The organism is Leptotrichia sp. oral taxon 879 str. F0557 (assembly GCF_000469385.1).
Taxonomy (GTDB): Bacteria; Fusobacteriota; Fusobacteriia; order Fusobacteriales; family Leptotrichiaceae; genus Leptotrichia; species Leptotrichia mesophila.
Genome location: NZ_KI271343.1, coordinates 1 through 57,671 on the forward strand (window position 1 = coordinate 1; position 57,671 = coordinate 57,671).

Annotated in this window: 44 protein-coding genes (1 of these 44 running past the window's edge); 5 read left to right on the forward strand and 39 right to left on the reverse strand. The window is 31.1% G+C overall.

Annotation, left to right across the window (positions count from 1 at the left end):
• Nucleotides 1-89: 89 nt before the first annotated feature.
• The 13 genes from HMPREF1552_RS08045 to HMPREF1552_RS08105 form a co-directional block, all read right to left on the reverse strand.
• Nucleotides 90-923 carry a CPBP family intramembrane glutamic endopeptidase gene (locus HMPREF1552_RS08045; protein WP_039901498.1) on the reverse strand — a complete coding sequence of 278 codons (834 nt, stop codon included), beginning with the start codon at nucleotides 921-923 and terminating at the stop codon, nucleotides 90-92.
• A gap of 144 nt (nucleotides 924-1,067) precedes the next feature.
• Entirely contained in the window at nucleotides 1,068-1,304 is a 237-nt protein-coding gene (locus HMPREF1552_RS12325; RefSeq protein WP_051311995.1) for a DDE transposase family protein, read from the reverse strand.
• Nucleotides 1,305-1,460: 156 nt separating this feature from the next.
• The gene (locus HMPREF1552_RS08055) at nucleotides 1,461-2,444 is read right to left on the reverse strand and encodes an FAD-dependent oxidoreductase (RefSeq protein ID WP_021744662.1); all 984 of its coding nucleotides are present in this window, start codon (nucleotides 2,442-2,444) and stop codon (nucleotides 1,461-1,463) included.
• A 734-nt stretch (nucleotides 2,445-3,178) separates the two neighbouring features.
• Nucleotides 3,179-5,407 (reverse strand): cation-translocating P-type ATPase, encoded by a 2,229-nt coding sequence (locus tag HMPREF1552_RS08060; protein ID WP_051311996.1) that lies wholly within the window; start codon nucleotides 5,405-5,407, stop codon nucleotides 3,179-3,181.
• Between the two features lie 34 nt (nucleotides 5,408-5,441).
• On the reverse strand, nucleotides 5,442-5,909 hold the full coding sequence (locus tag HMPREF1552_RS08065; RefSeq protein ID WP_021744665.1) for a CopY/TcrY family copper transport repressor: 468 nt from the start codon (nucleotides 5,907-5,909) through the stop codon (nucleotides 5,442-5,444).
• Between the two features lie 182 nt (nucleotides 5,910-6,091).
• Nucleotides 6,092-7,495, reverse strand: coding sequence for a 6-phospho-beta-galactosidase (gene lacG / locus HMPREF1552_RS08070; RefSeq protein ID WP_021744666.1), 1,404 nt, complete (start codon nucleotides 7,493-7,495; stop codon nucleotides 6,092-6,094).
• A 33-nt stretch (nucleotides 7,496-7,528) separates the two neighbouring features.
• Nucleotides 7,529-9,217: a lactose-specific PTS transporter subunit EIIC gene (locus tag HMPREF1552_RS08075; RefSeq protein WP_021744667.1), complete on the reverse strand. Its 1,689-nt coding sequence runs from the start codon at nucleotides 9,215-9,217 to the stop codon at nucleotides 7,529-7,531.
• Entirely contained in the window at nucleotides 9,218-9,535 is a 318-nt protein-coding gene (locus tag HMPREF1552_RS08080; RefSeq protein ID WP_021744668.1) for a PTS lactose/cellobiose transporter subunit IIA, read from the reverse strand.
• A 79-nt stretch (nucleotides 9,536-9,614) separates the two neighbouring features.
• Nucleotides 9,615-10,592 (reverse strand): tagatose-bisphosphate aldolase, encoded by a 978-nt coding sequence (gene lacD / locus HMPREF1552_RS08085; protein WP_021744669.1) that lies wholly within the window; start codon nucleotides 10,590-10,592, stop codon nucleotides 9,615-9,617.
• Between the two features lie 26 nt (nucleotides 10,593-10,618).
• Nucleotides 10,619-11,551 (reverse strand): tagatose-6-phosphate kinase, encoded by a 933-nt coding sequence (locus HMPREF1552_RS08090; RefSeq protein ID WP_039901504.1) that lies wholly within the window; start codon nucleotides 11,549-11,551, stop codon nucleotides 10,619-10,621.
• A gap of 14 nt (nucleotides 11,552-11,565) precedes the next feature.
• On the reverse strand, nucleotides 11,566-12,081 hold the full coding sequence (gene lacB, locus HMPREF1552_RS08095; RefSeq protein ID WP_039901452.1) for a galactose-6-phosphate isomerase subunit LacB: 516 nt from the start codon (nucleotides 12,079-12,081) through the stop codon (nucleotides 11,566-11,568).
• Between the two features lie 70 nt (nucleotides 12,082-12,151).
• Nucleotides 12,152-12,574: a galactose-6-phosphate isomerase subunit LacA gene (lacA, locus tag HMPREF1552_RS08100; RefSeq protein WP_021744672.1), complete on the reverse strand. Its 423-nt coding sequence runs from the start codon at nucleotides 12,572-12,574 to the stop codon at nucleotides 12,152-12,154.
• A gap of 507 nt (nucleotides 12,575-13,081) precedes the next feature.
• On the reverse strand, nucleotides 13,082-14,083 hold the full coding sequence (locus HMPREF1552_RS08105; RefSeq protein WP_021744674.1) for a LacI family DNA-binding transcriptional regulator: 1,002 nt from the start codon (nucleotides 14,081-14,083) through the stop codon (nucleotides 13,082-13,084).
• A gap of 235 nt (nucleotides 14,084-14,318) precedes the next feature.
• On the opposite strand from HMPREF1552_RS08105, the gene HMPREF1552_RS08110 reads away from it, so the two are divergent.
• The 4 genes from HMPREF1552_RS08110 (at nucleotide 14,319) to HMPREF1552_RS08125 (ending at nucleotide 19,528) form a co-directional block, all read left to right on the forward strand.
• Complete coding sequence (locus tag HMPREF1552_RS08110; protein ID WP_021744675.1) at nucleotides 14,319-15,740, forward strand: phospholipase D-like domain-containing protein; 1,422 nt, start codon at nucleotides 14,319-14,321, stop codon at nucleotides 15,738-15,740.
• Between the two features lie 135 nt (nucleotides 15,741-15,875).
• Nucleotides 15,876-16,844, forward strand: coding sequence for a metallophosphoesterase family protein (locus tag HMPREF1552_RS08115; protein WP_021744676.1), 969 nt, complete (start codon nucleotides 15,876-15,878; stop codon nucleotides 16,842-16,844).
• A 416-nt stretch (nucleotides 16,845-17,260) separates the two neighbouring features.
• Entirely contained in the window at nucleotides 17,261-19,072 is a 1,812-nt protein-coding gene (typA, locus tag HMPREF1552_RS08120) for a translational GTPase TypA (protein ID WP_021744677.1), read from the forward strand.
• Nucleotides 19,073-19,105: 33 nt separating this feature from the next.
• Nucleotides 19,106-19,528, forward strand: coding sequence for a hypothetical protein (locus HMPREF1552_RS08125; protein ID WP_021744678.1), 423 nt, complete (start codon nucleotides 19,106-19,108; stop codon nucleotides 19,526-19,528).
• A gap of 167 nt (nucleotides 19,529-19,695) precedes the next feature.
• Here HMPREF1552_RS08125 and HMPREF1552_RS08130 read toward each other — a convergent pair whose 3' ends face one another.
• From HMPREF1552_RS08130 to HMPREF1552_RS08170, 9 genes are all read right to left on the reverse strand, one after another.
• Nucleotides 19,696-20,697 (reverse strand): ABC transporter substrate-binding protein, encoded by a 1,002-nt coding sequence (locus HMPREF1552_RS08130; protein WP_021744679.1) that lies wholly within the window; start codon nucleotides 20,695-20,697, stop codon nucleotides 19,696-19,698.
• 199 nt (nucleotides 20,698-20,896) lie between these two features.
• On the reverse strand, nucleotides 20,897-31,771 hold the full coding sequence (locus tag HMPREF1552_RS08135) for an autotransporter-associated N-terminal domain-containing protein (protein ID WP_039901453.1): 10,875 nt from the start codon (nucleotides 31,769-31,771) through the stop codon (nucleotides 20,897-20,899).
• Between the two features lie 1,165 nt (nucleotides 31,772-32,936).
• Nucleotides 32,937-33,656, reverse strand: a complete 720-nt coding sequence (locus HMPREF1552_RS08140) for an amino acid ABC transporter ATP-binding protein (protein WP_021744681.1) — start codon at nucleotides 33,654-33,656, stop codon at nucleotides 32,937-32,939.
• The gene (locus HMPREF1552_RS08145) at nucleotides 33,653-34,366 is read right to left on the reverse strand and encodes an amino acid ABC transporter permease (protein WP_021744682.1); all 714 of its coding nucleotides are present in this window, start codon (nucleotides 34,364-34,366) and stop codon (nucleotides 33,653-33,655) included. Before HMPREF1552_RS08145 ends, HMPREF1552_RS08140 begins: the two co-directional genes overlap by 4 nt.
• A gap of 103 nt (nucleotides 34,367-34,469) precedes the next feature.
• Nucleotides 34,470-35,225, reverse strand: coding sequence for a transporter substrate-binding domain-containing protein (locus HMPREF1552_RS08150; protein WP_021744683.1), 756 nt, complete (start codon nucleotides 35,223-35,225; stop codon nucleotides 34,470-34,472).
• 26 nt (nucleotides 35,226-35,251) lie between these two features.
• Nucleotides 35,252-36,019 carry a transporter substrate-binding domain-containing protein gene (locus HMPREF1552_RS08155; RefSeq protein WP_021744684.1) on the reverse strand — a complete coding sequence of 256 codons (768 nt, stop codon included), beginning with the start codon at nucleotides 36,017-36,019 and terminating at the stop codon, nucleotides 35,252-35,254.
• Nucleotides 36,020-36,232: 213 nt separating this feature from the next.
• Nucleotides 36,233-36,814 (reverse strand): 5-formyltetrahydrofolate cyclo-ligase, encoded by a 582-nt coding sequence (locus tag HMPREF1552_RS08160; RefSeq protein WP_021744686.1) that lies wholly within the window; start codon nucleotides 36,812-36,814, stop codon nucleotides 36,233-36,235.
• Nucleotides 36,815-36,853: 39 nt separating this feature from the next.
• The gene (gene cobU / locus HMPREF1552_RS08165; RefSeq protein WP_021744687.1) at nucleotides 36,854-37,441 is read right to left on the reverse strand and encodes a bifunctional adenosylcobinamide kinase/adenosylcobinamide-phosphate guanylyltransferase; all 588 of its coding nucleotides are present in this window, start codon (nucleotides 37,439-37,441) and stop codon (nucleotides 36,854-36,856) included.
• Between the two features lie 97 nt (nucleotides 37,442-37,538).
• Nucleotides 37,539-39,536: an elongation factor G gene (locus HMPREF1552_RS08170; protein WP_021744688.1), complete on the reverse strand. Its 1,998-nt coding sequence runs from the start codon at nucleotides 39,534-39,536 to the stop codon at nucleotides 37,539-37,541.
• 256 nt (nucleotides 39,537-39,792) lie between these two features.
• Here HMPREF1552_RS08170 and HMPREF1552_RS08175 point away from each other — a divergent pair, with 256 nt between their 5' ends.
• On the forward strand, nucleotides 39,793-41,013 hold the full coding sequence (locus HMPREF1552_RS08175) for a spherulation-specific family 4 protein (RefSeq protein WP_021744689.1): 1,221 nt from the start codon (nucleotides 39,793-39,795) through the stop codon (nucleotides 41,011-41,013).
• Nucleotides 41,014-41,068: 55 nt separating this feature from the next.
• On the opposite strand, the gene sufU is transcribed toward HMPREF1552_RS08175, so the two are convergent.
• From sufU to HMPREF1552_RS08260, 17 genes are all read right to left on the reverse strand, one after another.
• A complete protein-coding gene (gene sufU / locus HMPREF1552_RS08180; protein ID WP_021744690.1) occupies nucleotides 41,069-41,509 on the reverse strand; it encodes a Fe-S cluster assembly sulfur transfer protein SufU in 441 nt (146 codons plus the stop codon).
• Between the two features lie 43 nt (nucleotides 41,510-41,552).
• Nucleotides 41,553-42,758 (reverse strand): cysteine desulfurase, encoded by a 1,206-nt coding sequence (locus HMPREF1552_RS08185; RefSeq protein ID WP_021744691.1) that lies wholly within the window; start codon nucleotides 42,756-42,758, stop codon nucleotides 41,553-41,555.
• Nucleotides 42,759-42,845: 87 nt separating this feature from the next.
• Nucleotides 42,846-43,973 (reverse strand): Fe-S cluster assembly protein SufD, encoded by a 1,128-nt coding sequence (gene sufD / locus HMPREF1552_RS08190; protein ID WP_039901454.1) that lies wholly within the window; start codon nucleotides 43,971-43,973, stop codon nucleotides 42,846-42,848.
• 41 nt (nucleotides 43,974-44,014) lie between these two features.
• Nucleotides 44,015-45,427 (reverse strand): Fe-S cluster assembly protein SufB, encoded by a 1,413-nt coding sequence (sufB, locus tag HMPREF1552_RS08195; protein ID WP_021744693.1) that lies wholly within the window; start codon nucleotides 45,425-45,427, stop codon nucleotides 44,015-44,017.
• 28 nt (nucleotides 45,428-45,455) lie between these two features.
• A complete protein-coding gene (sufC, locus tag HMPREF1552_RS08200) occupies nucleotides 45,456-46,202 on the reverse strand; it encodes a Fe-S cluster assembly ATPase SufC (protein WP_021744694.1) in 747 nt (248 codons plus the stop codon).
• Nucleotides 46,203-46,444: 242 nt separating this feature from the next.
• A complete protein-coding gene (locus HMPREF1552_RS08205) occupies nucleotides 46,445-47,335 on the reverse strand; it encodes an immunity 49 family protein (RefSeq protein WP_021744695.1) in 891 nt (296 codons plus the stop codon).
• Nucleotides 47,336-47,373: 38 nt separating this feature from the next.
• A complete protein-coding gene (locus tag HMPREF1552_RS08210) occupies nucleotides 47,374-47,844 on the reverse strand; it encodes a HEAT repeat domain-containing protein (RefSeq protein ID WP_021744696.1) in 471 nt (156 codons plus the stop codon).
• Between the two features lie 149 nt (nucleotides 47,845-47,993).
• Nucleotides 47,994-48,806 carry a pyridoxine/pyridoxal/pyridoxamine kinase gene (pdxK, locus tag HMPREF1552_RS08215; protein ID WP_021744697.1) on the reverse strand — a complete coding sequence of 271 codons (813 nt, stop codon included), beginning with the start codon at nucleotides 48,804-48,806 and terminating at the stop codon, nucleotides 47,994-47,996.
• Nucleotides 48,807-48,838: 32 nt separating this feature from the next.
• Complete coding sequence (gene metF / locus HMPREF1552_RS08220) at nucleotides 48,839-49,714, reverse strand: methylenetetrahydrofolate reductase [NAD(P)H] (RefSeq protein ID WP_039901456.1); 876 nt, start codon at nucleotides 49,712-49,714, stop codon at nucleotides 48,839-48,841.
• Between the two features lie 60 nt (nucleotides 49,715-49,774).
• Nucleotides 49,775-50,722 (reverse strand): acetyl-CoA carboxylase carboxyltransferase subunit alpha, encoded by a 948-nt coding sequence (locus tag HMPREF1552_RS08225; RefSeq protein ID WP_021744699.1) that lies wholly within the window; start codon nucleotides 50,720-50,722, stop codon nucleotides 49,775-49,777.
• 33 nt (nucleotides 50,723-50,755) lie between these two features.
• Nucleotides 50,756-51,607, reverse strand: a complete 852-nt coding sequence (gene accD, locus HMPREF1552_RS08230) for an acetyl-CoA carboxylase, carboxyltransferase subunit beta (RefSeq protein WP_021744700.1) — start codon at nucleotides 51,605-51,607, stop codon at nucleotides 50,756-50,758.
• Between the two features lie 107 nt (nucleotides 51,608-51,714).
• Nucleotides 51,715-52,689, reverse strand: coding sequence for an RluA family pseudouridine synthase (locus HMPREF1552_RS08235; protein WP_051311997.1), 975 nt, complete (start codon nucleotides 52,687-52,689; stop codon nucleotides 51,715-51,717).
• A 15-nt stretch (nucleotides 52,690-52,704) separates the two neighbouring features.
• Nucleotides 52,705-53,805, reverse strand: coding sequence for a rod shape-determining protein RodA (gene rodA, locus HMPREF1552_RS08240; protein WP_021744702.1), 1,101 nt, complete (start codon nucleotides 53,803-53,805; stop codon nucleotides 52,705-52,707).
• A 53-nt stretch (nucleotides 53,806-53,858) separates the two neighbouring features.
• Entirely contained in the window at nucleotides 53,859-55,079 is a 1,221-nt protein-coding gene (locus tag HMPREF1552_RS08245; RefSeq protein WP_021744703.1) for a pitrilysin family protein, read from the reverse strand.
• A 43-nt stretch (nucleotides 55,080-55,122) separates the two neighbouring features.
• Complete coding sequence (locus tag HMPREF1552_RS08250) at nucleotides 55,123-56,199, reverse strand: LptF/LptG family permease (RefSeq protein ID WP_021744704.1); 1,077 nt, start codon at nucleotides 56,197-56,199, stop codon at nucleotides 55,123-55,125.
• 13 nt (nucleotides 56,200-56,212) lie between these two features.
• Nucleotides 56,213-57,310: an LptF/LptG family permease gene (locus tag HMPREF1552_RS08255; protein WP_039901458.1), complete on the reverse strand. Its 1,098-nt coding sequence runs from the start codon at nucleotides 57,308-57,310 to the stop codon at nucleotides 56,213-56,215.
• A 70-nt stretch (nucleotides 57,311-57,380) separates the two neighbouring features.
• Nucleotides 57,381-57,671: the end of a CvpA family protein gene (locus HMPREF1552_RS08260; RefSeq protein WP_021744706.1), read on the reverse strand. It continues 291 nt past the right edge of the window; the window shows 291 of its 582 coding nt (coding positions 292-582); its start codon lies off the right edge, out of view; it ends in the stop codon at nucleotides 57,381-57,383.

Here is a 57,671-nt window from a genome sequence, read left to right on the forward strand (position 1 = left end):
TTTCATTCTTAAGTTTTATCCATCCGTACAATGTTCTGGAACTTATGTTGGACTGAAATAAAGTATATTACATAAATTTCAATTAGAATTTAACTGCGTTTATTTTTTGATAATATAAAATGTATTAAAATAATTAAAAAGGAGAGAGTCTGTGCAATAGATATTCTCATAACTAATAACTTATCTATACTGCCATCTTTTGATACAACATGTAATATATTTATAATGGTATTATTAACAAAATGATCTCCCATAGACATATACAGGCTTCCTGTAAGTTTTGTCATCATTGAAAATTTGAATCCTACCAATGTAGAAGTTACAACTAATATTACTATATTAATAAACATTTCTTCAAAACCTATTGTTCCATCGTAATAGCTTCTAAGAAGAGCTGCTACATGCCAAAATCCAAATAATAAAGAACTTAATATGGCTGAAAGTAAAAAATTATATTTTTGTTCAAATAATTTTTGAAACAATCCTCTAAAAATTCCCTCTTCCATAAGGACATTTATTATGTTTCCTAGAATACAAATTACAAAGAAAATAATTGCAGTTTGTTTACCTATATTACCTTCAACAGAGTATGTACTTACATAAAATTCCAATGACTTAAATTGACCATGTGATATATTTATTAGAATTTCTATTCCATAACTAATTATGTATATAAAAATTCCAAAAAGTAGACCTTGTCTTAGATAAAATATAGCTTTTCTCCTTGTAAAACCTATATTTTCACAATTAAATGACATAGATTTAGCAACTATATATAAAACTATAATTCCTAGTATTTTATGGATAAAAGCTTCTCCAAAAAATGTTTTATCAGTTCTTAAAATAAAATACTCTAATATTCTAAATATATAGCATATTGTATAGATTACTAATATAATAAATAACCCTTTTTTTTTGCTCATTTGCTTATCTTGCTCCTTTATATCTTTTAATTGCTTTCCTACTAATTTCTCACTGTTTCTGTTTCCGTTTCCATACATTTCTGCCGTGTCTAAATATTATTTCTTTTTTTATAATTTAGCCTTCCATCCCTTTTCCTAACTTTATTAAACATATACAGAAACACCGACAAAGTTGTAACAAGCATTCCAAAGCTGAAAAGCATCACTTGCACTTTTTCTGAAAGCGCTTTTTGCAACGCCGTATTCAAAGGCAATATTTTCCATAGTTCTATAGTCACGGTAATATGAAAGCATAATTACAAGCCTGTTAAGGACAGACAGTTTTGGCGGATGTCCGCCTCTTAAGTGTTCAATTCTGTATGCCTCGTTCAAAAGTTTCAATATTTTATCAAAAGTATTTTTTTTAATACCAAAAATTTTCTGATAGTCTTCTTCTTTAAATTTTTTATTCTTTCAACATTGTTTATCATTTTCATCACCAGTATTATTATACCTCAATATTGTCCTTTAAACAAGGTTATCGAACAGGTCTAATAATTAATATTTTGTAATTAGATACTCAAATGCTCCAAGTGCCGCTTTTGCACCTTCTCCCATTGCAATAATAATTTGTTTTTGTCTGATGTTTGTAACATCTCCCGCAGCAAAGATTCCAGCTACAGAAGTTGAATTATTTTCAGGATTAATTACAATTTCTCCAATTTTATTTGTTTCAACCAAGTCTTTTACAACTTCGCTTCTTGGTGACAACCCAATTTCCACAAACATACCTTCTACATTCAATGTTTTTTCTTCATCAGTTTCTCTACTTTTATAAACAATGCTTTCAACAAATTCATTTCCATTCACTTTAACTGTTGCAGAATTTAAAATAGTTTTTACATTTGGCTGCTCAGCTAATTTTTCCTGTAGAACTTTATCTGCCTTTAATTCTGGCATAAATTCGATTAATGTAACTGATTTTGCAATTCCAGATAAATCAAGCGCTGCTTCTACACCTGAATTTCCTCCACCAATTACAGCCACATCTAGCCCTTTATAAAAAGGTCCGTCACAAGTTGAGCAGTAATGCACTCCTTTACCAACATATTCAGCCTCTCCAGGGATATTTAAACTTCTAGGTTTTGCTCCAGTTGCTACGATAACTGTTTTTGTTTTATAACTTTTTCCATCATCAGTTACCAAAATCTTATCTTTTCCATCTTCCTTGATCTCTTTTACCAAATGCCCTTCTTTAAACGCAATTTCATGTTCTTTTAAATGTTTTTCCAATGTTTCAGCAAATTTAGCTCCAGTTGTAGAAACAGTCCCAATAATATTCTCAATTTCATTTGTATCAAGAACCTGTCCCCCAATCTTCACTCCAATCATTGCCACATTAAGTCCTTTTCTAGCCGCATAAATTGCTGCAGAGACAGCCGCAGGCCCAGAACCAACTACAGTTACATCATAAAGTTTATTTTCATCAATTTTTACTAATTTCCCTTCATCTAAAGCACCAAGATTCAAGCTAAAATCCATTTTCTATACCTCCAAATTTGATTTTTATTTATTTTATAATAATTTATTTAATTTTGTAATCATTACAATTTATTTTAATATAATTTTCCAAAATTGTCAACAATAAAATTTTAACTTTAATAAATGTTATATTTAATTTATCAACAATTTCCAATATTTTCTTACCTATTAAAAAATTAAAAATAAAACCCACTAGTTATAAATAACCAGTAGGCAAAGGTAGGAGAAAATCAATTCAAGCTGACTATCTTTGATGGCTAAAAATTAAGAAAAGAATGATTATAGCCAATAAAACAGTCCAGTCTTGATTAATCATCTTGACCACCCCCAATCTATATGCTTTGTTGTCGTTTAAGTTTGCGGAGCTTAATCGACAGAATATTATATCATAAAAAATACCCCCATTCAATTAAGAACGAGGGATTTTCCGCATTTTTTCTATAAGCATATAGATTGTTTTTTATTCAAAAGTATTATATCATTTTTCAAAAAAAAAATCAATATTAAAATTTTATATTTTTTATACAGGAACATTTCATCAATTTCTCAAATGTTTTTTTATACTTCTTCAAAACTTTAGAAGTAATTATTTCTAATTCCTTATCTTCTGCAATTTTTACTTATTTATTCTCAACTTTCTTTGTTAAATTTCTTAATTTTATCTCCATATTACTTACATCTTATAAAAATAATATCATAAATATGTCATCAAATTCAATCTATTTTCCAAAATATTATTTCACTTTAAAAAATTTCAATCTTAAAGCATTACCCAAAACAGATACTGAACTAAATGACATTGCAAAAGCCGCTATCATCGGATCCAATTTTGGTCCATTGAAAAATGCATAAAATATTCCAGCGGCAAATGGTATTCCAAGTACGTTATAAAAGAATGCCCAAAATAGATTTTCCTTTATATTTGTGATTGTTGCTTTACTTAATGCTATTGCACCCGCAACATCTCTCAAATCGTTTCTAATTAAGACAATATCAGCTGATTCTATCGCAACATCTGTTCCGTTTCCTATCGCAATTCCAACGTTTGCCTGAGCCAGTGCTGGTGAATCGTTAATTCCGTCTCCAACCATTGCAACAAATTCATCTTTTTCCTGAAGTTCCTTTACTTTTTGAGATTTCTGATTAGGCAGCACTTCTGAAATTACATCATCTATTCCCACTTGTTTTGCGATAAATTTGGCAGTTTTTTCGTTATCTCCAGTTAGCATTATTGTCTTGATTCCCATTTTTTTCAGTTTTTCTATAGCTTCCTTGCTTGTTTCCTTGATAACATCTGCAACTGCAACAAGTCCTGCCAGTTCGTTATCAATCGAAATGTACATTGGCGTTTTTCCTTCATTCGACAAAATATCATAATCTTTTTGAGAAATTTCCACATTGATTTTTCGATTTTCCATCAATTTTCTATTTCCAATTTGAACTTCCTTGCCTTCAAATGTTGCACGAATACCGTAACCTGGCATTGCCCTAAATTTTTCATACGGCTTAATTTCAATATTTTTCTCTTTTGCTTCGTTTACGATTGCTTCTGCCAATGGGTGTTCTGAATCATTTTCCACACTTGCAGCAATTTTTAACAATTCATTTTCATTATATTTCCCATAAGCAATCAAATTAGTAAGTATAGGCTTTCCTTTCGTAATCGTACCAGTCTTGTCAAACACAACAGTTTTAATTTTATGTGCTGTTTCAAGGGCTTCCCCACTTTTTATAAGAATACCGTTCTCAGCCCCTTTTCCAGTTCCAACCATTATCGATGTAGGTGTTGCAAGTCCCAATGCACACGGACACGCAATTACAAGTACAGCAATGAAGAACGACAATGCAGTAACCAATCCACTTCCACTCAAAAACCAAGCAATTCCTGTAATTATCGCAATCCCAATAACAATCGGCACAAAATATGCCGCCACAATGTCTGCCATTCGAGAAATTTGAGCCTTTGACCCCTGTGCCTCCTCAACCAGCTTTATAATTTGTGACAAAACTGTATTTTTACCAATTTCAGTCGCCTCAAATCTGATACTTCCATTTTTATTTATACTTCCTCCAACAACCTTATCTCCAACTTTTTTGCTTACTGGCAAACTTTCTCCTGTCAACATTGACTCATCAACAGAAGTCGCCCCTTCCACAATTCTTCCATCCACCGCAATTTTTTCTCCCGGCTTCACAATAACAATATCTCCAACTTTCAAGTTTTCAATCAGAACTTCCTTTTCCGCTCCATTTTCAATAATTTTAGCCTTTTTAGGTTGAAGTCCGATAAGTTTTTTTATTGCCGATGAAGTTTGACCTTTTGTTTTTGCCTCCAGCAGTTTTCCAAACAAGATTAACGTAATAATTGTACCAGCCGACTCATAATATAAATCCATATGTGCTTCAGGGTCTACAGTTACAATTCTAAAAGTTGCGTAAATTCCATAGAGTACCGCCGCTGTTGCCCCAATAGCAATTAATGAATCCATTGTTGGAGATTTTCTTACTAAATTTTTAAATCCATGTGAAAAAAAATCTCTCCCAGCATAAATAATAGGCAAAGTCAACACAAACTGTGCCAATGCAAAATTAAGCGGATTTACCTTAGGATTCAAAAATTCAGGAAGTGCTGCCCCAAGCATATGCCCCATCGAAATATACAAAAGTGGAACAACAAAAATAATTGCCAAAATTAATCGATTTTTCAAGCTTTTTATTTTCTCTTGATAAAGTTCCAGCTTTTTATCTTCCGTCATATCCTCAACCAGTCCATACCCAGCCGACTCCACTATTTCCCTAATTTTATCAAAATTGTACTTCTTCTCATCATATTCAATATTCAATTTTTCAGTTGCAAAATTAACTGAAGCGTTAATATCATTATTTTTATTAAGTGCCTTTTCCACAGCATTGGCACAAGATGCACAGCTCATTCCAGTTACTGTATAGTTTTTTTCTGCCATAATCTTTTCCTCCTTCATTTAGTACAATATATCTTTAAATATGCTTATGTCCATTATGCTCACAATTACACTGCCCTTCAACACAATCACACAAAACTTCTTCCACAGCCGTTTTCCTCCTGTCCTCTACAGCCTTTAAAATCAAATCCAAGTCGTCAAAACTCAGTTCACTGTTCTCAATAACTTTCCCTATCATTTCTCCAACTTTCGTTTTACAAATTTTATCAAAAGTTCCTAATATATAACTGTTAGCAACTTTCTTTTCTGTAAAATCTGTCGAATAAATATACTTGTTCCCAATTTCCCTCTTTTTCAAAATATTCTTTTCCAGCAGCCGATTCAACAGCGCCTTTATTGTAGCCTGTTTCCAGTTCATTTTCTCACAAAGCACCTCTGCCACAAACTTGCTCGTAACTTCGCTATTTGCCCACACAACTCGCATTATTTCCCATTCTGCATCGGTTATATGCTGTTTTTTATCGATTCTGCAATTTTCTTTCACATTCTTACCTCCTTTAATGTTTACGTTTGTAATCTTTTTACATTATATAGTTTACAACAGTAATCGTTTTTTGTCAAGTATTTTTTGTTATAATAATTTTACAGGGTTTGTCACTCTAAAAATAAATTAAAATGTGAGAGCTTTTACACTCTCACACGAAAAAATTCAAATATATAAATTTTTTAGACTTCTTTTGTTTCTGATACTTTTTTATACCAATAGGCACTTTTCTTTGGATAACGCTTTTGTGTTTCAAAGTCTACGTAAAATAGTCCGTAACGTTTTTCATAACCATTTGACCATGAGAAAACATCCATTAGTGACCAGAGGAAGTAGCCTTTTACGTTTGCTCCACCTTTTATTGCATCTGAAATTACTTCCAAATGTTGTCTTATGTAATCTATTCTTGCATCGTCATATACTGTATTGTCTTCAAAAACATCTTTATAGCCTAAACCGTTTTCAGTAATATAGATTTTTTTGTAATTTGGATAATCTTTTTTAACTCTTGAGATTTGATCATAAAGACCTTGCGGATAAATTATCCAGTCCCAGTCAGTTCTTGGGATGCTTTCATTGGCTTTTCTTTGCCCTACCCCTTTTATCTGATATTTGGAACTTCCTTTATTTCCTGTTGCATTGTGAATAATTTCAGTTTCACCATCATATTCAGCCATCCAGTCACTCATATAATAGTTTATTCCAAGAAAATCGTTCAAATCTTTTGCAGCTTTCAATTCTTCAAAATCTTCTGCCCTTAAATCTAATTTTCCGCCATTAACTTTTAAAATATGATTCACACCATCCATTGTTTCCTTTGAATATTCTCCTTTAAAAGTAGCATCCAAAATAAATTTATTATGGATAATATCGTCTAGTTCTGCGGCTTTTACATCTTTAGGATTACTTGAATCATAAGGATATTTTGTTGGCAATGCACAGACCATTCCTATTTCTCCATTGTATCTGTTTTGCTTGAATAAATTTACTGCTTTTGCATGTGCCAAAACCATATTATGATGTGACTGAAACAATTTTTCAAAATCATATTTTATTCCTGGCGGAAATTTTCCAACTAAATATTGTCCATCTCCAATAGGTCCTATTTCATTAAACGTTGTCCAATAGTTTACTTCAGTAAATTCTTCAAAACAAAATTTAGCATAATCTACAAAATGTTCTATATTTTCACGATTTAAAAAATCTCCGTTGGAGTGCAAAACTTCTGGTGTATCAAAATGGTGAAGAGTTACAAAAGGTTCTACCTTTCTTTTTTTACATTCTGCAAACAATTTATGATAAAATTCCACTCCTTTGTGATTCACTTCACCATAACCTTTAGGAAAAATTCTTGACCATGCAATTGAAATTCTTATTCCATTTATACCGAATTCTTCGCAAAGTTTCAAATCTACTGGATATTGATTATAAAAATCACTTGCTGGCTCAGCTGTATACCAGTAATTTTCTTCCAAAAAAGTATCCCAGGCTACACGACCTTTACCATCTGTTTTTGTTGCACCTTCAGCTTGATATGCTGCTGTCGCTCCACCGAAAATAAAATCTTCTGGTAATTTTTTTGACATAATTAAACCTCTCTTAGTATTAAAATATATTAATTAATCTTCAAATTGTGCTTGTACAAAATCTAATGCACCTTTACCGTCACGAGTCAAACTAATATATTGAGCCCCTTCGGTTTTTGCTAATTTAATTCCTAACTTATCAGTTTCTGCCTTCATATCTTCAAAATTTGATGCAACTTGCGGTGCAAGAATAACTAAATCAAATTCAGGAAGTATTTCACGGTGTGCACCATATCCACCTGCTGCAGCTTTAACTGGAACATTATGTTCTTTTGCCGCCTTATTTAAAGCATTTGCTAAAAGTCCGCTTGTTCCTCCACCAGCGCATAATACAAGTACATTTGTTTCTTTCGTTATATTATTTTGAACAACACCGGCTTTTTCAAGAATGTTATCTGCTTTTTTAGTGTTGAAATTTGCAGCAACTTTTTCTTTTAATTCATCGTTTGTTTTTCCTAAACGTTCTTCCTCAAGAATCTGCTTATCATATACTTTTACAAATGGATAATAGATAATAAAATCTACAACAATTAAAAGTGCTGCTAAAACAAATGATAGTACTTGAAGATTTGTCCCTAATATTATACCCAATGGTCCTGGAGTTGTCCATGGAAGATTAGCAGTAAAACTGTTCATTCCAAGTACATCTATAAATATTTTAAAAATCCACACATTTACTATTGGTGCAAAAATAAACGGTATAAAGAATACAGGATTTAATACAATCGGAGCACCAAATAAAATTGGCTCGTTTACACCAAAGAATGTAGGTACAGCAGAAGCACGTCCAATAGCCTTATTTCTCTTAGATTTACAAAGCCACATAAACATAAATGGCACAATTAAAGTAGCTCCAGTTCCTCCCATTGTAACTATAAACATTTGTGTTCCCGAAGTCAAAATTTTATCTGCATGATGTCCAGCTCTCATAAGGTTTAGATTTGCATCTATATTAGCATAAGTAACAACTGCAATAGCTGGCTCTACAATTGAAGGCCCATGAATTCCGACAAACCAGAAGAAAGCATAAGCTCCAAATATAAGAGTAATTCCTACATATCCATCTGCTGCTGAAAATAACGGTCCAAAAAGTTTACCTACTGCTTCTGCAACTCCTGTTCCGATAAAGTGACGTACAAAAATCTCAAGAACATAAAGTAATACTATTGATAAAGTAAATGGTATTACATCTTTAAAAACTTGTGAAATATTAGGCGGAACTTCTGACGGCATTTTTATAGTTACTTCGTTTTTTACACAGAATTTATAAATTGTTACAATTATAAATGCTGCTAAAAATGCAGTTAAAAGTCCTTTTGTACCCAAGAATCCAGTTGAAATTCCACCTTCAATCGGATCTGCCGCTAATAATAGCAGTCCAACCATTGATGCTAAAAGTGTAGAAAGATAATTAATTTGATTAGTTGCCGGCATAGAACGATTTACAGAATCTGTTAATGATTTAGCTGTTGTTCCTGCTACTAAAAATGCTAAGATTCCCATAGAATAACCGTATGGTTTCATTAATAAAGCCTCTATATTTTTTGACCAAAAAAATCCAAAAGCATTTGGTACATAAGCAATTAAGATAAAAATACTAGAAAATAGTATAACTGGCATACCAGCTATAAAACCATCACGAATTGCTCTTAAATATATATTCCGAGATAATTTTTCAAAAAAAGGCTTTCCTTTTTCTATAAATTCAATCAGTTTTTTCATTTACTTTGCTCCTCTTTTATATAATTCTATCAAATGTTTCATTAATTCTTTCAATAATATTGTTGTCATTAAATGATCCTGTCCATGAACCATAATAAAACTCATTTCCAAATTTTCTCCAGCTGCTTCTTTACCTAAAATATCTGTTTGTGAATTATGAGCACCAACCAAACATTCCTCAGCTTCTTTTACTAAATTTTCTGCTTCCTCGAACTCTCCATTTTGTGCTTTATTTAATGCTGTCATCAATTTAGATCTTGCATCTCCTGCATAAGCCACTATTTCAAATCCAACCATTGTAACATCTTCTTTAGTCATAATTTTCTCCCTTTTGAAATAATATTTTTAATTTTTCTAATCATACTTTATTTAATTATTGCTTTTTTTATTTCTTAATCTATTTTTCTTTCCAAGATGTTGCTGTTCTTTCAACCACTTCATTTAGTTCTTCGATGTTTTTTCTTCCAATTGTATTCAACCATTCTACAGTTGCTTTTTCACCTTCCTTAGCAAACACTTCTACTCCATTTGCCCAAGTAGCTCTTCCACATAGTACCCCATTAAATTTAGCACCTGAATCATGAGCAAATTTTAATGTATCTTGGAAAAGTTTTGCACTTACTCCAGCACTTAGGTAAATATATGGCAATGATGTTGATTCTTCCTGAAGTTTAAAATAATTTGCAGCTTCCTCTTTTGTGTAAACAGTTTCTCCATCGCTAAATCCTTCTACAAATTTCATATTTACAGGAACTTCCACTTTTAAAACATCAACATTATATCTTGGATCTGAAAATACTTTCATTGCTTCAATAACTTTTCTAGGTTTTACTTTTGCATATTCTGCTGTGCTGTTGTCGTCAATTTTACAGTCGTAACTTAAAATTTCCAAAAAGAAAGGTATATCTTCTGCGACACATTCAGCTCCTACTCTTTCCATATATGCTTTTTTCTGAATATTAATTTCTTCACTTTCATCAACATCATAATATAATAAAAATTTTACTGCATCTGCCCCTTCTTCTTTTAGCCTTTTAGCCGACCATTCAACAAGGCAGTCTGGCAATCTTCCAACTGCATTTGCATCATATCCTGTCTTTTCATAAGCTAATAATAATCCAGCATCTTTATCTCTAGCTTTTGCTGCATCCAGTCCGTATTCAGGATCTAATAAAATTGAAGAAGAATATTTTGTTAAATGTTTTGAAACTAATACTTTAAACTCCTTTATTTGTTCAGCTGTTGCTTCAGATTCTTGATGTTTATTTAACATCTTTTTCAAAGCTCCTCTTTGGTCAATTGCTAGTGCTGATATAAATCCATTTTTATCACTTAAATTTTCTAAATATTTTCTTTTTTGTTCAGTTAATTTCATTATTTATTCCTCCTTATAAATTTCGTTTAATATTCAACTATCTCAATTTTGCTAAATACTTTTTCATAATTTTCCAAATTTACAAATCCTGTCAATTTTTCCATCGCATTTAACATTCCCAGCGTATTAGCCTTCTTCAATAAATTTTCATCACTTGCATTTTCATAAATTGCCGATGTAATTCCTGCTACAGTAGAATCGCCAGAACCTACAGGATTTACAACTTCTATTCTTGGAATATTAACTTTATAAAATTTGTCATTATGTTTTGCAAAAGCACCATCTGCTCCAAGCGAAACTATAATCCATTCAATTCCGTCAAATAATTCATTTTTCAAAGTTTCCTTTAATTCTCCAATGTCTTTCGATACTTCTTTCCCAATCAACTGCGATAATTCTTCTGTATTAGGCTTTATAACTTTTGGCTTATATTCATGCTTTAAAACTTCCAGCAACGCTTTTCCTGAGCAGTCAAGAACAACGGTTTTTTCACATTTATTACAAATTTCAATCATCTTTGAATAATAGCCATCTTCCAGTCCATTAGGTAGACTTCCTGAAATTGAGATGATTTCAACTTCTTGTACTAATTTTTCAAAATATTCTAAAAATTTTTTACTTTCAAGTTGACTTATTGTAGGCCCATTTTCCAAAATTTCCGTCTGATTTCCTTCGTGTAGAATTGCAATACAGTTTCTAGTTTCCCCTGAAATTTCAAAAAAATGGTTTTCTATTCCCATTTCTGTTAATTTTTCCTGAATATCCATTCCTAAAGCCCCGCCTATAAGCCCTGTTGCTATAACTTTATCATCTAGCTGTTTTAGCACTCTTGTTACATTCAGACCTTTTCCTCCAGGTGTCTTGCTTACTTTAGAAATTCTGTTTACTGTATCTAAATTAAATTTTTCCAAAGGATATGAAATATCAACAGATGGATTCATTGTTACTGTTAAAATCATTTTATCCATCCCCTTTAATCTTTATATTCTCCTCTGTCCCATTTTTCCAAAAATTCTGTGAAAAAATTATCGTTTTTTTGTTCAGGATTTATAGTTTCCACTTCTTTTATTTTTGCAATCAGTTTTTCACTTTCATCATTTTTTTTATACTCAGCCTTTATAAATGCTTCCACAATATCAAATAATAGTAGTTCTCCTATTATCTTCCCACCAAATCCAATAACGTTTGCATTTAAATATTCTTTTGCGTGAATTGCAGTCGTCATATCACGTACCAATGCTGAACGGACTCCAGGAACTTTATTTACACTGTTATTAATTCCAACACCTGTCCCACATATACATACTCCTAAATCAGCTTTTCCGCTGACAACAGCTTCTCCAACTCTTTTTCCATAAATTGGATAATGAGTACGTGTGAAATCATAAGTTCCACAATCTAATACTTCATAACCTTTAGATTTCAAAAAATCTGACAATGCAATTTTCACATCTGTTACAATATGATCACATCCAATAGCTATTTTCATATCTTTACCATCCTTTTTCATTCATAATTTAAATTTATCTATACATATTTACTCAATTCTTTTGTCCTAATTAACACATTTTATTTAACATATCCACTCTTATTTGATGTCTACCGCCATCATATCCTGCTCTTAAAAATTCCTTTACAATATTTTTGGCAAGTTCTGTTCCGACAATTTTAGAACCCATAGTTATTATTCTTGAATTATTATGCCCTCTTGTCATATATGCTGAACGTTCATCTGAAACTTCTGCAGCAATCATTCCCTTTATCTTTGTAGCCACCATAAAACTTCCATCGCCATACGCATCAAATACAACCCCAAGACTATCCTTGTCTGCAAGAACCTCCTTGGCTACTGCAACTGTTGTATCAACAAAATCTCTATCTGCTGATTTGTCAACAACATCAAATCCATTTTGAATCAAATAATCCTTGACAATATCTTTTAATTCTTTACCATCTACGTCAGCACCTAATACAACTTTCATTATTTTTCCTCCATTTTCTAATTTTTTCTCTACGTAGTTTTACTTTTTCCAAATAATATATTATTTATCCCACAATTGAAATATACCCCAAAAAATCGAAATTACAACACGTCAACACCCCTAAAAATAAGGGTTGTTTAGTAAACAAAATTTTTTTGTTTATAATTTTATGTTTATTTTAAAAATTGATTTTGGTAAACAGATAAGTTTTTTCTTGATTTGAAATTTAATTTTTTTTGTAAATTTTTTAATTTGAAAAGCAGTAACATCATTTTAATACTAAGCTCCTTTTAAAAATAGAAACAAATTTTTATAACAGAGTTATTTGACAACTAATTCATAATTATCCAACTTTTTTATTTTTTATTCTTTATCAAAAAGATTTATAATAAATTCATTATTTAAACGAAATTTAGTATAAAAACTGAAAAGTAAAGATATAATTATTCTTCTAAAATTTAAAAAAAATGAAACAAAAATAAAAAATGAGGACATTTATTGTCCCCATCAAATACTTCCACAGCTCTCCCTTTCAATCAGTTCCACAGGCAAATAAACCTTTTTCCTGTAACTTCTATTGTGTTCTATAAGTTCCACTAGTACATTTATTGTTTCTTCGGCAATAATTTTTGTATCAATTCTAAGTGTTGTTAGTGGTGGATTCATATATTGGGAGATTTTTAAGTCATTAAATCCAATAATCGAAATATCATCAAAAATTTTCAGTTTCCTCTCCCTTACAGCTTTATAAGCTCCCATGGCAATAGAGTCATTTGCACAAAAGACTGCAGTTGGCCGTTCTTTTAACTTAAGCATTTCTCTCATCATTTTATATCCTGATTCTGCAGAAAATTCGTCCACTTTTACAAATTTTTCATCATACAGTTCATATTCCTTCATAATTTCAATAAAATACTCCTCCCTAAAGTCCACAAGATTTCTAACAATCTGATTTCTTCCCACTAACAGTCCAATTTTTTTATGACCCAACTTCAGCAGGTAATCAATTACAATTTTTACTGAATGTTTCATATCGAATTCTATATAATCAATGGAATTATCAAAATTATAGGCATCCACACAAATAATATTATCATTCAGCGACTTTAAAAAATCCAGCTGGCTCCTTTTTATCTCCCCAATTACAACAATGGCGCTGGAAATAATGAAATTCATCAAGATTTCCTCATTTTTTTCAAATGTCTGCAACTCAAAAACTTTACTTTTTATCCCTTTTTTCTTCAACGCATATTCCAAATCCAGCCGTAATGATACAAAATATGGATCCTCACTTTCTATCCTTTCATCAAATGACTTTATAATTGAAATATTTAACTGCGTACTTTTTCTTTTTGTATTTTTTTTCTTATAATTTAGCTCCTTAACGGCTTCCAGTACCCTTCGCTTAGTTTCTGCTGTAACCCCAAAATACTCATCATTATTCAAAATCCTTGAAACAGTAGCAATTGAAACTCCTGCGCGCCTTGCAACATCTCTAATCGTAGACATCTTTTTACCTCTCAGCAATCTTAAATTTTATTATCATTATATAGTATGCTTTACTTAATTTTCTATTTGTTTTTTAATATATTTTTTCAATCTTTTTAGTAAAAATACCAGTTAGTTTACTAAACGAAATTTTATAGGATCAAGTTATGGAAAAAATTATGAAAAACTGGTATAATTAAATTGCTTAAATTAAAAAATTATTTAAGTTTAACAGTTTACAAAAAGGAGAATTATTGTGAATAAAACAAATATTTTAATATTTATATTTTTACTATTGGGAACGGTTTCGTGTACGCCACTTTCAGAAGGGCTCACAATGAAAAGTGAGGTTTATAATGCGGATAATGTTGAATTTTACTACGATTTAACGTATAAAAAAGATGGAGAAACTCATTATGAAAGGCAGATTTGGGAGCAGGCTTATGATATTTTGGATAAGGCGGAAGACTTTTTCCTAATGGATATTTTTGTATTTAATGACTTTCTTGGAAAAGGTGTTAAGGAGAAATTGCAGCCATTACCGATTGCAGAAGAGTTTGCACAGAAGATACTTGAAAAAAGAAAAAGAGATCCGAATGTTGAAATATATTTGATACTTGATGAAAGTAACACTTTTTATGGAGCGTTTGACAACAAAACTCATAAGAAGCTGGAGGAGGCTGGTGTAAAAATTGGATATGTGGATTTGACAAAATTGAGAGATCCGATGCTTGTTTATTCGGCTCCATGGCGTCTTTTTGTCCAGCCTTTTGGAAATCCGAAAAATCGTGGAAAAACTAAAAATCCAATTTACGAAGGTACTGACAAAGTTACAATCCGTAGCATTTTACGAGCGTTAAACGCAAAAGCTAATCACAGAAAACTAATTATGAATGAAATTACGGCAATGCTGACATCGGCAAATCCACATGCAGAAGGTTCAAAGCACTCAAATGTGGCATTTAAGTTTTCATCGCCAATTATTAAGGAAATTTACGAAGGAGAAAAGCCGGCTGCAAAAATTACTAAAAAAGATGGGAGTTTAAAGCAAAAATTACCAGATAAGGATTTTAGTAAAATTCCATTTTCTAAAAATGACAAGCTAAAATTACAATATTTTACAAATGGAGCAACAGCTAAGGATATTTCAGAAGAATTAAAACACACACAGTTTGGAGATAAAGTCATTATTGCCCAGTTTTTCCTTGCAGACAGAGGGATAATTAACGATATAAGAAAAGCTGCACGGCGTGGAGTAAAATTTGAGATAATTTTGAATAATTCAAATGCAGGACTCCCAAACAAAGCTGCTGCTGGAGAACTAATGAAATATGCAAGAAAACATAATTATGACATAAATGTCAAGTTTTACAATAAAGGAGAGGAAATGTACCACGTAAAAATGCTTTCCATCTTGAAAAAAGACTATTTGATAACTTATGGAGGTTCAACAAACTTCACAAGACGTAATATGCGTAATTTCAATTTGGAAAATGAACTAAAAATTATGTCAGCTTATGATCAGAAAATTTCCAAAGATATTTTGGATTATTACGACAGATTATGGACAAATAGAGATGGAGAATTTACATTACCTTATGACACAGAAAAAAATGAGAAATTAATGAATGATTTGTTATTCAGGTTTATGGAAATGAATGGATTTGGGGCATTTTAAAAGATATATGCAGAATTGTTTATTGCCTTAAATCCTTATCTTGTGGGAAAGGTTTATTCCAATATTTAAAACAATTTATTTGAAAAAATTAAAGAATAAGTTATAAACTGTATTAAAAGAAAAAGAGTGATTTTTATGGAAAGTGAAATTAAGACGAATAAAATTAAAATACAAAAAATAAATGAGAATGATTATAATCGAATTTTTATAATGTCAGATATTCATGGACAGTATGATTTGTTTTTGAAAATGCTGGATAGAATTGACTTAAAAAGAGAAGATTTACTTGTAATTATAGGGGATATTTGTGACAGAGGGAAAAAGTCTTACGAAATTTATATGAAATGTATCAAAATGATAAAACTTGGGTATAACCTAAAGTTTATTTTGGGAAATCATGAAGATATGTTTCTTGAGGACTTGGAAAATGATTATCCATTAAGATATGAAACAGAATATTCAATTTATAGACATTCTAAATATTTTGAAAATAAAACGATGGCAGAATGGCACCAAGAAAATTTTTTTGATGAAATTAGATGGCTTGTAAAATGGCTCAAAAACTGCCCTTTGATAATTTCTGGGAATGAAAATATATTTGTACATGCAGGGCTTGATTTGAAGAAGGTTTTGGAAAAACAGGAAAAGGAAACAGTGCTTTGGACCAGAGAAGAGTTTTGGCTTATGGAAAATGCAGAACTTGAAGAATACAAAGGTAAAAACATATATTTTGGTCATACGCCTAATATAAATGGAAGAATTTCTGAAAAAACTGATAGAATAAAGGGAATAGACTGTGGTGCATTTTTTACGCATTTTTTAGGATGTATAGAAGTAAAGAGTCAAGAGGAAATTTATGTTTATGAAGATGAATTTATCCAGTTTAGCGAGGTTTCAGGAAAGGTATTTTTGGAACTTTGGAATGAGGAAGTGGCGGGGTTTATAGATTCTGAAAAGTATAAGATTAAAAGTGGGAAAGGGGAAGTAATAATTTTAGAAAAATTAGATAAAAATGAAAAAAAAATTTTAGCAGATTTTTGGAAAAAATATGAAAAATTGCTTGGAAAGAATATTGCAAATTATATTAAAAAGAAGAAATTATAAGTTAAAAAAATTTAGGGGGATTGACATTTTTATAAAATATGCTATAATAAATGTGTAAAAATCCCTAAGGGAGACTTTGTATAATATTTAAAAAAAATGTGCTATAAATTAGACTGGATTTTTCCAGTCTTTTTTGTTATAATATTTAGGTGAATTTAACTATAATTCATATATTAAAATTATTTAATAAATATATTTTATAAATTTATTTTAACGAAAGATCAAATAAAATCTTGCTTATTATTTTTTGTTTAATATAGCATTGTGAAACTAAAAATATAAAAAATTATAGAAAAAATAAATATTGATTTAAATATTAGTTAGGATATATTTGTAAAATAAAAATATTGAATAATCTATTGAAATTTTAAAAATTTAAGGAGGAAATATTAACAAGAAATTTGTTAAAATAAAGGATGAACAAAATTAAAAACATTGCAATTATTGCACACGTAGATCACGGAAAAACAACTCTTGTCGATGCTTTATTGAAACAGGCAGGAACATTTGGGGAACATGAAAAAGTAGATGAAAGAATTATGGATAGTAATGATTTGGAGAGAGAAAGAGGGATTACGATTTTTTCTAAAAATGCTTCATTTCATTATGATGGTTATAAGATAAATATTGTGGATACTCCTGGCCATGCGGATTTTGGTGGGGAAGTACAGAGGATATTGAAAATGGTAGATTCTGTTTTACTTCTGGTAGATGCATTTGAAGGTGTTATGCCACAGACTAAATATGTATTGAAACAGGCGTTAGAGCATGGACTTCGTCCAATTGTGGTAGTTAATAAGATTGACAGGCCAAATTCAGATCCTGATGCAGTTGTGGATTCTGTTTTTGATTTATTTGTGGATTTAGGGGCAAATGATATTCAGCTTGATTTTCCAGTAGTTTATGCATCTGCAAAAAATGGATTTGCTAAACTGGAACTAGAAGATGAAGATAAGGATATGAAACCGCTTTATGATAAAATTATGGAGCATGTGGAAGATCCTGAAGGAGATGTGAATGAGCCACTTCAAATGCTTGTTACAAATACTGAATATGACGAATATGTAGGAAAATTGGGAACTGGAAGAATTTATAACGGAAAAATTGAAAAAAATCAGGAAATTACATTAATTAAGAGAAATGGTGACTTGGTAAATGGTAAAGTTACTAGAATTTATGGATATGACGGACTTAAAAAAGTTGAAATGGAAGCAGCGTTTGCTGGAGATATTGTAACAATTGCAGGAATTGAACAAATTGACATAGGAGAAACTGTGGCAAGTAGAGAAAATCCTAAGCCATTACCATTAATTGACATTGATGAGCCAACACTTGCAATGACTTTTATGGTAAATGATTCGCCATTTGCAGGGCAAGATGGAAAATTTGTAACTTCGAGAAATATTTTGGAAAGATTACAAAAGGAAGTAAATCATAACGTGAGTATGAGGCTTGAAATGACAGATTCGCCAGATGCATTTATTGTAAAGGGAAGAGGAGAGCTTCAATTATCTATTTTGCTTGAAAATATGAGAAGAGAAGGTTACGAAGTAGCAGTTTCAAAACCTGAAGTTATTTTTAAAGAAGAAAATGGACAGAAACTAGAGCCAATTGAACTTGCAATTATCGATGTTGCTGATGAGTTTGTAGGAGTTGTAATTGAAAAATTAGGACTTAGAAAAGGTGAGATGGTAAACATGAATCAAGGAAGTGACGGATATACAAGACTTGAGTTCAAAGTACCATCACGTGGATTAATCGGATTTAGAAATGAATTCTTGACGGAAACAAGAGGAACAGGAATTATAAACCACTCATTCTTTGAATACGGATCTTTCAAGGGAGAAGTTACAGGACGAAGAAGAGGAGTTTTAATCGCAATGGAGCCTGGAACAAGCCTAGGTTACTCATTAAATAATTTACAGCCACGTGGAATCTTATTTATAGGACCAGGAGTAGAGGTTTACGAGGGAATGATAGTTGGAGAGCATTCAAGAGAAAACGACTTAGTTGTAAATGTATGTAAAGGTAAAAAACTTACAAATATGAGGGCCGCTGGAAGTGATGATGCTGTGAAATTGGCGCCTCCAAAGGAATTTACGCTGGAACTTGCACTTGAATATATTGAAAATGATGAATTAGTGGAAATTACACCTAACTCTATCAGACTTAGAAAAAAATATTTGAATGCTAATGATAGAAAGAAATTTGAAAATTCTAAAAATTAAATATTAATATAAATTAGTAGCGATGTGATTTTTATGGATAATATAAAACTGCAAGAAAAATTAAAAGCCGAGTTGTCAGATGAAAAAATAAAATTTATTGAAAAATATAGTTTGGAAATAAATTCCAGAAGGCAATGGGTAACTAGAAGAAATAATACACCAGAACGTTTGTATTTTTCACATAAGTTTATTTCACAAAATAATATTTTAGAAATAGTTTTTAGAAAATATCAGCTTTGTTTTGCAAAATTGAAATATTTTAGAGCAAATATTGAAAAGTATGATTTTTATAAATATACTCCCAAAGAAGGTTTTGTAAAAACGCAATTGTGGGATGTAGAATTTTTTTATCATAGAAAATCAGAAAAAATAATAGATTTAAGATATTTGCAGCAAATAAGAAAAGTGGAAGATTTTTTGGAACTTATCGAATGGCTTGATAGTTTTGAAAAATAACAAATAAAAACTGGAGCTAAAAAAATTTAATAGTTCCAGTTTTTTTTAATTGTTTTAAATTTATAAAATTTATTAGACTTGTTCGGAAATTTAATATTCCTTATCTTTTTACATGTAATATTTATTTTGTTATATTTCTAAATTTATACAGTTATTAAGCAAAGCTGTTAATTTTTTTTAGTTTCTATCATTTTAGCCTGTTTTAAAATGCTGTCTGGTATTTTCATTCCCAATAATTGCATGTTTTGCTTATTAATTTCAATTTGTAAATTTTTAACTGTTTCTATTGGAATTTCGCTTGGCTTCTTGCCTTTTAGTAAAATTTCGGCTGCTATTTCTCCAGAACGGTAACCGATATTGTAGTCGGTAGTTCCTTGTGAAATTAGCCCTCCTGCATTCGAGTAAACGTCATTTGTAGCTAGAATTGGGACTTTTGCACTATTAAAAACATCAAGTATTGCTTTAAAATATGATGCTACTGTGTTGTCCTGAATGGCATAGTAGATATCAATGTTCTTTGAAATAAGATTTGCCGCAGCAACCATTTCTGTACCATTTGTAACAGCTTTTTCTACTACTGTGAATCCATACTCTCCTGCCAGTTTTTTTAAATTATTTACTTCAGAAACTGAATTTTGTTCAGACGAATTATAAATGATTCCTATTTTTTTCGCTTCTGGTAATAATTCTCTCATTAATTTTAAATTTTCTGTAATTGGGGCTGCGCCACTTGTTCCTGTAACATTAGGAATTCCTACTAGTCCTGCACTTTTTGGATCTGTAACTGAACCAAATATAACTGGTGTTTCTTTTCCAATCTGATTTTTAGCCGCTTGTGCAGTTGGTGTTGTAATTGCAAATACCAGATCTTTTTTGTCTGCTGCAAATTGCTGCATAATCAGAGTCTGATTACTCATGTCATTATTTGCAATCTTATCATCATAATCAGCCTTTACTCCGGCTTTTGCTAATGCATCTTTAAAACCTTGCTTTGCTGCATTTAATGCTGGATGATCTACAATCTGTGACAATCCAATCTTATAAACCTTTTCACTAACTTTGGAATCCTTTTTTTGCTCTTGAGAATCATTACTTTTTTTATTTCCGCAAGACAAAAGCATTCCTCCTAACATACCAAATAATAGTACACCTCTCATAATTTTTTTCATCTGTTTTCCTCCTAAAATAAATAATTTTTAAATCGTATTATTATTTTACCATATTTTTTAAAAATTTCCAGCATATTTTCATATTACTTTTCTTATAAACAAAAAAAGAGACTACTATTTCTAGTAGTCTCCTATAATTAAGCTATTTTTTTGTAGCCATTAAGATATTTTTCGCTATTAAAGCATATTTAGTTTCTGATTAGTACATTAATTTCAATCCTAATCCTGCTTTAAAGTTATGTCCTTGTGTATCATATCCTGTATTAACAGTTAATCCCACTCTTCCATTATCCAATCCAAATTTCAAGTCAGATTTGAAGTTTCCTCTTCTATCTTCTTTATCACCTTTGATTGTGTAATAGTCTGTCCAAGCTCCTCTAATTCTTGCTTCGTTTTCTACATTGTTGATTCTTCCAAGTTCGTTTTCGTAGCTGAATCCAAGGTTTGCAGTAAAGTTAGTGTTCTTGAATACAGGTTGACTGTAACTGAAATCAATTCCAGCTTTAGGTTTGATTGAGTAGTAGTCATCACTCTTAATATCAAGTGCCATGTCTCCATCTTCATGGATTCCTGAGAATCTTCCATATTCAAAGTTTAATCCTATACTTGGAGTTATACTGAATCCTTTATTAAGTCTGAATACTTTTTGAAGATTTGCATTAACTCCTGCACCATAAGTATAATAATCAGATTTAGCTCTGAATTCTTTGTCGACTACCCAGTATCTACGTTTAGTGTTAGTTCTTCCGAAGAATCCATCTCCACCTATAGTTAACGTAAATGTTCCATACTCATCAAGTGGTGTTTGTTTATACAATCCTGATTTAAGCATTGCTTGATTTTCATATGATCTTGCAAGATCTTTAAATGTGAAGTAATTATTTACTGCACCTACATAGAATCCTGAACCTTCACCTAATCTAACTGTTTCATCTCCATGTAAATATACGAATCCTCCTGCATTACTTTCCCAATCAGGTTGTCCTGCTGTATCTGTCTTATACTCATTCTTTTGTCCGAATGCTTTGAATTTATTTGAATCTTTAGTAGCGTTTCTTTCACTTCTTAATTGAGCTACTTCACCACTAAGGATATCTGATGTTGCTTTAGTTCTTTGTTGGATTCCACCATAAATGTGTCCTCTCATTTGATCAAACGCTTGAGCAAGGATATGTCCTTCACCATTACCTAAGCTATTAAGTTTATTGAAGATCATTTTTTCTTCACTTCCAGGTCTTGCAATCTCATAAAGATTATCAAGGTTGTTAGTAAAGTTAATTAATGACTTATCATCGTCGAATGCAAATGAGTGATATGGAACTTTACTCATATACAATTCTCTAATTTGGTTATTGTCATCAATATTTGCAGAAACTTGCCATGTTAAGCTTGCTGATAATGGATTTACAGTAGCTCCTCCAGGCAATCTTCTCAATGCATCATTAAATGGTTTCAAGAATGAACTTCTTTCGATTGTTCCATCAGGATGTGTAATATCTCCAAATCTTAATGCTTTTGCATTTGTATACATTGTAGCTTCTGTACCGAAGTATAAATCAACTTTTCCTAAGTGTGTTAAGTTTTCAATACCATTTATAGGATTTGTATATCTAACACCTGATGTATCTACATACATTCCAATATTTGTTACTTCAGAAAGTTGATTTGTACGGTAGCTTGGCCATGCAGGGTTTCCAAATTCATCTCTAGTAGAAAGATCAATAATTCTAGTTCCACCTGTTTGAATACTATTTGTAAGAGTTATGTTACGTGCCCATTCTCCTATATTCTTAGCATCTGTATCAATATTTGTTATAGGTACTTGCACACCATCAATTGTAACTGTTGTAAGAGGTACAATATCAGGTCTTGTTATTGTAGTTCCTACACCTGTAGTCTTAGGATTTCCATTGCTTCCTTCTACAATTGAACTTTCAGATCCACCATACAGATCAGTTGCACCTTTACCGTCATTTCTTCCGTTATCTGCATCAGTCTTACCATTTAATTCTCCTGCAGTCTTAGCAGTTGCGTATCTTGAATCTTCAGATGTAACGTGAATAACATTTCCAGAACCATCTACAACGAATTTAGATTTATCTGTAACAATACCAGTTGAACCTGTTCCTGTTACGTTGATTACCCCATAGTTCTTAATGAATCCACCGTTTATCGCGATAACACCTTTAAGATTTTGAGCATTACCTGTGATTACTCCTGTAGATTCATTTACTCCCATAGCTCCTCTGTCGATATACATTCCAATCGCACTATCTCCAATCAGGTTAATAGTACCATAGTTTCTAGCTATTGAACCTTTACCTGTTGCTAACATACCGATTCCTGCTTTTTCTTGTACGTTGATTACTCCATGGTTTTCAATGTTTCCTTGTCCACTAGTTCTATCATATACAGTTTCACCTTTATTGTTTGTTCTGTAATGGTTACGTCCTGCTCCCATACCTACTGAATACATTAAGTTTACAGTATCTGAAAGACCTGTTGTTATTGTTCCATAGTTTTTAGAAGCAACTGCGGTATTTTCAGATATAATACCCACATTACCATATCCTACAGCTTCATGAGTAGGATCTAGGCTACGTTTAGCAAGGTCATATTGCGATCTTAAATCAATAGTTCCTTTGTTTACTACGCTACCTTTTGTATAGTATGCAGTATTGTAATCTCCATCCATTGTAACATTTGCGTATGATGTTGCATCTGATGCGTCATCTGCTGAGTAATAGTACACAGAGTTACCTTGTTCATATATTTCTAAAGGTCTTCTAGCTGGATTTTCTGTTGGTTTTGTAGATTTTACATGACCGCCTTGGTTGTTATCAGTAGAGTATGCAAGTTTAATTACAGGTGCATTTCCAGCTTCTCCAATTGTTACATTAGTATAGTTTCCTATGCTTCTTCCACCTGTTCTTTCAGCAAGAACAATTCCGTGTGAGAATCTATCAATTTCCATATTTGCACTTACATTTACGTTTCTTGAAGTATTTGAGAAATCTCTATTAGAATCAATATATACACCAATTGCAGAATCACGTTCTCTTCCAAGTTGAGATAACAAATCATTAGGCTGTGCATATCCATTAGGTACCCCTGCACTTTGCTGTCTAGTTAATGTATATGGATTTCCATCTACATCAAGTCCTGTTGGTTGTATATGTCCAAGTACAGTATCATTACCTACTTTAATATCTGATTTTTTGATTTCTACATTTCCATCACCAGAGTAAATACCGTAACTGTTTCTATTTACTACAAACAATGAGTTAGTACCGTCAGCTTTTGCACCTGTAGTGATGTTATGTCCATAGATAGACCAGCTTCCGATATTTCTTGCACTTGTAGTATTTGATTTACCACTTGTAGTATCTCCTATCTTAATATCTCCATGATGTTCGATTGATCCAGAGTATCTGTCCATGTTATTTGAACGTATTCCAACATTGACTTTCTTCATATCTTCACGTGTCACATCAGAAGCTTTTGCTGGCATTAATGATTCATTAAGCTTGATATCTCCCCAGTTTATAAAGTTACCTCTATTTACTACAGCTCCATATGCTCTAAGGTTTGTAACTGAACTTGAATCCTCTTCAATATTTCCTTTATTTATAACTGTATCATTTACTAGAGGAGTAGCAGTATTTAGACCAGTATTAACTAATATTCCTGCAATACCTTTAGATGTTCCAGCATGAGAATTAGTTCTTTCATTTACTAAATTAACTTTATTTGTGGCAGATGCTGCAGCTTTATTTGAGAATAAAATATCAAGATCATTTCGTGCAGTTGTAACAAGTGAGTTATTTCTAGATCCAAATGCCATTGCGAATGCATTTTTATCGTTAGCACCGTTATAATTGTATTGGAATTTCTTCAGATGGCTTGAGTTTGTACCTACTGCTACATTTGTTGCATCCATTCCCCATAATCCTACTCCGTTATCTTTAGTTTCAACAGTGAAAGTATTAGAGTTTAGTGTGATATTAGTAGCTTCAGCAAAAATACCTACTCCATTTTTACCAGTAAGAATATTATTATTATTAGCACCAAATTGTCCTATATTAGTATTACTACGACTGTTTAATGTAAGGTTTCCACCAGCATTTGTAGCATTTGTAGCAGCATTATAGTTTCTATTGCTATTTACAACTGCGATACCTACACCACGTGCGTCATTATTTGTAACATTAGCATTTTTTACATCTATACCAGCTACAGAGAGTCCGGCATCATTATATGTTACGTTGATATCAGATCTTAATGCATTCCCTCTATTTTCTGCATAAATACCTACAGCAAGATCTCCTTCGGCATTAATCTTACCATCAATGTTCAAAATATTTATTTTGTTGTATGAAATAGACTCATCAGCATTCTTATCATAAGTTGCACGAGCATCTGAGATACCTACGATACCATAGTTTTCACCGCTTGGTGTTGATTCAGCACTTGCTGAGAATCCTCTGTTTGCTCTTAGTGTAGACAATGAACTGTTAGCATTATATTTACCTGTTATTGTAATTTCACCGCTATTTGAGATGTTACTTGAATCTGTTGCAAATATTCCATATCCATGATCTACAGTAATTTCTGCACCAGTTTTATTTTGTGCTGTTCCGAATATCACATTAATACCAGCAATATCAACTTTAGTACCGTTATGTCTAGTTCCTCCCCAAACATTAATCTTTCCAGAGTTTATAATTCCTGATTGATCAGCACTTGTTTTTTCCCAAACAGATTTCCCATTTACATCACCATCAAGATTTCTCCAACGACGAAGTGAATTTGCCATGCTAAGTCCTTGACCAGCTCTATATCCAGTAGCTATATCTCCAAATACTTCCTTAGTAGCATTAATTTCGATTATTGTACTTTCCATAGAGATATCATTAAATGGATCATTTAATTTACTGCTATCATTATTTGAAGTTAATTTAACATCTTCAAGGTTTGTCTTATCAGCTGAAATTACTAAATGACCATTAAGTATTGTACTCTTAAATCTATTACCAACATCTGTATTGGTATCAGTAGCCGTATTAGGTGCAGTTGCAAATTTTTTGTTTTGAATTTGCATTCCTTCTGCATAAAATTTACCTATACTATCTAGATAACTAGCCGTACCTGTTGGTGATGTTCCTGCTGCATTTGTATTACCTAGATTATTCCATACTAACTTACCTGATGGTTGATTTATAATACCTAATTGAACTGCATAGTCATCATTCATAATAGCTGCTTTTACATTTTCCATTCCACGGTATTTAGCTCTATTATATTTTCCACCTGAATCTGCAGTATCTTTTGCATAATAATCTCTGATCAGTTCATAGCTTTGTCCTACTGTATAAGCTCCAGCTCCATTTCCACCATGAACGTTACCTGATAGAAGAATACCATCATACATATCTATGTTTGTATATCCTGCAATAGCTTGATCGTTAAATGTAATTCCCGCATTATCAATATCTGATCGTCCTTCATAGGCTCCACGGTTTACATAGAATGGCGTAGTATTAGTGTGATCATTTGCAACACCTACACCATTTCCTCTACCATATCTTGCTACAGGAGAAGTTAGATCGACACCAGTTACAGCTTGAGTAACAGAACCAACTTTAGATTTCGTAGAAACTGTATTTCCTACATTATTTTGATTTATGATGTCTCCTGCAAAGTAAATTTGTCCATTCTTTTCAGCAAATAATGCACCATGTTCACCTGAAATTACTGTAATATTTCCTTTCTTAGTAGCACTCTCTTTTGAGAATCTTACTGATGAAGATATTTTATTTGTTGGATTGTTTGCATCAACTGTACCTCTCGCATAAGCTCCCATTCCATATATTAATGAAGAATTTGCTCCTGCTGGTGATGTAGTTGTTCCTTCTTTAGAACTTGCTGATCTTCCAGCATTCTCAATAACAACAGATCCACCATCAATTGCAACAGCACCTATATTTTGATAAGTGTTTGCTAATTTAGAATCAGTAGCTACTAGTAATCCGTTTAGATTTCCAGCTCCATCATTAACAGTAGTATTTAATAAGTTATTATCTGCGGCTATCATTTGACCTTTTATTAAAATTGACGACGCATTGGCGTTAATAGCATCTTGCCCATCAGCATAACCAATTATTGAACGATATCCTCCTGCTCTTACATTTGCGGATGTTACTTTCCCACCTTTAGTAGCAAGAAGTGCTGTTCCTTCACGTGATACTAAGTCAACTCCTACTGCTGTAGTGTCAATTTCTGATCTGAATGCTGCAGATGGAAGGTTATAATATCCTGATAGTCTTCCATTAAATGTTCCAGTTGCATAAGCATACACTGAATTTTTTGAAGTTACTTTATCTGGAACATTATATCCAAAGTCTGAAGTTCCATTTTTAACATTAACTCCATCTGAAACTAAATTAGCTCCACCATTAGTAGTATAATGGTTTCCAGCAACTACAACCTTAGTTCCATTCTCAGACCAAATTACAGTACTATCATTAGCTTTTTCATTAAGACCTATGTTTAATCCACCAAATTTAAGATCTGATAATTGGTCTGCACCGATAAATCCAACTATACCTTTTGTTAGATCTGATCTTTGTCCAGTATTTGCATATACCCCAACACTTCCATTAGAATCTAATCCAGAACCTGTATCTGCTCCAATTACACCTTGTACAGATATTTTATTTGTACCTGTCAAATTAAAGACACCTGAGTCTACATTGGTTCTATTAATTTGATTAAAAGTATTATTGTCTCTATTATTTTGGTAAGTTCTATTATTAAAGGCTAAGATCGCACTATTAGTACCATTCATGCTTACGTAGTCTAATCTTAATTTTCCGTCATTTACATAACCTAAATTTTCATATCCAATACCTCTGTTACCAGATATTCTAATTACCCCTGTATCATTAGAAGCTACAGGTACATAATTTAATTCATTGCTTAATGTAAAAGTATCCGCAAATGCATTGTTTAAGATACCAACATTATTAGCTCCTCCAGTAAGGGATATATTCCATCCTTTGTTAGCAGTTCCTTGTGTTATTGTTAAAGTCTTACCTAAGGTAGCTACATTATGTCCACTTTGGATATTAATACCAATATTATTAGCTCCATATCCAGTTATTCCTGTAGCTTGACCAGATCCACTCTCACCTTCCATAGTTAATGTATTGTTATAATCTCTGTTTCTTATTGTGATAAATACATCATTACCTGCGTCTCCTGAAGCTGTTTGGATTTGAGTTGCCTTACCAATGTTAACATCTCCATTATACATAAAGATTCCAGTACCAGTACCATCTGATGTTCCATTAGTTGAATCTATATTTATTGTTGTATTTTCAATTTTTTCAATTTTTGCTTGAGCAGTATAACTATCTCCTACTAAGATACCAATATTACCGTTCTTTCCGTTAGCATTTCCATTAACATTGATAGTAGTATTTGTGATTGAAGCGATGGTTCTGTCGTTACCAACATAGATACCAGTATTATTTGCATCTCTTGTTAAAGCTGGTGATGTATTTACATCAAAAGTCATATTTGAAATCGTTACTTTATCACCAGTAGCACCACCAGCACCACCATAAGAACTACCTACAACATAGACACCATTACTGCTTGTTGCACCTGAAGCAAGAGGAGCTACAGATCCGATTCTAACTGTACCATTTTTCAGATCTAATTTACCACCTAGTGCATAAATTCCATTTGAATTTGTTCCACCATCTAGATAGAAGTTTGTACCATTAACTGTTGCGACTTGTCCAGCTATACTTAAATAGATACCGTTATTGCTATTTCCAGTATTTGTGAAACTACCCCCTGAAACACCTAATGAAGCACCATCTAATATTCTTAAGCCATTACTTTCACCACTTTCTACATTAAAGTGCGTATTGCTTATTACATGGGCCCCTGTAGCACCTGTATCAATAAAGATACCATTGTTTCTCGATCCTGTGCCTTTTACAGTGAATGATGCATTAGATACGTCCAGGATACCTTTTTTAGTATAAATACCATTACTGTAACTAGGATTACCTCCTGAATTTCCTACAATAAATGTTGGAGTAGTACCAGTTCCGAAATTATAACCTATTGTTAATTTAGCTGCATCTTGGATGTTAATACCGTTTGAATAATTGTTATTTACATGAAAATGAGTTCCTGTAGATTTAATATTCTTACCAGTCGAATTTATGTATATACCATTAGATCTAGCTGAATTTATAGTAAACGTACCATCTTCTGTTTCTACAACACCTGTACTTGTTATACCATTTGCCCCTTCAGTTAGCGGTGCTGTTGTAGATGTTGCATTTGTAGTAAGCACAAAATCTGTTTTCTTAGTTTTTACTGTACCGTCATTACTTCTAATACCATTCGAATTTGTTGCATTTACAGTAATTGTACCTAATTCTGTAGTAATAGTTCCTTTTCCGTGATTATTAATACCATTTGAATTTCGTCTATTAATATCAATATCAACTTTATAAGTATCTATTGTTCCTGTATCTAAATTCATAATACCATTTGAGTCTTTTTGACTTACAACTATAGAACCTTTTCTCAATGAAATTGGCTTAGCTTTTACATTTACTATACCATTTGAACCAGTTGGTACAGGAGAAGTTCCCTCTGTAATGTTTATTTCAAAGTTTACTGCATCAAGTGTAGTTGCATTCTGGTCATTATAGATACCAGTATTACCTGAACGTTTCAAATTAATTATATTTTTATCAGTACCATTACTCAATAGGTATAAACTTCCATCATTTCTTATAGCATTTGAATCATTTTGATCAATAGTAAAAATATTATCTTGAATCTTTGTTGTACTAGCTTTCGAATTATTAATCGCATTTGAATTTTTTGAGTTAATTTCAAATTCACGTCCAGCTACACTTAAAGTAGCGGCTTTTGTTCCATCTCCATTATAAATAGCACTAGATCCAGTAGCATTTAAGTTAAGAGTGAATTTTTCACGATTACCTGTAGTATTAGTAATTAATGCATTACCAGTACCAGTATTAACTATAAGGTTTGATCCATTTGATCTAAGTTCAAACGTTCCTCCTCTAACTGTTAATTCCTTATTACTATAAATGGCATTTGAACCTGTAGCATCAACTATAAAATTACCATCTTTAGTAGTTGCCGTAGCCAAGTTTGTTATAATATTAGAACCCGCTCCAGAAACATAAAATTGTCCTCCGTTAGTAGTCAATTTTCCATCAGTACTAGCTCCAGCTTTATTTAAGATACCATTTGAACCTGTACTTGCTATGTTAAAAGTAGGAGTTGTAAGATTTACATATCCACCTTCATTATATATTCCATTACTTCCACTTGCACCTGATTCAAGTATATAGCTACTTGATGTATCATTATAAGTTCCTACAGTATTACTTGTTCTAAATACAGCTACAGCATTATGTCCTGAATTACTTTCAATCTCAAATCTATTTCCATTAGCTGTTACAGTATTAGAATTAGTACCTCCACCTACAGCAAGACCTATACGTGCAGTAGAACCTCCTATATGGAATGTATTAGTATCAAAATTACTCATAGTACTAGTTGCATGAACTGCTGCATTAACACCTGTGTGGTTAGCATCGTAATATGTATACTGCATACTAGTATCAAAATTACCACCTGGTATAGTAACACCTGCATATGTAAAACCGCTCCAATTCATACGGTGTGTTGGTCCTGATCCCCAAGTACTATGATACGCACCGGAGTATGTTGTCGCTGCAGTTAAAGCTTCTGACCAAGTTAGACCTGGATTACCAGCTATTAATCTTGTTGCTAACCATTTATTCACATCAGTTACAGCACTTGAACTAGCAGTTATTGTAACAGTACTTCCTGTTCCTCCACTATCATCATCTTCTCCCCAACTATCTGAAGAAACATTTGTAGAGACATTATCATATCTGATTTTAGCTTTTCCTCCAGCACCACCATAGAACCATCCAGATACTGTTTTACCTTCAGAATCAGCATTTCCTAAATAAAATGTACCACCTGTTAATTGAGTTATAGTTGAAAATTTCATTGGATTTGTATATCTTGCCCATCTACGTAAATTATAAACTTCTGATTGTGGTATAGCTGCAGAATTTGCTGTTAAGAAAGTCGCTTTTGTTGGCATTGTAGCGGAAACACTAGGATTTACACCTGCAGCAGTACTTGCAGAACCACCATTAGCTGTACCTACACTACTATTAGAAGCTAACCCTGCATTTTCTACTGTATTAGAAGTATTTGACAAATACGTCCAGCTTTTATGACCTGTACCATTTCCAGTATTATTATTATCTAAAGAAAACGTTGCTCTATCAACTGTTGTAGTAAGAGTTCTACGTGTATGTGTAAAGTTATTACTTGGTGTTAAGCTCACATTTGTCCCTACTGGTGATTCTACTGCATATGTATATTCAGGCGCAGTAGGCAATGATAGTGAATCAAGTCTATCTATTTCATAAGGTCTATATGGCTCATGTATATTTGCAGGATTGATTGCCAACGAATTTGGCTCCTGATTTCTTGGTAAGTTTAATCTAGTTGCTCCATAAGCATTTTTCTTTGCATCAAACACATATTTAGTCAAGTCATTGTTTCTTCTAAAGTATTCTAAATATTTTCCTCCACGACCTCTGTAAGAAGTTCTCCAGTCGTTATTAGTAAATCCTGTTGCATACTGGAAGGAAGCCCAAGGACTTTTTATAACATGTTCTCCTTGTTCCATAAGCATTACAAGTTCTCTTTCAGCCCCTTTAAGAGATTTTTCATTTTCCTGTCTTGCACGCAGGAAGGACTGTCTGAGATCCATTATGGATTCATACGCTTGTGATGACACTTCCTGTTGTTCCTGAACAACATCTGCTCTAAGAGTCTTAGGTGCTATTGTTAACATTCCTGTTACAAGGAATGTAATCAGTAAACTATCAGAATAATGTACATCCTTACATCTTTTTACAAACGATCGCAGATCTTTAGCAATCTGTCGTAAATTATTACTCATATTTTCCTCCTTTAAAGTTGAAATAGTCATAAGGACTATTAATCAATGTTTAAGTTTCATACACTCCTAAAGTTACAGGAGATATTAGTCTTGTTAATCAGAAAATTATAACGAAAAATTCTAAAAACTGAACAATTATGAAATCAGACAATACAAAAGCATTTTTCTAAGGAATATATTTGATAAAAGTATTAGGAGGTTCTTACCAGATATTACAAGTGATTTTTTGATGTAACAGTTAATTTATTGTTAAAATTTCTTAAATAAGTGATTGATAGTGATTTCAACAAGTGATAAATCCATGGCAATGCCATAAGTTTCCTGGGAACTATGTAATACATATTTAACCAGGCTCTTCGGATAGATTCTACCCTGCTCATTTAACACCAAAAATATACCATTTTTGAACATAAAATATTTTATAGAAATAGATTAATTGAATTTTTATAAAAAAGCAATATCCATATCTATTTTAATACTCTAATAAGTCCTCAAAATAATTTAAAACTAACTTGACAACATTTCAACTTATCAACTTAAAATTTTCTAAAAATAAATCCCTTGGAGAATAACTTAAAAAATCAGATTTTCGGTTTAATGAAAAATAACATAATACAAAAAACTTATTGAATATTATGTTATATATTAGACCTGATTTTTCATGATTCTTATAATGAAATTATTTAAATTCAATTTTTAGAGACGAGATGAATTCTATGTCACTTTTTTATTCCTTTGTAGAATATTTTCATATTTTTCTGAAAATTCCATTCCATTGTCCAATTTTCTTAAAACTTAACGGATACAATAGCTCAATTAAAAAAAACTTATTATTCCTCAAGATTTTCCTTTTCATATTTAATAAAATTTTTATCCGCTTCATTTTAAAAGACTATTGAAACTATCTTAGTATACCTTATTAATAAAAATATGTCAAGTTTTTTCGATAAATAACATTTTCTATGTTATTTTATTTAATCAAAAATTAACTTATCTAACAATATTATTTCTTTGAGAACCAAAATTTTCCTAGAAAAAATAACTGCGTTTTTTAAAAATCTTAAATAAATAAAAAAACTATAAATTTTTTATTTATAATATTTTAATTTGTATAGATTTAGGTAAAAAATTTTTTCTAAATATAGTTATTTTACTTTCTAAATATCTATAATACTTTCAAAAAATTTTGAGTTCTTTCATGTTGTGGATTTAAAAATACGTCTTTTGGACTTCCTTGCTCTACGATTTCTCCATCAGCCATAAAAATTACTCTGTCGCACACTTCCCTTGCAAATCCCATTTCATGTGTTACGACTATCATTGTCATTCCATCTTTTGCGAGTGATTTCATTACCTGTAGCACTTCTCCCACCATTTCAGGATCTAGAGCAGAAGTTGGCTCGTCAAACAATATTGCTTCTGGATTCATTGCTAAAGCTCTTGCTATTGCAACTCTTTGTTTTTGTCCTCCAGATAGGCTTGAAGGATAAAAATCTGCCTTTTCTTCCAAACCTACTTTTCTTAGCAGTTCTTTTGCCTTAATTTTTGCTTCTTCCTTGTTAATTTTTTTTAGTGTGACTGGAGCTAAAATAATATTTTCCAATACTGTTAAATGTGGAAACAAATTAAATGACTGAAACACCATTCCTATTTTTTCCCTTAATTTGTCAATATTCAAATTTTTATCAGCCATATCCTCATTATCCACAAAGATATGCCCTCCATCAAATTCCTCAAGTCCATTTATACATCTTAAAAATGTACTTTTTCCTGACCCAGAAGGCCCAATTACACTTACAACTTCTCCTTTTTCTATATTTACACTTATATCTTTCAAGACAACATTATTTCCAAATTGTTTTTTTAAGTTTTTTATTTTTATCATACTTTTAGCTTCCCTTCTATTTTCTTAAATAAAGTTGACAAAATCTTGATTACAAGATAATAAATCAATGCAATAATTAGCATTGTTTCAAATGTCTTATAATTTGTTTTAAATGCAATCTGGCCTTTTCCCATCAAATCAGCAACTCCTATAACCATTAGTAATGAGGTATCTTTTAGCGATGTAATGAACTGATTCAGAATCGCAGGTATCATATTTTTTATTGCCTGCGGCAAAATAACTTTTCTCATTGCTTTTCCAAAGGATAGTCCCAAACTTCTGGCAGCCTCCATCTGTCCTGTATCAATTGCCTGTATTCCTCCTCTGAAGATTTCAGCCAAAAATGCACCAGCATTCAAACTTATTATGATAATTCCAGCAATTTCAGGAGACATTTGCTGTCCACCCAGAATCCCTTTATTTATAATTGGTACAACTCCGAAATAAAAGAATATCGCTTGTACTAGAAGCGGCGTCCCCCTTATCAAGTCAATATATTCCTTTCCAATCCATTGTAAAGTCTTAATCAAATAAAAAGTAAAATTCTTCTTTTTCGTAGGTACAAAATTTATATATCCCACACTAATACCAATTAATACAGCAAAAAACAACGATATTACTGCAATTAGAAGTGTTGTCCCCAGCCCAATTAGAAATTCAATTTTGTATTCCATTAATATTTCAATATACGTCTTTAAATAGTCAAACATATTTTTTCCTTTCTAAAATCCAAGTTTCTAATTTAAAAAAGCAAATTAGCTCCAAAACTTTATATTTAACATTGTAAAAGAGCTTCATTGCTTTTTTCCTTTATTATTTTGTATATTTATCCACTATTTTTTGATATTCTCCATTTTCCTTTAATGTTTTCAATCCTTTATTAAATTTTTCTAATAGTTCCTTATTTTCACCTTTTTTAACCATAAATCCATATTCATTGCTCGTCAATTTTTCTGTTCCTATTTTGACATTTAAATTTGGATTTACTTTTATTGTATAGGCAATTACTGGATAATCCTCAAATGCAGCATCTGCCTGATTATTTTCAACTGCCTTTAATGTCGAAGCTGAATCTTCAAATACTCTTATATTTGCTTTTCCTTTTAAATTATCTTCAGCATATTTTGCTCCAGCTGTACCATTTTTTACAGCTAATTTTTTCCCTTCTAGATCCTTTACAGTTTTAATCCCACTATTACTTTTATTAACTAATGCAACAAGTCCTGATTCATAATATGGATCAGAAAAATCTACACTTTTCTTTCTTTCTTCAGTAATGCTTGCTCCTGCAATTACTCCGTCAAGCTGTCCTGACTGCAACGCTGGAATTAAACCTCCAAAATCCATTGGCTTAAATTCCACTTCAAATCCTTCTAATTTTCCAATTGCTTCTACTAATTCTATATCAATTCCAGTATATTTGCCATCTTTTTTATATTCAAATGGCGGAAAGCTTGTATCTATTCCTATTGTATATTTTTTCTTGCCATTTGCTGATTTATTTCCACAGGCAATCACTAACATTAATACCGTCATTAACATAATTATTTTTAATATTTTAGATTTCATAACAATCTTCCTCCAAATTTTAAATTTTATTTTGTGTATTTATTAATTATTTTCTGATACTCTCCATTTTCTTTTAACGCCTTCAATCCTTTGTTGAACTTTCCTAGTAATTCTTTGTTTGTCCCTTTCTTAACCATAAAACCATTTTTATCATTTGTTAATTTTTCTGTTCCTATTTTTAATTTTGCATCTGGAGTGATTTTTAAGGTATAGGCAATTACTGGATAATCTTCAAATGCAGCGTCTGCTTGATTGTTTTCTACTGCCTTTAGCATTGATGTTGTATCTTCATATACTCTTACTTGAGCTTTTCCCTTTAAATTTTCTTCAGCGTATCTTGCCCCAGCTGTACCATTTTTTACAACAAGTCTCTTTCCTTCCAGATCTTTCGCTGTCTTAATAGCTTTATTATTTTTATTTACAACTGCAACCAATCCAGCATCATAATATGGCTCTGAAAAATCTACCACCTTTTTTCTATCTTCTGTAATGTTAGCACCTGCAATCGCTCCATCAAGCTGTCCTGACTGTATAGCTGGAATAATTCCACCAAAATCCATTGGCTTGATTTCTACTTCAAATCCTTCTTCTTTTGCAATCGCTTTTATCAGTTCTACATCAATTCCCATATTCTGATTATTTTCCTTATAGGAAAATGGTGGATAAATCAGGTCTACTGCAATAATGTACTTTTTCTTTCCATCTGAAGTTCTGCCTTCATTCTTTCCACAAGCAACAGCTAGAATTAATAAAAATATCGTCAATGATATTTTAAAAATTTTTTCCATCTTCATACTCGTTTCCTCCTTCGTTTATAACGATTTTCTTAATATGATAAAATTCTAGCACAAAAAAAAATTATTGTCAAAATTTTGAAATTTTTGGTATTTTTTCTTATTTTTTCAAATTTTCTGATAAATTTTTCACATATTTATCCAAAAATTTTATTTTTTTATGTAAATAAAGTTTCAAATCGCGATTTAGGATTCTATAACTATTTTTATTAGCTATTTCAGCACTTTTTTCTCACTTACAACACAATCTAAAATTATATCATGTTCCTCCACAGGCACTTCATCAATTATCTGAAAATCATAACAAACTCCAATAAATAGAGCTTTATTATTTTTCTTTCTGACTTTTTCCAAAAAAGTGTCATAATATCCTCCACCAAACCCAATCCGATTTTTCTTAGAATCAAAGGCAAGAGCAGGAACGATGACAACATCCAATATTTCTTCATCATAAAAATCGTTGGAAGAAGATTCATAATATCCAAATTTGTGTAAAATAAGTTCATTTTTATTATATTTATTAATTTTCATTTCTCTATTTTTGCTATTTGTAATTTTAGAAATAAAAAAATTTTTTTTGGGATGAAGTTCTAGTAGCTTTGTGATTTTGACTTCAGTTTTCATATCCATAAAAATCATTATATTTTGAACATTCTCAATATATGAAGTCAAATTTTTTATAATTAAATCACTTTTTTTATTGATGTCTTTATCAGAAAGAATATTCCTTTTTGCCAGAATTTCTTTTCTAATTTTATCTTTTTTTATTTGTAAATCTGTTTTTGTTTTTTTCATATGGAAATTCTCCTTTATAAAATCCCGCCTATTATTAAATTATTTTATTTTCATTGGAATTCCAGAAACTACAAAATATACCTCATCTGCCTTTTCTGCAACAATCTGATTCATTTTTCCAGCAATTTCACGAAAATACCTTCCAAGAGGATAACTTGGAACAAGCCCCATTCCCAGTTCATTTGATACAATTATTACATTTTCAAAATTTTGACTGACTTTAAGAAGTTCATTTACCGAATTTTCCACATTTTTATTTAATTTTTCCACAATTTGAACATATAAATTTTTATCAAAATTATCCCAGTCAATATCTCTTTCTTCAAAAATTATATTAGTAATCATATTTGTAAGGCAGTCTACAAGCATGTTGTGCTGTGTTTCATTATTATTTTTAAAAAAATGATTTAATGAAATTTCAAAATTTTTGTAAGTTTCGACGGTAATCCAATTGTTTTCACGTCTTTCTTTGTGTAGTCTCACCTTTTCCTTCATTTCCTCATCAAAGACAATTGAAGTTGCTAAATATATATTTTCCTGTTTTCCATTATTTAATTTTAGCAGCGTTTCTTCTGCGAACTTGCTTTTCCCGCTTTTTGCTCCGCCAGTAACAAAAATTAATCCCATTTTTTCTCCTTTTCGTATTGATAATTTAGTAGTTTGATATTCAAAAAAAGAGAAAAATACATTGTTAAATTTCTCTCTTTTTCTGAAAAAATTTTAGTTAATTTCTATTTTTTCTGCTTTCAATTACTTTTTGTGCCAAATCTCCCATTAATTCTTCGTATCTTACAAGTTTCATTTCAAAATATCCGCGTCCTTGTGTGATAGCTTTTAATTCATTAGCGTATTTGAATGTTTCTGACATTGGAGCTTCAGCAGTAATTTTTTGTTTTGTTCCTTTGTGAGCCTCCATTCCCATTACTTTTCCACGTTTTTTGTTAATATCTCCTATTATATCTCCAATGTATTCTTCTGGAACAATGATTGTAAGCTCCATAATTGGTTCGAGCAATATAGGTTTTGCCTCAAGCATTCCTTTCTTGAAGGCCAAGTTTGCTGCAATTTTAAAGGCCAGTTCAGAAGAATCAACATCGTGATATGATCCGTCGTATAAAACTGCTTTTATGTTAGTTACAGGATAACCTGCCAGCACCCCTTCCTTAAGAGATTCCCTTAATCCTTTTTCTACCGCTGGAATATATGATTTTGGAACGCTTCCTCCTGTAATTGTTTCTTCAAAGACAAAATCTTCATCGTCGACATATGAAAATTTAATTAATACATCTCCATATTGTCCATGTCCCCCAGACTGTTTCTTATGTTTTCCCTGAACATCAGAAGTACCTTTAATTGTTTCCCTGTACGGAACTTTTAATTCTACAGTTTTTATTGTTATTCCGAATTTTGCTTTTAATTTTTCAATAACTGTAGCAGAATGAAGTTCTCCTTGTACTCCTAACACTGTCTGCCCTGTTTCAAGGTTTCTATGCCAAGTGAAAGATGGATCTTCTTCCATTAGACGATTAAGTCCAGAAGACATTTTTTCATCATCATTTTTGTTTAAAGGCTCTATTGCCACGAATAATTGTGGTTTTGGAAAAGTTATTTCCTTTATGGCAGTTTCTTTTTCATTAGTTGACAATGTATCAGAAGTTTTTGTACTGTTAAATTTTGAAAATACAACAATATCTCCAGCGATTCCCTTTTGAACTTCTTCCATTTTATTCATAACGAATGTGTAAATTTTTCCAATTCTTTCTTTTGATTTTCTATTTATATTAAAAACTTCGCTATCTTGCTTAACTTCACCAGAATAAACTTTTGCGTATGAAACTTTTCCTAAGAAAGAATCAATTGTAGTTTTAAAAATTTGGCATGTAAATGTATTTTTTTGAGGCTCAATTTTTTTATTGTCATTAGGTGATGGCAAGAAATCCTTTACCATGTCAAAAGTTGTGTGAAGTCCAATATTTTTTAGAGTCGCACCGCAAATAACAGGAATTACAGAACAGTCAAGCACTCCCTGTCTAAGTCCACGATGAATTTCAGCTGTTGTAAATTCAATCCCATTAAAATATTTATCCATTAATTCTTCATCTGTTTCGGCTACCGCTTCCAAAAGCATTTCACGAATTGAATTTATTTCATCATCCATATCAGCGGGCATTTTCACAGTTGCACATTCATTTTTGTTTTTATCAAATTCCCTTGCAAACATATCAATTACATTAATATGCCCACGAAATTCGTCTCCTCGTCCCCAAGGTACATGAAATGGAGCGATTCTTTTACCGTATTTTTCTCTCAACTGTGAAAGAATCTTTTCATAATCAGCTTTTTCATTGTCAATTTTATTTACAAAAATAAATCGTGGAATATTTCTACTGTCTGTAAGCTCAAGAGCCGTTTCTGTCCCAACTGTTAAATCAGTAGTCCCGTCAACAATAATAATAGCTCCGTCAACTGCCGCAAGTCCAGATTCAACTTCTCCAAAAAAATCACTATAGCCTGGAATATCTACAAAATTATATTTTGTCCCCTGATATTCTATGGCATGAAGGCTGAGAGAACTTGTAATTTTAGTATCATTTTCATTACCTGTAATACGGCTGGCAAGTCCTGCTGTAAATTCAAGACCTTCCACCATATTACTTTTTCCAGAACCACTATGTCCTAAAATACCAATGTTTCTAATGTTATTGCTGTCATATATTCTCATAACATTTCCTCCCTATACATTTCTATTTTTAACGAATTCTATCCTATATTAAATTTTAACTTGAAATTAGAAAAAATCAAGTTAATTTTATGATTTAATTATTTAAATTACACTTGTTATATTTCTAGAAAAAATTTTCCTTGTAATTATAAAAAAAAAATGCTAATATATATGGTAATATTCTTTAAAATTAATAACTAAATTTCCCAAATTTCTATTGGTTAAAAGGAGAATTTTATAATGAAAGGAGATAGTAATGAAGGAAAATTTTGAGAATAATACCGATTCTCTTTGGGAAAATACAGATGAAATTTATGATATTATAAAAAATAATTTAAAAAATGAAAACGAATTTAAAGTGGATTTTGGCTATACAGATGGTTTTCATAAAAGCAACAAGGATGATGATAAAAAAAATAATCACATTATAGATAATGACTTTGCAGAAAATGAAGCAACAATTCCTTATGTCATTATCAATCCTGCAAATGGTCCTTCTGACAAGGCTGATTATGACTATGTTGTTCAAATTAAAAAAAACAAGGAGCTTGGAATTAAAAATCTTGGATATGTAACTACAAATGAATATACTAAAAGTATCAAAAAAGTATGTTTTGAAATTGACAAATATATACATTTTTATGGCTCTGATAATATTTCTGGAATTTTCCTTGATGAAGTTTCATCAGGTACAAATCCATTAGAAATTGATTATATGGCACAAATATATAATTATATAAAAAATAAGTATCCCGACTCAATCATAGTCGCAAATCCTGGAGGAACAATAACGGATGAAATGTCCAAATATTCTGATTTATGGCTAACGAGTGAAGTATCTGCAAATAACTACATCAATCATTGGACTCCAAGAACTTACAATTTTGAAAATAATCCTGAAAATGCAAGCCGTATTGTCCATGTGGTTCACTCTGCAAAACCAGAACAATATGAAACATTACTAAAATTGTCAAAAGAACGAAATGCAGGATTTTTGATGATTACAACCGATGTTCCAAACGTTCCTTATGAAAATTTGCCACAAAATTTTGAAAACTTAATATTATCAATAAACAATCCTGAACTTGAAAATCTTTCAAATACAAGAAATGATTTAACTGAAACATCAATATTAGATAATTCATATATAAAATCCGAATCTATTGATTCAAAAAATTCTACATCCGAACAAATTGTGAAAAATATCCAGACGGAAAACTTCAATCATAATTCAGACCAGTTTATAGCTTCTGGAAAATACAGTATCACTGGAAATCTTGAAATATCAAGTCTTGATTTTTGGAAACTTTTGGATTTTCATTATAAAGACAGTGTAAAAAATTTCTCTAAAAATATATTCAATCCCCATTTTGACTTTGGATACAATATTTTAGAAGAATTTATCATAAATGCTTCAAATAAAATAAGTGAATCTGGAGACTTTGAAATTGATTTTAACAAGAACTGGAATATTTAACAAAAAAATTAGCTGTTTCATAAATATCATGATACAGCTTTTTTATATTATTATACTACTTTTCACTCTTATCCACAATTACTTTTAATGAATGCCAGCTAAGTGTCGCACATTTTACTCTTGCAGGCATTTGAGCCACATATTCCATAAGAACAGCATCTCCTAATTTTTTACTTTCTTCTCTTGTTAATTTTTCTTCCTGCTTCATCATTTTGAAAAACAAATTTACTTTTTCCTTTGCTTCTTCCATTGTCTTCCCTTTTACCAAGTCAATCAGCATAGCCATAGAAGCCGTTGAAATGGCACATCCGCTTCCAATAAAAGCGGCATCTGTTATTACTCCGTTTTCATCAGTTTTTATTTCAAGCGTCAAGTCATCTCCACAGTTTGGATTATGCCCACGTTCTGCAAATGTCGGATTTTCAATTTCACGGTTTAGTTCCTTACGTCTGCTGTATTCCAGTATTGTCTGCTGGTATATTTTTTCTAAATTCATAATAAACCTCCTTTTCAAATTTTTCTCTTTTTATTTATTTTTCCTATAATTCAAAAACTTCCTTCACTTTTAAAAGCCCTTCTATCAGTTTATCAATATCCTCTTCATTGTTGTAAATACTAAAACTTGCACGGCAGCACGAAGGAACTCCTAAATACTTCATTAAAGGCTGTGCACAATGATGTCCTGAACGGACTGCCACATTATACGAGTCAAGTATAAATGCCACATCATGAGAATGCACATTTTTTACATTAAAAGCAATAATTCCAGCACGTTGAACATCTTTTGTAAAATATGTTTCTACAAAATCTAGCTTTTTCAATTTTTCTAAAGCAATTTCCGTAAGAGAATTTTCAATTTCATTAATTTTCTCATAACTTATTTCTTCGATAAAATTAATTGCTTCTTCCAGAGTTACTGCTCCTTCCACATTCTGAGTCCCGCCTTCAAATTTATTTGGAAGTGGTGCAAACGTTGATTCCTGTTCTGTTACAAATTCAATCATATCTCCGCCGTATAAGAAAGGTGGCATTTTATCAAGAATATCCTTTTTTCCGTACATAACTCCAATTCCCATTGGTGTAAATAATTTATGTCCTGAAAATACAAGAAAATCTGCATCCAATTTTTGAACATCGTGTTTAAAATGCAGCATAGATTGTGCAGCATCCACAAGAATGCGTATATTTTTATTTTTATTTCGTGCAATTTCAATAATTTCCTTTATTGGCTGAATAACTCCTGTAACATTTACCACAGCGGAAATAGCTACAAGTTTTGTTTTATCTGACAATTTGTTTTTAAAATCTTCAATATCAAATTGCCCATTTTCGGTAAGATAAACAAATTTTATCTTAGCATTTTTCTTTTTAGCAACAAACTGCCAAGGGACAATGTTTGCGTGATGATTTGAAATTCCTAGAATTATTTCATCATTTTCGTTTATAAATTCCATTCCGTAAGAATAGGCGATTAAATTAATTGATTCTGTCGTACTTTTTGTAAAAATAACTTCTTCAGGGTATTTTGCATTAATAAACTTCTGTACAGTTTTACGTGCATTTGCCATCAAGTTTGAGGCTTCCATGGATAAAGTATGCGAACCACGCCCTGGATTACCATTATATTTCTCATAGTATTCCATAATTTTATCCAGCACTCTTTTAGGCTTTTGTGAAGTTGCCGCTGTATCAAGATAGTGATTATTTCTGTTCTTAAATATTGGAAATTCTTTTCTGTAGTCCATTTTTACCTCCCTATACAATTTTACCCACAAGCAATACAAAAATTATATCACTTAGTGGGTATTTTTTCAAATTCATATTCTATTCTTTTAGATTCTTCTTTCCAGCTCTTCAAATAATTTTTCTCTTAATTTTTCATCATCAATGTTATCCATTATTGGACGGAATGAAGATTCTACTATTAATTTTTTTGCTCTTCCTTCAGAAAGTCCACGGCTCATTAGGTAAAATAATTTTGATTCATCAACTTTTCCGACAGAAGCAGCGTGTTCTCCGATAACATCATCTTCACTACAAAATAGCGTTGGAATAGAGTCAGCCTTTATTTTATCATTTAATAAGATAGCAAATTCTCCTTCACGCCCTTCAGACTTGCTCGAACCTTGCTTAAAGTAAAGGTTTCCACGAAATACTTTTTTAGCTTCATCTTTTACAGCCCCTCTTCCTTGAAGTTCCCCAATCGTTCTACGTCCACGGAAAACTACAGAATATTCCAAGTCCAGCTTTCTATCCTCATCAGCAAGGTATGCAGGCCATACATAAACTTCTGATGAATCTTCCTCAAGATAAGATTTATGGCTTATCGCATTAATCTTTCCACCTAGTTCAACGCTGTAATATTGAGTTTTTCCTTGACCCAAAGTTTCAATTTTTGATGACTCAAAATTAGAACTTTTTGTATTTAAAGTTTGTATTTTTATAATTTTTACTTCTGCATTTCTCCCAGTGAACACTTTTATAATTCCATTGTGATAAACTGGTGTGTCGTCTTCTGAATCATAAGTAATAATTACCGTAACTTTTGCAAAATCTTCCACTTCAATAACATTGTAGTCAACTAGAAAATTATTTTCTTTATTTGCACGATAATTTAAGTAAATTGGCTTTTCAATTTTTTTTCTTTCAGCAATTTTTAGATACTTCCCTTCATTACAAAAAGCAAGATTCTGTGTCTTAAAAAAGTCTCCTAGTCCATATTCATTATCATTTTTTAATCTTTCCAGCTCATCTACTGAATCGCTAATATTTTTTATAGCAACTCCTTCTTGATTTCCATGCTTTATTTCTAGATTATTAAATTTCTTAAATGTTTCAGGCTCTTCGTATTGATAGCCTACTCTTGTCCAATTAACTTTTTCAAGCTTTTTATATTGTTCAAACTTTTTCAGTCTGTATTCACTATTTTCAAGATTTTGTATGCTTGATTTTTCTAACATTTTTGCTCCTTCCATTTTTCAGCAATTTGAATTTTGCCTGTTTATCCGATTGTTCCTTCCAGCTCCAGCTCTATCAATTTATTAAGCTCTACAGCATATTCAAGCGGAAGCTCCTTAGAAATTGGCTCAACAAATCCTCTTACAATCATCGCCTTTGCTTCATCTTCGCTTATACCTCTTGACATAAGATAAAATATTGCTTCGTCGCTTATTCTTCCGATTTTTGCTTCATGTCCAATATCAACGCTATCATTATTTATATCAATTATTGGTATAGTGTCTGAAGTTGATTCATTATCCAGCATTAATGATTCACATTCTACAGTTGATCTTGCTCCAGTTGCTTCTGGCAATACTTTTAAAAGCCCTCTATAAAATGCTGTTCCTCCATTTTTAGAAATTGATTTTGAATGAACTGTCGAACTTGTCTGTTTTCCTTGATGAATAATTTTACATCCTGTATCCAAATATTGTCCAGCTGCTGCAAATGTAACTCCTGTAAATTCACATCTTGAACGATCACCTTTTAGAATACTCATTGGGTAAAGCATCGAAACTCTTGATCCAAATGATCCAGAAATCCACTCAACTACTCCATCATCTTCCACTATTGCTCTTTTTGTATTAAGATTGTACATATTTCTTGACCAGTTTTCAATTGTTGAATATCTTAATCTTGCCCCTTTTCTTACAAATAATTCAACCGCTCCTGCATGCAATGCATTTTTTTGATATTTTGGAGCAGAACATCCCTCGATATAGTGCAAATCAGCTCCTTCATCTACAATAATAAGCGTATGCTCAAATTGCCCTGCTTCAGGTGCATTCAATCTAAAGTATGATTGTAAAGGCATATTTACCTTTACTCCTTTTGGAACGTAGATAAATGATCCTCCAGACCATACTGCTCCATGTAATGCCGCAAATTTATGATCATTAACTGTAATTAATGTCATAAAATATTCCTTTAGCATATCTTCATATTCTACCATAGCAGTTTCAATATCTGTATAAATTACACCTTGTTCTTTCAATTCTTTATGAATGCTGTGATAAACTACTTCCGAATCATATTGTGCTCCTACTCCTGCAAGTGACTGCTTTTCAGCCTCAGGAATTCCAAGTCTGTCAAATGTATCTCTTATATAGCTTGGTACATCATCCCAGTTTTCATTCATAGGTGCCGAATCAGGTTCTAAATAATGCACAATATCATTTACATCAAGATCTGATAAATCTGGACCCCAGTCAGTCATAGGTTTTGAATTGTAAACTTCTAATGCCTTTAATCTAAATTCTCTCATCCATTCAGGCTCATTTTTTCTTTCTGAAATTTTTTTGATAATTTCAGGAGTAAGTCCCTTTTCAGCCTTATATTTATAATGTCCTTCGTCTTTTATATCATAGACACCACGTTCAATATCTGCAACATATGTTTTTTTTCTATTTTCCATTATTCCCACACTTTCTATTCTGTATTAATTATAATCCTAATTCTTCCTTCATTTTAGCATAACCATCTTTTTCAATGCTTTCAACTAATTCTTGCCCACCTGTCTTAACAATTTTTCCATTCATCAAAATATGAACAAAATCAGGCTTTAAATAATCAAGCACTTTATCATAGTGTGTAATTATAAGTAAAGCTGTATCTTTAGTCTTTAATTTTTGAACACCTTCAAATACAACTTTTGTAGCGTCAATATCAAGTCCAGAATCAGTTTCATCTAGAATAGCCAATTTTGGCTCTAAAACTGCCATCTGTAAAATTTCATTCTTTTTCTTTTCTCCACCAGAAAATCCAACATTCAAATGTCTATCTGCATATTCAGGATTAATGTGAAGTTTTTCCATTTTTTCCACTAATTCATTATGAAATTGCATTAAATACTGCTTTTCCCCAGTAACAGCCTCTTTTGCCGTTCTCAAAAAGTCCTCCACAGTAAGCCCTGGTATTTCTTCAGGATATTGAAATGATAGGAAAATTCCTTTTTTAGCTCTTTCATCAACAGCATCTTCATTAATATTCTCTCCATCCAAAATAATTTCTCCATCAACTAATTCGTGTTTTGGATGTCCCACAAGAATACTTGCAAGCGTAGATTTTCCAGCTCCATTAGGCCCCATAATTACATGAACTTCTCCTTTATTTATAGTCAAGTTCAGTCCTTTTAAGATTTCCTTTCCCTCTACTTCAGATTTTACGTTTTTCAATTCTAACAAACTCATGTTAATTTTACCTCCAAAATTTTTCTAAATATATCTAATATTTCACCAAACTTAATCGAATCAAGAATTTAAGTGAAACATATCAATTTTTAATTATTTCATAAACTGATTTTATCATAAATTTATTTGTTTATCAAATCAAATTATACTTGTATATTTTATCAAAAAATTGTAATAAAATCAATTGTGAAAATAATTTATTTATATTTTTCTATATGATAATTTGTATTTTAATATTTAAATTAAGTAACCGGCACAATTATTGAGTAATTTTCTGTCCATTCTTTCCATTTTTCAGGTGTCAATGTTACCAAATCTATTTTTTTCATAAAATCGTATGGTTCTTCATAACTTTGTAGTGAGGTATTATCAATTAAATTTTTAGGAGCCGTTTTATCGTTAATTCCTAAGTCAAATCCATGTAATAATGCTATTTTAGAATACATTAATACATAAATATTCAAATAAAAACTATAATTAATATCCGTATCAAAAAGAATTTTTTTAGCTATTTTAGGTTCTAATAATTTATATATTGCTCGTTTCATTTTTTCTGAATTTTTATTTACTAATGCCTCAAAAAACATAAAATCATATTTTGTATATGCATAATAACTTTTAGTTAATGGTTCTTCCAAATATTTTTTGCTTCTTTTTTCTACTTCTTCAAAATCTCCTAATAGTGCTAAAATAGTTGTTTTTGATAAAAAAGAATTTCGATGTAAATCTTTTGATTTTATATAGGTGTTCTCTTTTGAATTAAAATCATTTGAAGTTATATAGTTTAAATTATTTTTTAAAAAACTTATCCATTCTTTATTATTTGACATAATTAATCCAAATAAACTATAGCTAGCCTTATAAAGTTTTGATTCTTTAGAAGTTCCTAAAATTTTTAATTTTTCTGAAATATGACAGTTTAACCTAAAAGAATTTAAATTATTTTCTATCAATAATTTTTTTGAAGCAAGTACTTTATACTCTGATGATAATGTTCTCATACAGGATAACTGATTTCCCTTTTTATTTTTAATGTAATCTATACATCTTTTTTCCATTTCAAAATCAAATTTATAATCAGATAAAATTTCATAATTTTCTTTGAACTTTTGTTCATCAATTAAAACATTCACATATATTCCTCATTTCCACTCTAATTTTTATTATTTGCTTAATCTGAAAAATTATATCTTTCCAACTGCTCCATTGCATGTTTCCTTATCATTTCTTCATCACTCTGCAACAGTGATTCCAGCTTTTCTTTCACCTTAGGAGTATTAATATCTCCCAAAGCAAAACAGCATTTTCTCACTAATGCAAAATTATCATCCCAACTATATTTTTCAAAATTTGAAACTGCCAGTTCGTATATACAGTCTATTGTAGAAGGTAATTCTAGTTGCTGGAGATAAAACACTATATCTTCGTGTTTTCCATGCCATTCTTCTTTTGTTAATTTGCATAAAATATATACGCTGTCTCCATTTTTTTCATTATATGCTTTTTCCAACTCTGTTTTTATATACTCTATTCTTTCATCATCATTTTTTAAAAATTCCTTTTGTAATTGTTGAAAACTTATTTGTTTTTTATATTTTTTCCACATCAAATTTTCCAATTCTTCAAGACTAATTTTTTCCATTATTTATATTCTCCTATTTGATTTTCAGATAAAAAAATGTTGCATTTAATATTGCAATTTATGATAAGTTAAAATTTTACAAAAAAAGTATCCTCTTAAACACCTACTCCAAAGAGAATACTTTTTAAAAAATATATTTTTATTACTTATTATTTTAAAGCAAATGCCTTATGATTCAAAGGTCCTGTATAATCATTCAATTTAAAGGATTGTTTCAGTCCTTCTGTAATTAATTTTTTTGTAGTCGCAACTGCTTCGCTTACTGTCGAACCTTTTGCTAGTTCTGCTGTGATTGAGGCAGAAAAAGTACATCCTGCACCATGATTCCATTCTGTATCAATTTTTTCAGATTCAAAAAATTCAAAATCTTTTCCATCGTATAAGAAATCAATTGATTTTTCTCCAGCGAAAAATTTTCTTCCTTTTATAACAACATTTTTTGCACCTAAGTCACATATTTTTTTAGCTGCTTCCTTCGCTTCCTCAAGCATATCAATTTTTTCCATTCCAGCTAACTGTGCGGCTTCAAATAAGTTTGGAGTAACAACAGTTGCATAAGGCAATAAATGATTTTTCATGGCAATTACATTTTCTGGGAAAAGATTTTCAGTAGAGCCGCTGCTGACTTTACATACCATGACAGGATCTATCACAATAGGATTTTTCAGATTCTTCAAAATAGAGCCTACATACTCTATGATTTCTACTGTCGGAAGCATCCCTGTCTTTAATGCATCTACTCCAATTCCGTTTACAACAGTATCAACTTGCTCTTTTATAACATCCAATTCAATTGGAAAAACTTTGTGAGCCCAGCTATTTCTAGGATCCATTGTAACAATAACCGTAAGAGCATTCATTCCATAAACGCCTCTTTCCTGAAATGTCTTCAAATCTGCTTGTATTCCAGCTCCTCCACTCGTATCCGAACCTGCGATTGTTAAAACTTTTTTAATAGACATATTGCTACCTCCTATTTTATATATTTTAAAATTTATCTTGCAAATTCAATATTTTTCATAATTTCTCTTGCAATTTCAGGCTTGTTCATTGTATAAATATGAATTCCTTTAATTCCGTAAGCTAGCAATTCTATAATCTGTTCGCTCGCATACATTATTCCAGCTTTTTTCATTGACTCTAGATTATCTCCATATTTTTCTAATAGTTTATCCAATTTTTTAGGAACAGAACATTTTGACAACTCTATAATCCTTTTTATCTGTTTTGCATTTGTAACTGGCATAATCCCAGCAACTAAAGGAACTTTTATATCCAGCTTTTCAGCTTGTTCCTTAAATTTTATAAAAATATTGTTATCAAAGAACATTTGGGAAGTCAAAAAATCTGTTCCAGCCTCAACTTTATTTTTTAAATGGAACAAGTCCACTAAATCATTATTTTCATAATGTGTTTCAGGATAAAATGCTCCCCCAATTGAAAAATCATGAAATTCTCTATTTTTTCTCAAATCCCTAATTAATTCAGAAGCATACTTATAATCTCCTTTGTTATAAATCTCTTCTGTTTCCCCAACTGGTACATCTCCACGTAAAGCTAATATATTTTTTACATTATGATTTTTTGCTTCCTGGAGGTAATCATTAATTTCACTTTTTTTACTTCCTACGCAAGTTAAATGAGCCAGAACCTCAGTTTTTAGATTATTTTTTATATATGATGCCATTTCAATAGTTCCACCTTTAGTTTTCCCACCAGCACCATACGTAACGCTTATAAAATCTGGTTTATATTCTACAAGTTCAGCTGTAACATTTTTTAATTTTTCTTCAGAAAAATTTTTGTTTGGTGGAAAAATTTCAAAGGAAATTAGATGCTCTTTCTGTTCAAACATATCCTTTATTTTCATTAGACCTCCTAAGTTAGATATCAAATTATTCTTAATCAATTTATGCATTTTAAGCAGTTTTTATTCCTCAAAAAATTCCCCAATTTTTCTATATTTATCATATCTTCTTTTAAGCAACTCTCTTAGTGAAAATTTATCAATCCGTTTAAATTCCTTCACAACCATTTCTTTTAAATTTTGCGCTGTTTCTCTAAAATTTCTATGAGCTCCTCCTAAAGGTTCTTTTATAATTTCATCTATTATCCCGAGACTTTTTAGACTAATCGCATCCATTTTTAAACTTTTTGCAGCTTCTGCAGCTTTCGTTGAATCATTAAAAAGAATTGAGGCGCATCCCTCCGGAGAAATAACAGAATATACACTATTTTCAAACATTAAAATTGAGTCTGCCACACCAATTCCTAATGCTCCTCCACTTCCTCCTTCTCCAATAACAACAGACACAATTGGTACACGGAATCCAAACATTTCTGCTAAATTTTTAGCAATAGCCTCTCCTTGACCTTTTTCTTCGGCTTCTATTCCAGGATACGCTCCAGCTGTATCAATTAATGTCAGAATTGGTAATTTAAAACGTTCTGCCATTCTCATTAATCTAAGAGCCTTTCTATACCCTTCAGGACTCGCCATACCAAAATTTCTAAAAATATTTGATTCAATGTCTCTTCCTTTTTGCTGCCCTATTATCATTATTTTATAACCATCAATTGTTGCAAGCCCTCCTACAATGGCATTATCATCCTTTGAAAGCCTATCACCGTGAAGTTCTATAAAATCCTGCGTCAATTCCTTTATATAATCCAAAGTATATGGTCTCTGAGGATTTCTTGAAATTTGAATTCTATTCCAGGCATCCATTTCATTTTCCTCAAAATCTCTATATTTATCTTCGAGTTTTTTTTCAAGTTCTGTTATTTGAGCAGAAAAATCAATGTTTCTTTCAGCTGAAAATCTTTTTAATTCGGCTATATTATCTTCCAATTCTTTAATTTCATCTTTTATACTCATATTTTTATCCTTTCGTTTGAAAAATTTTAAAGTTTACACTAATTTTTCCAATACTCTATAAATCGTTGTTTTTAAGTCTTTTCTTTCTGAAATTATATCAATCATTCCGTGTTCTAGCAAAAATTCTGCCCTTTGAAACCCTTTTGGCAATTTCTGATTTACAGTCTGCTCAATAACTCTAGGTCCTGCGAAAGCGATAAAAGCATTTGGCTCTGTTATGATAACATCTCCAAGCATCGCAAAAGAAGCTGTCACTCCACCTGTAGTCGGATCAACAGGCACAGAAATAAATGGAATTCCTGCTTCATTCAATCTTTTTACTGCCCCTGAAGTCTTTGCCATTTGCATAAGTGACAAGATTCCTTCCTGCATTCTTGCACCACCAGAGCTTGAAACTACTACAACTGGTATTTTTCTTTTAAGCCCTCGTTCCAATGCCCTTGTAATCTTTTCTCCAACAACTGAACCCATGCTTCCACCCATAAAACTGAATTCCATTGCGGCAATACTAACTTCTATCCCATTTATTTTTCCGACTCCACTAATTACACCATCTAACATACGACTTTTCTCACGTGAAGTTTCTAATTTTTCCTCATATCCAGGAAAGTTCAGTACATCTTTTGAATTAAGTGTCATATCTCTTTCCATAAAAGTCTCCTCGTCAATTAGAAGCTCAATTCTTTCAAAAGCTGTAAGCCTAAAATAATTTCCACATTTTGGACATACATTTAAATTATTTTTCAGATCCTCGTTATAAATAATCTCATTACATTGATTACATTTTTTCCACTTATTGTCATCTACAATATCAACTGTCAATTTTGATTTGGATGTAAGTGTTACATATTTATTTTTTGATTTTCTACTTGAAAATAAACCCATTTTCTTCACCTCTCAAGAATTTTATATTTTTAAATTAAAATAACAGGTGTTACAATACCCTATATGATACTATATTTATATTAGATTTTTCTTTGATAAAAATACTTTTAAAAAAATACTTTGTCTATAATCGAAAAATTATAGTTGTCAAAAGAAAGTGAATAACAGCAAAGAAAAAATCTGCTACTTCCATCTTTTATACCATACTTCTTATCACCCACTATAAAAAGACCTTCGTGAGCAAGTTGAGCTCTTATCTGATGTTTTCTTCCAGTAATCAGTTCAATATCTAAAAGTAAAATATTTTTATTATTTTTTTCTAGTAATTTTAATATCTTTTTTGAATTTTCTAATTTATCAAGATTTATCTGCTTAAAATAAGTGATACTTTTTTTAGACTCTCCTAAAATATGCTTTTCAGAGACAATAACTTTATTTTCCATTGTTGTCAAATAATTTTCAATTTTAAAATCTTTCAAATTAAGATTTTTTTCTTTAAACTTAGGATGTTCAGTTACGTTTCTATTATGAACAATTGCAAAATATTTTTTATGAACTTCATTATCTCTAATTTTTTGAGAAATATATCTAAGAAACTTTAAAGTTTTACAACCAATAACAAGACCCGATGTTTCAAAATCCAGTCTATTCGCAAAATTAATATTTTCACTTTTATAAATTTCCTTAAAAACTTCAGCAAGTCCATATTTGTGCCCTGTTCCTTTATGCATCGGAATATTTTCCTTTTTATTCACAATAAAAAAATCGTCATTTTCAAAAATAACCATTTTTTTATATTTTTCTAGATCACTTTCTAAAATTTTTAAATTTTTCTCCTTGGCTATATTCACACTGTTTCCTGTTTTTCCAATATTTCCTGAAGATAAATTTCTAATTATAATTTTATCATTTAGCAAAAGACGATAATTCTCTTTTGATTTTTTTCCATTAATTTTAATATCTCCAGACCTTATCGCTCCAAAAATCCTACTAAGCGACTCTTCCTTAAAATTTTTTCTTAAATATCTGTCAAGCCGCATTCCTTCCATCTCAGAATTTACAATAACTTCCTTTTTCTCCAAGAATTTCCTCATTTCTTAATTATTATGAATTTTTATACTTTCAACTATCCCTATCATTATAAATGAAGCTAGAAACGAGCTTCCACCATAACTCATAAATAACAATGGTTTCCCTGTAACCGGAACAAGTCCAATTGTCATTCCTACGTTTACAATTACGTGCATAAAGATAACGCCCGCTATACCGTATAATATGAGGCGACCAAAATCATCCTGTACGATTCGTGATATCCTCATTATTTCAAAAATTAATGCAAAATATAGAAGCAAAACTAATGAGGAACCTACAAATCCCAGTTCTTCAGACAATACTGAGAAAATAAAATCGGTCTGTGCCTCAGGCAGAAATTCCAGCCTACTTTGGCTTCCTTGCAGAACTCCTTTTCCTAAAAATCCTCCAGCTCCAACTGATATTTTAGACTGTATTACATGCCATCCGCTTCCTTTTCTATCTGTTTCAGGATGTAAAAATGTCTCCACACGTGTTCTCTGATAATCACTTAGTACAAACTTGTAAATTGGATAAACTGATAACATTAGGACTATCCCTATTATCCAAATTGGCTTCATGTTTGCGCCATATAGAAAAATCATAAACAGAAATGCTGAAACTGTTATCAAAGTTGTTCCCAAATCAGGCTGGATAAGGATTAGCAAAATAAGTGGAGTTACTGGCAAAACTGCCCCAATAATGTCATTTAAATTATTAATTCCACTTTTGTACTTGTTTACAATCCAATAAGCAATAATTATAACAATCGCTATCTTTACAAACTCCGACGGCTGCAGTTGAAACGGCCCTAGTGCAATCCAACGCTGTGCTCCAAGAGTCTTTTTCCCTGCAAATCGTACAAGTAAAAGCAAAATAACACATATACCGTAAATATGTCGAATGAAATATTTTACATTTTTATAATCAACTGCTGCTATTAAAAATACTAACACTGTTCCTATCCCAATCCACAGCATATTTTTTACAACCATCCCGCCCTGTCTTGTCGCACTATATACAAATATTGTACTTATCATTACAAGAGCATACACAATCAGTAATATCATTTTATCTATCCGACGGATATTATTTCTCATATCATTCAATCTTTGGTTTTGAAACATTTTATACTCCTAAATTCCTATTTTTATTTTTTAAATTATAAAATTTTTTTACTTTATTTATTAATATTTCCCAAAACTGTTATATTTTCTGCTAAATATTTCGTTTTTGCAAAAGTATTTACATCCTCAATTTTTACGTCATTAACTTCATTTTTCATTTTTTCAGTATCTAAAATTTCATTTTTTCTAATATAATAATTTCCCAAAATTCCCATTCTCGAACGTGGATTTTCCATTGCAAAAGCAATTCTGCTCATATATTTATTTTTTGCCTTCTGAAGTTCATCCTCTGTTACTCCATTTTCACGTAACTTTTTAAACTCTGAAAGCGTTATTTCTATTGCCTTTTCATAATTTTCCAGATTCGTTCCAATATATGTTGATGTCAAGCCTCCTGATAAATAATATTGATTATATGTGTAAACAGAATAGGCAAGTCCATTTTTCTCACGGATTTCCTGAAAAAGTCTGGAACTCATTGAACCACCAATTATATTTGCTAAAATATCTGTATATATTTTATTTTTGCTGTTGTAGTCTTCATTTTGATGAGAAATACAAATATTAACCTGGTTTATGTCCTTTGTGACTATTTTCTTTCCAGCATTAAATGAAAAATCTATTTTGTCACGTCTATTAGTCTTTTTATCGCCTAATTTTGAAAAATATTGATTAATCTTCTGGATAATCTTATTTTTATCAAAATTTCCAGAAACAACAATTAAAATATTATCTTTTGTGTATCTTTCCTTGTAGTATTTTCTGATTTCATCAGCAGTAAAGCCTTTTACACTGGCTTCTGTCCCAATAATAGGCTTTCCATATTGCCCATTTATACTGTCAGCATAATTCATTTCAAATACCAGATCATCTGGCGAATCCTTATACATCTTAATTTCTTCCACAATTACATCTTTTTCTTTTTCCAGTTCCTTTTCATTAATCGTAGAATTTGTAACAATGTCAAACAAAATATCCACAGATTTTCCCAGAAACTGTGTTAAGGCATTTATATAAAAAACTGTTTCTTCTTTAGTCGTATGTGCATTCACATTTGCCCCAAGATAGTCAATTTCTTCAGAAATTTCAAAATAATTTCTAGTTGGAGTCCCTTTAAATATCATATGTTCTAGTACATGAGAGATTCCTTCCTCCGTATCACTTTCATCTCGTGAACCAGTTTTTACAAATACTCCAACTGAGCAGGTAGAAATACTTTCAAGCCTATCAAAAATAACTTCTATTCCACTATTTGTCCTTATCTTTTCTATCATACCATTCCCTTCTTTTTCATTTTATAAAAATCAAAAATATTTATTAATATTCAGAATCCCTAAATAATTTTATTCCAACTATTAAAAATATAATTAACGGAATAAAACAAGCTGCATAAATTGGAACTGCTCCAGATACTGCCATTGAACGTAAAATCGTGCTGACACCATAATAGGCATAACCAATTATTACAGATAATCCTATATTTAGAGCTGCTCCCCCTCTTACATACCTACTTCCTAGTGAAAGTCCAATTAGACACATAACGAATGAAGATAATGCAAAAGATATTCTATAATAAAATTCTATTCTTAAATTTAAGGAATCTGCTCCAACTCTTGTAAAATAAACTACCTTTTCACGTAATTCAGGCATTGTCAAATTTTTTGCCTTGACTGGACTTGCCAGTACATCCTCCATTTTTGCAATAAATTTGAATTTTTTTGTATCAGCAGGTTTCATTAAATTAGTTTTATCATCGTACTCCTTTAAGTCTTTAAAAGTCCATTCATTTGTTTTTGGGTTAATTTTTCCAAAAGGAGAAGTGTATATTTTGCTTATTTCCTTAAAGCCTTTTTCAAATTTCAGTATTTCAATATGCTCCATGGTCCCAGTATTTTTATTTACGTGTTCACTAAAAAGTACTGTTTTTTTATCAATTTTTACAAAAATAAATTTTTTCTCCACCTTGACAGGTTCCTTATTATCAATTTTTAAAGATTTTAAATTTTCTTTTTTAGTATTTGATTTTCCTAAAGCGTCGTAATTTAACCAAAATACGCCCATACTTACAAGAAATGAAAAAATCATTGGAAATAAAGCTATTCTTGCGAAACTGATTCCACTTGTTTTCATTGCTGCGATTTCCAGCTGTTTTGCCATTTTGCTTATACACAGAAGACTTCCAAGCAGAACTCCAAGAGGAGCTGTATTTGTTATTATTTCAGGTGTTCCGTATCTCAGATATCTTATGGCATCATGTCCTTTAAGCTTTCCGTCCATAATCCATCCTGTAAGACTAATACTTTCAGCTAGTAAAAATATTAAGAAAAACATCATCATTCCTAAAATAAAACTTTTTACATAGTTTAGAATTATATATTTATCTAATTTATTCATACTCCTCCTTTCGCTAATTTCCCTTATATTTCTTTATTGAAAAATATATGCACATTATAAATAAAACAAAATTAGGAACCCACATTGCAATGTTTGCAGGTACATTATTTTTTAGCACCATAATCTTTGCATAACTTGCCATTCCTATATAACCAAATATAACAATCAAACTTATTCCAAAACTTATTCCTCTTCCACTTCGTCTATGCCCTACCGAAAGCAGTACTCCCAGCCAGCATAAAAATGTACTTGCAAATGGTCCTATAAGTCTTTGGTAAATTTCTACCTGTGCTTTTAATGCAGTTTCCTTTTCTTCAGGATTTTTTATATTCTGTTTATAAAATTCATTCAATTCTTTTATATCCATCTCTTTACGGCTTTTTTTTACTTCTTTCTTATTTTCCCTAAAAAAAGTAGTGATTGGTATTTCCTGCTCCTGATATAAAGCAGAAACTTGACTATTACCGTCTTTATCAAAAGCGTATCCTTTTACTTTCTTCAATCTTATAATTCCTGGATCAAATTTTGCATTTTCTGCAAGAAATACTATTGGATAAGGATTATTACCTCGTTTATTTATAATCAGAAAGTTTTTAGCTGTAGCTTTTTCATTATTTACTTCATCAATGTAAAATCCAAAGCCTTTTTCCTCATTTGTCAAAAAAACTTTTTCTTCTGACAATGAACTTGGTTTTGAAGCTAGAATTTGTTTTGTCTGTGCATTTATATTTTTTAAGGCACGGGGATTTACATATATTTCAAGTCCTAAACCAATCAATGTCAATATTATTCCAAAAATAAATGCTGGTCGAATTATTCTAAAAAGTCCTATTCCAGAACCTTCCATTGCAACAATTTCATTCGTTTCTGAAAGTCCTCCATAAACAAGCATTACCCCAAGAAATGCTCCCATAGGTATTGTTTGTACAAGAACTCCTGGTATAGCATAAAATAGATAGTCTATTATAGATATAAATGGCAAATCACTTGCAAACAGACGTTCCATAACTTCCATTATCACATTTAACATCATAATAAATGTAAATATGCTAATTCCAAATATTGACGGCAAAAAAAGTGAATTGTAAATATATCTGTCAATTATTTTCATTTTTATCAATTTTCCTTTTTTATTTTTCTTTTTATCTTATAATCATTTTTTTATTTCTGTACCAAGGTGTTTATTCAATATCTTTTGTTTTTTCAAATTTATCTGGTTTTGGATTTTTATAATTATTTAAAACGTCATCTATTACTTCTTTCTCTCTCTGGCTAACAACATATCTTTCCACATCATCTTTTATGAATTTTGGAAAAGAATCTGCAAATTTTAATGCATGTCTTGTCATAAACTGAACAGAAAGGCTTTTGTCCCTTATTTCACGTATTCTTTTGCTTCCTATAGATCCTGTAATTACTGTAATATAAACAATAACTGCAACAAAGAATAACTCCATTATTCCAAATATCAT

Coding starts and splice junctions, on each gene's coding strand:
- HMPREF1552_RS08225 (WP_021744699.1), bottom strand. CDS start 50,722: ATGAGTATAAAAGATGAAATTAAAGAATTGGAAGATAATATAGCCGAA.
- rodA (WP_021744702.1), bottom strand. CDS start 53,805: ATGTTTCAAAACCAAAGATTGAATGATATGAGAAATAATATCCGTCGG.
- HMPREF1552_RS08090 (WP_039901504.1), bottom strand. CDS start 11,551: ATGATTTTAACAGTAACAATGAATCCATCTGTTGATATTTCATATCCT.
- HMPREF1552_RS08250 (WP_021744704.1), bottom strand. CDS start 56,199: ATGAATAAATTAGATAAATATATAATTCTAAACTATGTAAAAAGTTTT.
- lacA (WP_021744672.1), bottom strand. CDS start 12,574: ATGAAAGTTGTATTAGGTGCTGACGTAGATGGTAAAGAATTAAAAGAT.
- HMPREF1552_RS08175 (WP_021744689.1), top strand. CDS start 39,793: ATGAAGGAAAATTTTGAGAATAATACCGATTCTCTTTGGGAAAATACA.
- HMPREF1552_RS08135 (WP_039901453.1), bottom strand. CDS start 31,771: ATGAGTAATAATTTACGACAGATTGCTAAAGATCTGCGATCGTTTGTA.
- HMPREF1552_RS08055 (WP_021744662.1), bottom strand. CDS start 2,444: ATGGATTTTAGCTTGAATCTTGGTGCTTTAGATGAAGGGAAATTAGTA.
- cobU (WP_021744687.1), bottom strand. CDS start 37,441: ATGGGATTAATTTTTGTTACTGGCGGAGCAAAAAGCGGGAAAAGCAAG.
- HMPREF1552_RS08045 (WP_039901498.1), bottom strand. CDS start 923: ATGAGCAAAAAAAAAGGGTTATTTATTATATTAGTAATCTATACAATA.
- metF (WP_039901456.1), bottom strand. CDS start 49,714: ATGAAAATAAAGGATATGTTTGAACAGAAAGAGCATCTAATTTCCTTT.
- lacG (WP_021744666.1), bottom strand. CDS start 7,495: ATGTCAAAAAAATTACCAGAAGATTTTATTTTCGGTGGAGCGACAGCA.
- HMPREF1552_RS08125 (WP_021744678.1), top strand. CDS start 19,106: ATGGATAATATAAAACTGCAAGAAAAATTAAAAGCCGAGTTGTCAGAT.
- HMPREF1552_RS08255 (WP_039901458.1), bottom strand. CDS start 57,310: ATGAAAATAATTGACAGATATATTTACAATTCACTTTTTTTGCCGTCA.
- HMPREF1552_RS08060 (WP_051311996.1), bottom strand. CDS start 5,407: ATGGCAGAAAAAAACTATACAGTAACTGGAATGAGCTGTGCATCTTGT.
- HMPREF1552_RS08130 (WP_021744679.1), bottom strand. CDS start 20,697: ATGAAAAAAATTATGAGAGGTGTACTATTATTTGGTATGTTAGGAGGA.
- sufD (WP_039901454.1), bottom strand. CDS start 43,973: ATGTTAGAAAAATCAAGCATACAAAATCTTGAAAATAGTGAATACAGA.
- typA (WP_021744677.1), top strand. CDS start 17,261: ATGAACAAAATTAAAAACATTGCAATTATTGCACACGTAGATCACGGA.
- sufC (WP_021744694.1), bottom strand. CDS start 46,202: ATGAGTTTGTTAGAATTGAAAAACGTAAAATCTGAAGTAGAGGGAAAG.
- pdxK (WP_021744697.1), bottom strand. CDS start 48,806: ATGTCTATTAAAAAAGTTTTAACAATCGCAGGTTCGGATACGAGTGGA.
- HMPREF1552_RS08185 (WP_021744691.1), bottom strand. CDS start 42,758: ATGGACTACAGAAAAGAATTTCCAATATTTAAGAACAGAAATAATCAC.
- HMPREF1552_RS08105 (WP_021744674.1), bottom strand. CDS start 14,083: ATGTCTACGATTAGAGATGTTGCAAGGCGCGCAGGAGTTTCAATTGCT.
- lacD (WP_021744669.1), bottom strand. CDS start 10,592: ATGAAATTAACTGAACAAAAAAGAAAATATTTAGAAAATTTAAGTGAT.
- HMPREF1552_RS08080 (WP_021744668.1), bottom strand. CDS start 9,535: ATGACTAAAGAAGATGTTACAATGGTTGGATTTGAAATAGTGGCTTAT.
- accD (WP_021744700.1), bottom strand. CDS start 51,607: ATGGGTTTATTTTCAAGTAGAAAATCAAAAAATAAATATGTAACACTT.
- HMPREF1552_RS08115 (WP_021744676.1), top strand. CDS start 15,876: ATGGAAAGTGAAATTAAGACGAATAAAATTAAAATACAAAAAATAAAT.
- sufB (WP_021744693.1), bottom strand. CDS start 45,427: ATGGAAAATAGAAAAAAAACATATGTTGCAGATATTGAACGTGGTGTC.
- lacB (WP_039901452.1), bottom strand. CDS start 12,081: ATGAAAATAGCTATTGGATGTGATCATATTGTAACAGATGTGAAAATT.
- HMPREF1552_RS08210 (WP_021744696.1), bottom strand. CDS start 47,844: ATGGAAAAAATTAGTCTTGAAGAATTGGAAAATTTGATGTGGAAAAAA.
- HMPREF1552_RS08155 (WP_021744684.1), bottom strand. CDS start 36,019: ATGAAGATGGAAAAAATTTTTAAAATATCATTGACGATATTTTTATTA.
- HMPREF1552_RS08145 (WP_021744682.1), bottom strand. CDS start 34,366: ATGTTTGACTATTTAAAGACGTATATTGAAATATTAATGGAATACAAA.
- HMPREF1552_RS08075 (WP_021744667.1), bottom strand. CDS start 9,217: ATGAAAAAACTGATTGAATTTATAGAAAAAGGAAAGCCTTTTTTTGAA.
- sufU (WP_021744690.1), bottom strand. CDS start 41,509: ATGAATTTAGAAAAAATATACCAGCAGACAATACTGGAATACAGCAGA.
- HMPREF1552_RS08170 (WP_021744688.1), bottom strand. CDS start 39,536: ATGAGAATATATGACAGCAATAACATTAGAAACATTGGTATTTTAGGA.
- HMPREF1552_RS08245 (WP_021744703.1), bottom strand. CDS start 55,079: ATGATAGAAAAGATAAGGACAAATAGTGGAATAGAAGTTATTTTTGAT.
- HMPREF1552_RS08150 (WP_021744683.1), bottom strand. CDS start 35,225: ATGAAATCTAAAATATTAAAAATAATTATGTTAATGACGGTATTAATG.
- HMPREF1552_RS08160 (WP_021744686.1), bottom strand. CDS start 36,814: ATGAAAAAAACAAAAACAGATTTACAAATAAAAAAAGATAAAATTAGA.
- HMPREF1552_RS08140 (WP_021744681.1), bottom strand. CDS start 33,656: ATGATAAAAATAAAAAACTTAAAAAAACAATTTGGAAATAATGTTGTC.